56 protein-coding genes and 2 pseudogenes (1 of these 58 cut by a window edge) are annotated in these 55,258 nt (G+C 71.0%); 26 read left to right on the forward strand and 32 right to left on the reverse strand.

From position 1 onward, the window contains the following. Positions 1–136 precede the first annotated feature (136 nt). Positions 137–1,816: an HNH endonuclease signature motif containing protein gene (locus tag A4X16_RS16745; RefSeq protein ID WP_067122974.1), complete on the forward strand. Its 1,680-nt coding sequence runs from the start codon at positions 137–139 to the stop codon at positions 1,814–1,816. A 28-nt stretch (positions 1,817–1,844) separates the two neighbouring features. Here the strand turns inward: A4X16_RS16745 and A4X16_RS16750 are convergent, their stop codons facing one another. From A4X16_RS16750 to A4X16_RS16760, 3 genes are read right to left on the reverse strand one after another with little or no spacing between them, the layout of a single operon-like run. Then, a complete protein-coding gene (locus A4X16_RS16750; RefSeq protein ID WP_067122977.1) occupies positions 1,845–2,126 on the reverse strand; it encodes a hypothetical protein in 282 nt (93 codons plus the stop codon). Beyond that, positions 2,123–2,572 (reverse strand): MarR family winged helix-turn-helix transcriptional regulator, encoded by a 450-nt coding sequence (locus tag A4X16_RS16755; protein ID WP_067122980.1) that lies wholly within the window; start codon positions 2,570–2,572, stop codon positions 2,123–2,125. The genes A4X16_RS16750 and A4X16_RS16755 overlap by 4 nt, the downstream gene beginning before the upstream one ends. 37 nt (positions 2,573–2,609) lie before the next feature. Continuing rightward, on the reverse strand, positions 2,610–3,200 hold the full coding sequence (locus A4X16_RS16760; RefSeq protein WP_082914540.1) for a hypothetical protein: 591 nt from the start codon (positions 3,198–3,200) through the stop codon (positions 2,610–2,612). Positions 3,201–3,347: 147 nt separating this feature from the next. Here A4X16_RS16760 and A4X16_RS16765 point away from each other — a divergent pair, with 147 nt between their 5' ends. Both A4X16_RS16765 and A4X16_RS16770 read left to right on the forward strand, forming a co-directional pair. Continuing rightward, positions 3,348–4,574 carry a glycosyltransferase gene (locus tag A4X16_RS16765; protein WP_067122986.1) on the forward strand — a complete coding sequence of 409 codons (1,227 nt, stop codon included), beginning with the start codon at positions 3,348–3,350 and terminating at the stop codon, positions 4,572–4,574. A gap of 10 nt (positions 4,575–4,584) precedes the next feature. Further along, positions 4,585–5,796: a glycosyltransferase gene (locus A4X16_RS16770; RefSeq protein WP_067122989.1), complete on the forward strand. Its 1,212-nt coding sequence runs from the start codon at positions 4,585–4,587 to the stop codon at positions 5,794–5,796. A 43-nt stretch (positions 5,797–5,839) separates the two neighbouring features. Here A4X16_RS16770 and A4X16_RS16775 read toward each other — a convergent pair whose 3' ends face one another. From A4X16_RS16775 to A4X16_RS18185, 3 genes are all read right to left on the reverse strand, one after another. After that, on the reverse strand, positions 5,840–6,187 hold the full coding sequence (locus tag A4X16_RS16775; protein ID WP_067122992.1) for a hypothetical protein: 348 nt from the start codon (positions 6,185–6,187) through the stop codon (positions 5,840–5,842). Between the two features lie 13 nt (positions 6,188–6,200). Then, a complete protein-coding gene (locus A4X16_RS18180; RefSeq protein WP_067122995.1) occupies positions 6,201–6,740 on the reverse strand; it encodes a hypothetical protein in 540 nt (179 codons plus the stop codon). Positions 6,741–6,841: 101 nt separating this feature from the next. Then, complete coding sequence (locus tag A4X16_RS18185) at positions 6,842–7,003, reverse strand: hypothetical protein (RefSeq protein ID WP_197491869.1); 162 nt, start codon at positions 7,001–7,003, stop codon at positions 6,842–6,844. An 87-nt stretch (positions 7,004–7,090) separates the two neighbouring features. Here A4X16_RS18185 and A4X16_RS16785 point away from each other — a divergent pair, with 87 nt between their 5' ends. Next, positions 7,091–8,065: a GlxA family transcriptional regulator gene (locus tag A4X16_RS16785; RefSeq protein ID WP_067122998.1), complete on the forward strand. Its 975-nt coding sequence runs from the start codon at positions 7,091–7,093 to the stop codon at positions 8,063–8,065. 30 nt (positions 8,066–8,095) lie between these two features. Here A4X16_RS16785 and A4X16_RS16790 read toward each other — a convergent pair whose 3' ends face one another. After that, entirely contained in the window at positions 8,096–8,797 is a 702-nt protein-coding gene (locus A4X16_RS16790; RefSeq protein ID WP_197491870.1) for an NRDE family protein, read from the reverse strand. Between the two features lie 73 nt (positions 8,798–8,870). Here A4X16_RS16790 and coaBC point away from each other — a divergent pair, with 73 nt between their 5' ends. Together coaBC and A4X16_RS16800 are read left to right on the forward strand one after the other, a co-directional pair. Then, positions 8,871–10,085 (forward strand): bifunctional phosphopantothenoylcysteine decarboxylase/phosphopantothenate--cysteine ligase CoaBC, encoded by a 1,215-nt coding sequence (gene coaBC, locus A4X16_RS16795; protein WP_067123001.1) that lies wholly within the window; start codon positions 8,871–8,873, stop codon positions 10,083–10,085. Positions 10,086–10,158: 73 nt separating this feature from the next. Then, a complete protein-coding gene (locus A4X16_RS16800; protein ID WP_082914541.1) occupies positions 10,159–12,378 on the forward strand; it encodes an ATP-dependent Clp protease ATP-binding subunit in 2,220 nt (739 codons plus the stop codon). Between the two features lie 69 nt (positions 12,379–12,447). On the opposite strand, the gene A4X16_RS16805 is transcribed toward A4X16_RS16800, so the two are convergent. Further along, positions 12,448–13,953 (reverse strand): amino acid permease, encoded by a 1,506-nt coding sequence (locus A4X16_RS16805; protein ID WP_067123004.1) that lies wholly within the window; start codon positions 13,951–13,953, stop codon positions 12,448–12,450. A 133-nt stretch (positions 13,954–14,086) separates the two neighbouring features. Then, positions 14,087–14,674 carry a nitroreductase family protein gene (locus tag A4X16_RS16810; RefSeq protein WP_067123008.1) on the reverse strand — a complete coding sequence of 196 codons (588 nt, stop codon included), beginning with the start codon at positions 14,672–14,674 and terminating at the stop codon, positions 14,087–14,089. Positions 14,675–14,900: 226 nt separating this feature from the next. Here A4X16_RS16810 and A4X16_RS16815 point away from each other — a divergent pair, with 226 nt between their 5' ends. Beyond that, positions 14,901–15,410, forward strand: coding sequence for a hypothetical protein (locus A4X16_RS16815; RefSeq protein ID WP_067123011.1), 510 nt, complete (start codon positions 14,901–14,903; stop codon positions 15,408–15,410). 11 nt (positions 15,411–15,421) lie between these two features. Here A4X16_RS16815 and A4X16_RS16820 read toward each other — a convergent pair whose 3' ends face one another. After that, a complete protein-coding gene (locus A4X16_RS16820) occupies positions 15,422–16,330 on the reverse strand; it encodes a LysR family transcriptional regulator (protein WP_067123015.1) in 909 nt (302 codons plus the stop codon). Between the two features lie 151 nt (positions 16,331–16,481). On the opposite strand from A4X16_RS16820, the gene A4X16_RS16825 reads away from it, so the two are divergent. After that, entirely contained in the window at positions 16,482–19,949 is a 3,468-nt protein-coding gene (locus A4X16_RS16825; RefSeq protein WP_067123018.1) for a proline dehydrogenase family protein, read from the forward strand. Positions 19,950–20,090: 141 nt separating this feature from the next. On the opposite strand, the gene A4X16_RS16830 is transcribed toward A4X16_RS16825, so the two are convergent. The 6 genes from A4X16_RS16830 to A4X16_RS16855 form a co-directional block, all read right to left on the reverse strand. Beyond that, a complete protein-coding gene (locus A4X16_RS16830) occupies positions 20,091–21,146 on the reverse strand; it encodes an ABC transporter permease (protein WP_067123275.1) in 1,056 nt (351 codons plus the stop codon). Between the two features lie 38 nt (positions 21,147–21,184). Further along, positions 21,185–22,120 (reverse strand): ABC transporter ATP-binding protein, encoded by a 936-nt coding sequence (locus A4X16_RS16835; RefSeq protein ID WP_067123021.1) that lies wholly within the window; start codon positions 22,118–22,120, stop codon positions 21,185–21,187. Positions 22,121–22,200: 80 nt separating this feature from the next. Further along, a complete protein-coding gene (locus tag A4X16_RS16840) occupies positions 22,201–23,430 on the reverse strand; it encodes a hypothetical protein (RefSeq protein ID WP_067123024.1) in 1,230 nt (409 codons plus the stop codon). Positions 23,431–23,476: 46 nt separating this feature from the next. Then, positions 23,477–24,646, reverse strand: a complete 1,170-nt coding sequence (locus tag A4X16_RS16845) for a benzoate/H(+) symporter BenE family transporter (protein ID WP_067123027.1) — start codon at positions 24,644–24,646, stop codon at positions 23,477–23,479. A gap of 86 nt (positions 24,647–24,732) precedes the next feature. Next, complete coding sequence (locus A4X16_RS16850; protein ID WP_067123031.1) at positions 24,733–25,458, reverse strand: response regulator; 726 nt, start codon at positions 25,456–25,458, stop codon at positions 24,733–24,735. Next, positions 25,455–26,771 carry a sensor histidine kinase gene (locus A4X16_RS16855; RefSeq protein ID WP_067123035.1) on the reverse strand — a complete coding sequence of 439 codons (1,317 nt, stop codon included), beginning with the start codon at positions 26,769–26,771 and terminating at the stop codon, positions 25,455–25,457. Before A4X16_RS16855 ends, A4X16_RS16850 begins: the two co-directional genes overlap by 4 nt. A gap of 23 nt (positions 26,772–26,794) precedes the next feature. Between A4X16_RS16855 and A4X16_RS16860 the strand changes: the two genes are divergently transcribed. The 4 genes and pseudogenes from A4X16_RS16860 to A4X16_RS16875 all read left to right on the forward strand — a co-directional run bounded on the left by A4X16_RS16860 (position 26,795) and on the right by A4X16_RS16875 (position 29,106). Continuing rightward, complete coding sequence (locus A4X16_RS16860) at positions 26,795–27,904, forward strand: MFS transporter (protein WP_067123038.1); 1,110 nt, start codon at positions 26,795–26,797, stop codon at positions 27,902–27,904. 22 nt (positions 27,905–27,926) lie between these two features. Further along, positions 27,927–28,130, forward strand: a pseudogene (locus A4X16_RS16865) (VOC family protein); the annotation flags it as partial. After that, the gene (locus A4X16_RS16870; protein ID WP_067123041.1) at positions 28,127–28,447 is read left to right on the forward strand and encodes a winged helix-turn-helix transcriptional regulator; all 321 of its coding nucleotides are present in this window, start codon (positions 28,127–28,129) and stop codon (positions 28,445–28,447) included. The pseudogene A4X16_RS16865 and the gene A4X16_RS16870, both read left to right, overlap by 4 nt. A gap of 32 nt (positions 28,448–28,479) precedes the next feature. After that, positions 28,480–29,106, forward strand: coding sequence for a dihydrofolate reductase family protein (locus A4X16_RS16875; RefSeq protein ID WP_067123044.1), 627 nt, complete (start codon positions 28,480–28,482; stop codon positions 29,104–29,106). 13 nt (positions 29,107–29,119) lie between these two features. On the opposite strand, the gene A4X16_RS16880 is transcribed toward A4X16_RS16875, so the two are convergent. Further along, positions 29,120–29,929 carry a Cof-type HAD-IIB family hydrolase gene (locus A4X16_RS16880; protein WP_067123047.1) on the reverse strand — a complete coding sequence of 270 codons (810 nt, stop codon included), beginning with the start codon at positions 29,927–29,929 and terminating at the stop codon, positions 29,120–29,122. Positions 29,930–29,945: 16 nt separating this feature from the next. Continuing rightward, positions 29,946–30,794, reverse strand: a complete 849-nt coding sequence (locus A4X16_RS16885; protein WP_067123050.1) for an exodeoxyribonuclease III — start codon at positions 30,792–30,794, stop codon at positions 29,946–29,948. A gap of 37 nt (positions 30,795–30,831) precedes the next feature. On the opposite strand from A4X16_RS16885, the gene pyrE reads away from it, so the two are divergent. Further along, positions 30,832–31,392, forward strand: a complete 561-nt coding sequence (pyrE, locus tag A4X16_RS16890; RefSeq protein WP_067123053.1) for an orotate phosphoribosyltransferase — start codon at positions 30,832–30,834, stop codon at positions 31,390–31,392. Beyond that, a complete protein-coding gene (locus A4X16_RS16895) occupies positions 31,389–32,291 on the forward strand; it encodes an ROK family protein (RefSeq protein ID WP_067123055.1) in 903 nt (300 codons plus the stop codon). The genes pyrE and A4X16_RS16895 overlap by 4 nt, the downstream gene beginning before the upstream one ends. Positions 32,292–32,312: 21 nt before the next feature. Here A4X16_RS16895 and A4X16_RS16900 read toward each other — a convergent pair whose 3' ends face one another. After that, positions 32,313–32,684 (reverse strand): hypothetical protein, encoded by a 372-nt coding sequence (locus A4X16_RS16900; protein ID WP_231880412.1) that lies wholly within the window; start codon positions 32,682–32,684, stop codon positions 32,313–32,315. A 201-nt stretch (positions 32,685–32,885) separates the two neighbouring features. Here A4X16_RS16900 and A4X16_RS16905 point away from each other — a divergent pair, with 201 nt between their 5' ends. Beyond that, positions 32,886–34,037: an anhydro-N-acetylmuramic acid kinase gene (locus A4X16_RS16905; protein ID WP_067123057.1), complete on the forward strand. Its 1,152-nt coding sequence runs from the start codon at positions 32,886–32,888 to the stop codon at positions 34,035–34,037. Between the two features lie 23 nt (positions 34,038–34,060). On the opposite strand, the gene A4X16_RS18190 is transcribed toward A4X16_RS16905, so the two are convergent. Genes A4X16_RS18190 through A4X16_RS16930 form a run of 6 tightly spaced genes read right to left on the reverse strand, consistent with a single transcriptional unit; the run spans position 34,061 to position 37,952 of the window. Then, positions 34,061–34,231 carry a hypothetical protein gene (locus A4X16_RS18190; RefSeq protein WP_197491871.1) on the reverse strand — a complete coding sequence of 57 codons (171 nt, stop codon included), beginning with the start codon at positions 34,229–34,231 and terminating at the stop codon, positions 34,061–34,063. Continuing rightward, positions 34,228–34,797 (reverse strand): YdeI/OmpD-associated family protein, encoded by a 570-nt coding sequence (locus A4X16_RS16910; protein WP_067123060.1) that lies wholly within the window; start codon positions 34,795–34,797, stop codon positions 34,228–34,230. Before A4X16_RS16910 ends, A4X16_RS18190 begins: the two co-directional genes overlap by 4 nt. Before the next feature lie 11 nt (positions 34,798–34,808). Then, positions 34,809–35,618: an HAD-IIA family hydrolase gene (locus A4X16_RS16915; protein ID WP_067123063.1), complete on the reverse strand. Its 810-nt coding sequence runs from the start codon at positions 35,616–35,618 to the stop codon at positions 34,809–34,811. A gap of 53 nt (positions 35,619–35,671) precedes the next feature. After that, positions 35,672–36,304: a metal-dependent transcriptional regulator gene (locus A4X16_RS16920; RefSeq protein ID WP_067123066.1), complete on the reverse strand. Its 633-nt coding sequence runs from the start codon at positions 36,302–36,304 to the stop codon at positions 35,672–35,674. Positions 36,305–36,318: 14 nt separating this feature from the next. Continuing rightward, complete coding sequence (locus tag A4X16_RS16925; RefSeq protein WP_067123070.1) at positions 36,319–36,621, reverse strand: hypothetical protein; 303 nt, start codon at positions 36,619–36,621, stop codon at positions 36,319–36,321. Between the two features lie 44 nt (positions 36,622–36,665). Then, complete coding sequence (locus A4X16_RS16930) at positions 36,666–37,952, reverse strand: Nramp family divalent metal transporter (protein ID WP_067123073.1); 1,287 nt, start codon at positions 37,950–37,952, stop codon at positions 36,666–36,668. Positions 37,953–38,031: 79 nt separating this feature from the next. On the opposite strand from A4X16_RS16930, the gene A4X16_RS16935 reads away from it, so the two are divergent. Both A4X16_RS16935 and A4X16_RS17650 read left to right on the forward strand, forming a co-directional pair. Further along, positions 38,032–38,688, forward strand: a complete 657-nt coding sequence (locus tag A4X16_RS16935) for a TrmH family RNA methyltransferase (protein ID WP_067123076.1) — start codon at positions 38,032–38,034, stop codon at positions 38,686–38,688. Between the two features lie 116 nt (positions 38,689–38,804). Next, positions 38,805–39,211, forward strand: a pseudogene (locus A4X16_RS17650) (VOC family protein). Between the two features lie 12 nt (positions 39,212–39,223). Here A4X16_RS17650 and A4X16_RS16940 read toward each other — a convergent pair. Beyond that, positions 39,224–40,543, reverse strand: a complete 1,320-nt coding sequence (locus tag A4X16_RS16940) for an MATE family efflux transporter (protein ID WP_067123079.1) — start codon at positions 40,541–40,543, stop codon at positions 39,224–39,226. 113 nt (positions 40,544–40,656) lie between these two features. Here A4X16_RS16940 and A4X16_RS16945 point away from each other — a divergent pair, with 113 nt between their 5' ends. The 3 genes from A4X16_RS16945 (at position 40,657) to A4X16_RS16955 (ending at position 44,350) form a co-directional block, all read left to right on the forward strand. Further along, positions 40,657–41,226, forward strand: a complete 570-nt coding sequence (locus A4X16_RS16945; RefSeq protein WP_067123082.1) for a J-domain-containing protein — start codon at positions 40,657–40,659, stop codon at positions 41,224–41,226. 55 nt (positions 41,227–41,281) lie between these two features. Continuing rightward, entirely contained in the window at positions 41,282–43,246 is a 1,965-nt protein-coding gene (locus tag A4X16_RS16950) for a M13 family metallopeptidase (protein WP_067123084.1), read from the forward strand. A 180-nt stretch (positions 43,247–43,426) separates the two neighbouring features. After that, on the forward strand, positions 43,427–44,350 hold the full coding sequence (locus A4X16_RS16955) for a serine hydrolase (RefSeq protein ID WP_067123088.1): 924 nt from the start codon (positions 43,427–43,429) through the stop codon (positions 44,348–44,350). A 12-nt stretch (positions 44,351–44,362) separates the two neighbouring features. Here A4X16_RS16955 and A4X16_RS16960 read toward each other — a convergent pair whose 3' ends face one another. Then, positions 44,363–45,805 (reverse strand): MFS transporter, encoded by a 1,443-nt coding sequence (locus A4X16_RS16960; RefSeq protein WP_067123091.1) that lies wholly within the window; start codon positions 45,803–45,805, stop codon positions 44,363–44,365. Positions 45,806–45,874: 69 nt separating this feature from the next. Further along, positions 45,875–47,338 (reverse strand): peptide MFS transporter, encoded by a 1,464-nt coding sequence (locus A4X16_RS16965; protein ID WP_067123094.1) that lies wholly within the window; start codon positions 47,336–47,338, stop codon positions 45,875–45,877. A gap of 92 nt (positions 47,339–47,430) precedes the next feature. On the opposite strand from A4X16_RS16965, the gene A4X16_RS16970 reads away from it, so the two are divergent. The 4 genes from A4X16_RS16970 (at position 47,431) to A4X16_RS16985 (ending at position 50,867) form a co-directional block, all read left to right on the forward strand. Beyond that, positions 47,431–48,129, forward strand: a complete 699-nt coding sequence (locus tag A4X16_RS16970; RefSeq protein WP_067123097.1) for a GNAT family N-acetyltransferase — start codon at positions 47,431–47,433, stop codon at positions 48,127–48,129. Between the two features lie 81 nt (positions 48,130–48,210). Further along, on the forward strand, positions 48,211–49,596 hold the full coding sequence (locus A4X16_RS16975) for a glycine--tRNA ligase (protein ID WP_067123102.1): 1,386 nt from the start codon (positions 48,211–48,213) through the stop codon (positions 49,594–49,596). A 1-nt stretch (position 49,597) separates the two neighbouring features. Then, positions 49,598–50,329 carry a hypothetical protein gene (locus tag A4X16_RS16980; protein ID WP_067123105.1) on the forward strand — a complete coding sequence of 244 codons (732 nt, stop codon included), beginning with the start codon at positions 49,598–49,600 and terminating at the stop codon, positions 50,327–50,329. A 55-nt stretch (positions 50,330–50,384) separates the two neighbouring features. Further along, a complete protein-coding gene (locus tag A4X16_RS16985) occupies positions 50,385–50,867 on the forward strand; it encodes a hypothetical protein (RefSeq protein WP_067123107.1) in 483 nt (160 codons plus the stop codon). Between the two features lie 24 nt (positions 50,868–50,891). Here the strand turns inward: A4X16_RS16985 and A4X16_RS16990 are convergent, their stop codons facing one another. From A4X16_RS16990 to A4X16_RS17005, 4 genes are all read right to left on the reverse strand, one after another. Next, complete coding sequence (locus A4X16_RS16990) at positions 50,892–51,317, reverse strand: DUF1801 domain-containing protein (RefSeq protein WP_067123110.1); 426 nt, start codon at positions 51,315–51,317, stop codon at positions 50,892–50,894. Continuing rightward, positions 51,314–51,889: an HhH-GPD-type base excision DNA repair protein gene (locus tag A4X16_RS16995; protein WP_067123113.1), complete on the reverse strand. Its 576-nt coding sequence runs from the start codon at positions 51,887–51,889 to the stop codon at positions 51,314–51,316. The genes A4X16_RS16990 and A4X16_RS16995 overlap by 4 nt, the downstream gene beginning before the upstream one ends. 32 nt (positions 51,890–51,921) lie before the next feature. After that, complete coding sequence (locus A4X16_RS17000) at positions 51,922–52,317, reverse strand: hypothetical protein (protein WP_067123116.1); 396 nt, start codon at positions 52,315–52,317, stop codon at positions 51,922–51,924. Positions 52,318–52,460: 143 nt separating this feature from the next. Beyond that, on the reverse strand, positions 52,461–53,768 hold the full coding sequence (locus A4X16_RS17005) for a glutamyl-tRNA reductase (RefSeq protein WP_067123119.1): 1,308 nt from the start codon (positions 53,766–53,768) through the stop codon (positions 52,461–52,463). A gap of 62 nt (positions 53,769–53,830) precedes the next feature. Between A4X16_RS17005 and hemE the strand changes: the two genes are divergently transcribed. Both hemE and A4X16_RS17015 read left to right on the forward strand, forming a co-directional pair. After that, entirely contained in the window at positions 53,831–54,853 is a 1,023-nt protein-coding gene (gene hemE / locus A4X16_RS17010; RefSeq protein WP_067123122.1) for a uroporphyrinogen decarboxylase, read from the forward strand. A gap of 64 nt (positions 54,854–54,917) precedes the next feature. Further along, positions 54,918–55,258, forward strand: partial view of a protoporphyrinogen/coproporphyrinogen oxidase gene (locus A4X16_RS17015; protein ID WP_197491872.1) — the beginning only. 1,243 nt of this gene lie beyond the right edge of the window; 341 of the gene's 1,584 nt are visible here — the first part of the coding sequence; it begins with the start codon at positions 54,918–54,920; the stop codon falls past the right edge of the window.

Genomic DNA, 55,258 nt, shown 5'->3' on the forward strand with positions numbered 1-55,258 from the left:
GGTGAGGGGGTGGGGTCGGGGTGGTGATCGGGCGGTGGTGTGGTGTTCCGGTACGCCGGGATACGTGGCCTGATCTGGCCGTTTTGCGGGCTTCTCGGGGGTCGGAGTGTCGGTGGGTGCGGGTTGACTGAGGGGTATGAACAGCCCCGGCACTCTTCTGGATCAGGTCGTCTCCGACCTGGATCGAGTGCTGTCCGACGATGTGCTCGCGGGGTTGTCGGATGCGGAGCGCGTCGCGGTCCTGAAGAAGGCGGGTGCGGCGTTCCGGCGGGTGGAGGCGGTCGTGGTGGAGACGATCGCGACCGGCCATGTGGTGGAGTTCCCGCATTCCGCGGGGTGCCGCAGTGCGCATGAGCTGGTGCAACGGACGTTGCGGGTGGACAGTGCCGGTGCGACGCGGGTGGTGAAGGCGGTGGCGTTGGTGCGGCGGGACGTGGGGGTGTCGTCGGGGGAGCGGATGCCGGCTCGGTGGCCCCATCTGCGGGAGGCGCTCCTGGACGGGGTGATCGGGGTCGCCGGCCTGCTGGCCGCGACGGGTCCGGTGGAGAAGGTCGCGGACCGGGTCGGCGCGGCCGGGCGTCTCGCGGCCGACATCTGCCTCGCCGAGGAGGCCCGTGGGTACGTCGACGTCGCGGACGACGACGATGGCGACGACGGCACCGCGCAGGATGAGGGGCCTGGGATGACGGCGGAGGATCTGGCGCGGGCGGGGGAGGAGTTCGCGGCCCGTCTGGATCCGGACGGGCCCGAGCCGGATGACAAGGAGGCGCAGCACCGCCGCGGGATCACGCTGGGGCGGGCTCGGAACGGTCTGCGATCGCTGAAGGGGCAGCTGCTTCCGGAGGTCGCCGCGCAACTGGAGCTCATCCTCGACGCGATCCTGAACCCGAAAGGCCCCGGCGGGCCGATGCCCGGTGTCGCCTTCCGCCTCTCCCACTCCGACCCCGATGTCGCCGACCCCGATGATGTCGCGGACCCCGATGTCGCCGACCCCGATGATGTCGCCGACCCCGATGATGTCGCCGACCCCGATGATGTCGCGGATGCGTATGGTGCGGGGGAGGCGGATCCGTTCAATTGCGACCCACGGGCGGTGATCGACGGACGCTCCGCCGCGCAGAGACGTCACGATGCGTTCGCCGCCGCGCTCGGCGTGGCCGCCCGTCACAAGGACATGCCCACGCTCGGTGGAGCCGCCCCCACGGTCGTCGTCACCGTCGACGCGACCGACCTCACCCCGCACGGCACGACCGGAGCCTGGGCGGGTGCTTCCGGCACCGGTGCGTGGGCCGGGTGGGGGCGCGCCCGGGTCGGTGCCGACAGCACCGTGCCCGCATTCGTGGCCGCGCAGGTCGCGTGCGCCGGGGCCATCCAACGCGTCCTCATGGACCAGGGCCGCATCATCGGCATCTCGTCGACGGATCGGGTGTTCACCGTGCATCAACGCCGCGCGATCATCGCCCGAGACAAGGAGTGCCTGATCCCGGGCTGTCACGTTCCGGCGTCCTGGTGCGAGATCCACCACGTCACCGAACACGCCAGAGGCGGCCCCACCCATACCGACAACGGTGTTCCGTTGTGCTGGTGGCACCACCGCTCCCTCGACACCTCCGGGTGGGAGATCCGCATGCACGACGGCATCCCTCACGTGAGAGGGCCGGGGTGGTGGGACCCCGCCCGACGATGGCGCGCACCCCGACTCAGCATCACCGGCCCGCCACACGCGCCCCGACGTCCCCGCAGCACACGATCCCGCAGCGAACGAACCGGCAACGAACGACCCGGCGGTGCCTTCGCCGACCCCGTACGGACATGAGCGACCGGCAGCAGCCGATCGCGAAGCCTCAGGAAGCGGCCAGGAGGAAAGGACGGGCTGCGGCGAGGAATGCTCGCGGGTCGAGGATCGGGATCTCCACAGCGGACAGTCCGATGAAGACGAACAGGATCGTCAGAATCGGTCGGTGGTAGCCCACGCCCGTGCCGCCCGCGGGCACGGCGGGCCGGCGGGCGATCGCGCGAGCGATGCTCGTGTAGACCCGGATCTCCGCGAGCAGAGCGCGCCGCAGGAAGCTGGCGACACGTGTCCGCCGCGGAGGAGCTGCAGAGGTCGCGATCGACTCCGTCATGTCGTCCTCCGCGCAGCCGCCTCGGCGACCAGGCGCTCGAGGTGCTGCGCGATCTGCGCGACCCCTGTCTCGACGACGGCGCGATCCTCGGGCGCCACCGCGCGCAGCAGCGTGGCGTTCAGCTCCGTGTGCTGGGCCTGCATGCGGGTCATCGTCTCCACGGCCGCATCCGTCAACTCGACGAGCACCGCTCTGCGATCGGAGGGATGCGGCGTGCGACGCACATGCCCCGAGAGCTCCAGGGCGTCGACGAGACCCGTGATGTTGCGCGGCGTCACCCCGCACAGGACGGCGAGGGACTGCTGCGTCGACGGGCCGGCATGCTGCAGCGCCCACAGCAGATGCACCCGAGCCGTCGTGAGCCCGGCGCCCTCGAAGGCGCGCGCCATGTCCCGCTGGAAGAGGTCGGCGATCTGCAGCAGTCGGTCGAGGAGCAGAGGTTCCATAACCGTTACTGTACTACATTGTTACCATGCTTCACGATCACACGGGACCGAGACGCAGCACCTCCGGAGGCTCGCCGCCCGTGAGCTCGTCCGCGACCCGGATGCTGCGCGCCAGATCGTCGAGCGCGCCGTCCAGCGTGCCGAATCGTTCGCGGTCGCCGCAGGCCGCCGTGAGCGTGATCAGGTGCGTCCCCGTGTCCCACGTGTACGTCTGGAAGGGCGGCGTCGTGGGCGACGGGGGCATGGCGACGATCAGCTTCTCGCCCGCGCCCAGCCACCGGCTCGAGAAGCTGGTCGTGTCGTCGTAGTCCATCGGCATCGATGCCCGGGCGATGCGCACGTCCGGCGTCAGGAGCTGGACCGTCGCCATCGCGACGACCAGCTCTGGTTCCGCCTTCCACGTCCACACCAGCACGCGACCGTCGGCGCGCCGCATCAGCAGAGGGGCGGCCTGGCTCATCGCCCATGCTCCGAACTTCGACCCCGGGCGCTCTGTCGCGCCGAGCGCCGCGTTCGCCTGTCCCAGCAGCATCCGGATCGCGGCCTTGCGATGCCGCCGCCCCTTCCATCCGAACGAATCGGTGACGGGGATCCACAGCTGGGGGTCGGCGTCGGCAGTCAATCGCATGGTCCCACGGTAGGGCCACAACCTGCGGGGCGGGCGAGAGAACGGGTCGGAGCGGATGCCGGTACGCCTCGGCGGCGCGATCAGAGGCCTCGGGTAGAGTGGCCAGCGCCCAGACCGGGCTCCCTGGCCGCCGCACCGTAAGGCAGAATGTCCTCCTCTTCCTCCGATCCGACGAACGCCCCCGAGTCTGCGACCGAGTCCGGGCCGCGTCCGCTGCGCATCCTCATCGGCTGCGACACCTTCGCTCCCGACATCAACGGTGCCGCCCGCTTCGCCGAGCGCCTCGCCGCCGGTCTCGTGCAGCGCGGCAACGACGTGCACGTCGTCGCTCCCCACCAGGCGTACCGCCGCACCCCGGCTCGCACGGAGGTGATCGAAGGCGAGCCCATGACCCTGCACCGTCTGCCGTCGGTGCGGTGGGCGCCCCACGACTGGCTGCGGTTCGTCTGGCCGTGGCGCTCCAAGCACTATGCCCGCAAGGTCCTCGACGCCGTGAAGCCCGACGTCGTGCACATCCAGTCCCACATCGTCATCGGGCGCGGACTCGCGCGCATCGCGCACGAGCGCGGCATCCCGGTGATCGCCACCAACCACGTCATGGCCGAGAACATCCTCGACCACACGACGATGCCGAAGTTCATCGACGACCTGGTGCTGCGCTTCGCCTGGGCCGACGCCAAGCGCACCTTCGCCCTGACCCGGGCGATCACGACGCCCACCCGACGTGCGGCCGACTTCCTCGAGCGGACCGTCGCCGTGCACGACGTGATCCCCGTCAGCTGCGGCATCGACCGCACCCAGTACCAGCCGGTGAAGGGTCTGCGCGAGAAGAACCGCATCGTCTTCGTCGGTCGCCTCACCGCCGAGAAGCAGGTCGAGGTCATCCTGCAGGCGATGACCAAGCTCGATCCGGCACTCGACGTGACGTTCGACATCGTCGGCGGCGGCGACCAGCGCAAGCAGCTCGAGAACCTCGCGACCCAGCTCGGCATCGCCGACCGCGTCGCGTTCCACGGGCGCACCACCGACGAGGAGCTCCGCGGCCTGCTGTCCCGCGCCTCGGTGTTCACGATCGCCTCGATCGCGGAACTCCAGTCGATCGCCACGATGGAGGCCATGGCGTCGGCGCTGCCGATCGTCGCCGCCGACGCCGTGGCCCTGCCTCACCTCGTGCACGACGGCGAGAACGGCTACCTCTTCGAGCCGGGCAACGCGGATGCTCTCGCCGCGCGTCTCACGGATGTGCTGACGGCCGACGCCGCCGAGTACGAGCGGATGCAGCAGGCGTCGCTCGACGGCGTCCTCATCCACGACATCAACCGCACCCTCGACACGTTCGAAGCGCTGTACCGCGACGAGCCCCTGCCGGCGTAGCGCGGCCGCCATGCACATCGTCTTCTTCGGCGATCAGCACCTCGATTCCCTCGGCGGCGCGCAGGTGTCGATGCGACTGCAGCGGGACTTCCTCGAGCGCGCCGGCCACACCGTCACGGTCGTCGCCCCGACGATGCACGGGCCGCGCGCCGCGGCGCCTCGTCAGGGGGATGTCGATCTTCCGTCTCTGCCGATCACGCTCGATCGCGAGTACGCGATGAGCTGGCCGGGCCGGCGCACCGATCGCGTCCTCGACCGCGCGATGGCGCACCGTCCGCCAGTCGACCTCGTGCACGTGCAGGCCGACTTCTGGGGCGCTTTCATCGGCCACCGCTACGCGTCGCGTCACGGCATCCCCGTCGTCCACACCATGCACAACCGCGTCGACGTCGGCATCGCGGCGGTCACCCCGCTGCATCGCCCGGTGCTCGCGGTGCTCAACGTCTGGCGGCGTCGCGCGCTGCGCGGAGCCGCGGCGCCGGTGAGCGGACACGACGGCTGGGCCTTCCTGCGCGGACTCGCCGCCGGCGCATCCGCCGTGACCGCTCCTTCGACGCATTTCGCCCGCCGGCTGGAGGAGCACGGCGTGTTCAGCCCGGTCGACGTGGTCTGGAACGGCATCGACGACGACGTCCGCGACGCGACCCTGGCGGATGCGCCGTCCGCTCGCGCACCGGGGCGGCCGCGGTTCGTCTGGCTGGGGCGCATGAGCCCGGAGAAGCGGCTGCTGCCGTTCCTCGAGGCCTTCGTCGCATCCGGTGTCGACGCCGATCTCGAGATCATCGGCGGCGGCGCGCAGCGTCCCGCCGCCGAGAAGATCGTCGCCGGGCGAGGGAACGTGCGGTTCGCCGGGCGTCTGACGTATCCGCAGACGCTGGCGCGGATCGCTGCGGCGGATGCCCTCGTGCAGACGTCGATCGGCTTCGAGACCCAGGGCATGACGCCGTTCGAGGCGGCGACGCTCGGCACTCCGTCGGTCATCAGCGACCCCGACATCGCCGCCGAGCTCGGCGGAGGCCTGTGGGCGGTGCCCGGCGCTGCCGGCACGGAGGAGCAGCGCAGGGCCGGCCTGGTCGACACCCTGCGCCGCGCCGCATCCGACATCGCGGCGGGCACCGCGCCCGTGCCGATGCGAGAGGTGTCGGAGGCGTTTCGGCAGTCCTCGCGGACCGCAGCGATGACCGAGATCTACGAGCGCGTGCGAGCGGGATCCGCGGGCTGACGCCGATCGGCTCGGGCGGGGCCCGCGCAGCCGACTTCGGCGATCAGAACCCGATGCTGTAGAACAGGCTCGACACGAACGACACGAGGGTGCCCGCGACGGTGTTGGCCGCGACCCCCACCGCGACGGCGGCGAGCAGATGCGGCGCCGGCCGGCGCAGCGCGGCGATGCCGAGCACGAGACCGGCGGCGGCGCCGACGAAGACGAGGAAGTTCAGGATGCTGGACACCCCGCCGAGCAGCCCGAACCCGATGCTCGCGGAGAGCAGCTGCAGCACGAGCTGTCCGATGAGGCCGACGCCGACGGAGAGCGCCGTGACGAGGAACGCGACGCGGCCGACCGGATTGCCGGTCGAGGCGGACGTCTGCGGCGTCGGCTGGGTGTCGCTCATGGTGGTCCTCCGGTCAGGAGTAGGCGAGTGCGAAGGCGAGGTTCGAGAGCCACGACATCAGGATGCCGACGATCGCCGAGGCGCTGATCCCGATCGCGATCCCGGCGAGGATCTGCTGTCCCTGACGCCGCATCGAGAGGAGTCCGAGGACGAGGGCGACGGCGGCGACCACGAGCACCAGGCCGTTGCCGACCGCGCCGAACACGCCGATCGCAGAGGTGTCGTACACCGACCGCACGATGAGCGGGAACGCGAGGGTGACCAGCAGGCCGATGCCGAGCGCGACCAGGGACACGATGAAGGCGATGCGTCCGAGGGACCCTCCGGATGCCGCGCGCGCGGGCGCCGGGTGCGCCCCGTACGGGTACTGCGCCTGAGGGTACTGCGCGTGAGGGTACTGCGCCTGAGGGTACTGCGCCTGAGGGTACTGCGCCTGAGGGTACTGCGCGTCAGGCTGCGCCTGCGGGTGCTGCGGCGCTTGCGGGGCGGGGTGCTGCGGCGGCTGAGGGGGCGTGCCGTACGGCTGCCCGGAGGGATGCTGCGGCTCGCTCATGTCCTCGAGCGTAGCCGTGCGTCTGCGCGGGGCGCGAGGGTCGATCTCCGAGGGTCGCGATCGCCGTTGTCGCGTCCCAAGTCGCGCCGGAGCATCCGGCGTCAGCGGTAGACGTGCCCCGACTCGGCGCGATCGAGCGCATCGTGGGCCCGCACGCGGGTCCAGTCCGTCGGGACGCGCCGGTATCCGTCTCGGCGGAGTTCAACGACGGTGGCGATGGCGGCCCAGAGGCCGAGGGTCAGGAGTGCGATGAGGAGGATCATGGCAGAAACGCTACGATCCCTGTTGATCTGCCACGAGTGGCAGAATAGACTACTGGCGTACGAATTCTGCCAACCTCGGGAGTCGCCATGATGAAGACGGTCGCGTGCATCGTCCAGGACGGGTTCGCCCCCTTCGAGTTCGGCCTCGCCTGCGAGGCATTCGGCCTCGACAGATCGAATGACGGCGTGCCGAACTTCGACTTCCGCGTCGTCGCCCCGCATCCCGGCGTCGTGCCGTCGAAGCTGGGGTTCTCGATCAACGTCGAGCACGACCTGTCCTACGCGTACGAGGCCGATCTCGTGATCTTCTGCCCTGTGCCCAGGGAGTACTGGGGGCGGATCGATCCTCTGCTGATCGAGGTCGCCCGCGACGCCGTGGCGAGAGGGGCGTGGGTGCTCACGATCTGCAGCGGCTCGTTCATCCTCGGCGCCGCGGGCGTGCTCGACGGGCGCCGGGCCACGACCCACTGGATGTACGCAGATGTGATGGCGACGATGTACCCGCAGATCGAGATCGATCCCGACGTGCTGTTCGTGCAGGACGACCGGGTCATCACGAGCGCAGGGACCGCGGCCGGCATCGACGCCTGCCTGCACCTGCTGCGGCAGGAGCTCGGCGCCGAGCTCACCAACCGCATCGCGCGCCGCATGGTCGTGCCCCCGCAGCGCGACGGAGGTCAGGCGCAGTTCATCGACCGGCCGATCCCCGTGGTCGCCAGCGATTCGCTCGCGGCGGTCGCGGACTGGGCCGTCGAGAACCTCCGCGACGATCTGGGGGTCGATCAGCTCGCCGCCCGCGCCCTGATGGCGCCGCGCACGTTCGCGCGCCGATTCAAGGCCGAGTACGGAGCGACGCCCGCCGCCTGGCTGGCCCGCCAGCGGGTGCTGCATGCGCAGCGGATGCTGGAGCGCACCGACCTGTCGCTCGAGCAGATCGCCGACGAATGTGGATTCGGCTCGGCGGCGGTGCTGCGGCAGAACTTCTCCCGGGTGCTGGGCACGACCCCGACGGCCTACCGCTCGCGCTTCTCGTGCGCGGACGACCGGGAGTCCGCCGCCTGACGGGCGGCGTGCGTCAGCGCGCGCGGAGGCTCAGGCGTTCCAGTGCGCCGGGCGCGGCAGCGCGTGGTCGCGCACCTCGACGCCCTCCTGCGAGATGGAGGCGACGGCATACAGCAGCGACTGCGTCGGGTATCCGTGCGGACGGTTGTCACGGATGATGGCGCGGTCGTCCTCCGGTGCGAGGGTCGCCGACTCGGCGAGCAGCGACGTCCACTCGGTCGCCCAGTCCGGGCTGTCCTCGGTCGGGCCGAGCGCCCGGAAGCGCGGGAGCCAGGTCGCGATCCGCGGAGTGTCCGCGTCGTCCAGGTCGTCGTGCGCGATCATGTGCGTGCCGCGCGGAACCGGCGACGTGCGCAACTCCGCACCGTCCCACGAGATCACCCGCGCGCCCTCCGGGCCGACCTCGAACAGGTTGAAGCCGTGCATGGGCGGCGTGCCCTCAGGCGACCGTCCCGTCACGGACTCCAGCGCGAGCGATCCCCGCGACTGCGCGCGATCGTCGGCGAGATCGGCCACGTCGGCGCGGTTGAGCAGCACCGCGAGGCGTCCGGTCGACGGATTCGCCGCCATCCACGCCCCTCCGGCCCGCCGATCGCGGATGCCGGAGACGCCGGGGTAGTCGTCCGGCCACCATTCGCCCAGGGCATCCCACTCCCGCTGCGGGTCCTCGTCGCGCACCGCGAGCAGCCGCGCGGTCCCGGCATCCGCCACATCGATCACCACGGTGCACACGCTGGCAAGTCTAGGTCGCGGTCCGCCCCGCGGCTCCGCCCCGCGGCGGCGGATGCTGCGGCAGAATCGAACCGTGAACATCGTCGTCGGAGTTACGGGTGGAATCGCCGCATACAAGACAGTGCACCTGGTGCGGCTGCTGACGAAGGCGGGTCACGACGTGACCGTCGTGCCGACCGAGGACGCCCTGCGATTCGTCGGAACCCCGACCTGGGAGGCCCTCAGCCGGCACCCGGTGACGACGAGCGTGCACGACGACGTGGCGAGAGTGCGCCACGTCGCGCTGGGGCAGAACGCCGACCTCGTCGTCGTCGCCCCGGCCACCGCCAACACCATCGCCAAGATCACCGCCGGCATCGCCGACGACCTCCTCGGCACCACGCTCCTCGCGACAGAGGCCCCCGTGCTGCTCGCTCCCGCCATGCACGCGGAGATGTGGCGCAATGCCGCCACGCAGGCCAACATCGCGACCCTCGCCGACCGGGGCGTGCACTTCGTCGGTCCGGCGGACGGCGAGCTCGCGGGCGGCGACAGCGGTCCGGGGCGGATGGTCGAACCGGAGGACATCGCCGCCGCGGCGACGGCCCTCCTCGCGCCGCGCGACCTCGACGGGCTGCGGGTGGCGGTGTCCGCCGGCGGAACCCGTGAGCCGATCGATCCGGTGCGCTTCCTCGGCAACCGCTCGAGCGGACGGCAGGGCGTCGCGCTGGCCGCGGAGGCCGCCGCCCGCGGAGCATCCGTGACGGTCGTCGCGGCCAACGTCTCGGCCGATGTGCTCGCCGACGTGCGGCATCCGTCCGTCGACGTGGTCCCGGTCGGAACCGCCGCCGAACTCGCGGCGGCGATGACGGAGGCCGCGCGCACCGCGGACATCGTGCTCATGGCCGCAGCGGTCGCCGACTACCGTCCCGCGTCCGCCTCGGACCAGAAGCTCACCAAGGAGCAGGGGCCGCTGACCCGCATCGAGCTCGTCGAGAACGAGGACGTCGTGGCCGGCCTCGCCGCGAACCGCGCCGACGGAAGCGCCCTGGACGGGCAGGTCATCGTGGCGTTCGCGGCCGAGACGCTTCCGGATGCCGAGGACCGGCGCGACCGCGCGCGACGCAAGCGCGAGCGCAAGGGCGTCGACCTGCTCGCGGTGAATCTCGCGGACGCGGAGCACGGCTTCGAGCGGCACGACAACGCGGTCGAGATCATCGGGCCGGGCGGCGAGGTCGTGGCGTCCGCCGCCGGCTCGAAGCGCGAGGTCGCCCGCGCGATCGTGGACGCCGCGCGGGCGATGCGCTAAACTTGAGTCACATTCACTCAACTTTGCGGATCGACCACGCCGCGACCAGAAGGAGTCTCCCCGGGAGGAACAGATGCCAGGCCCACAGAGCAACGCCCAGAACGACGACCAGCAGTCCGCCCTCGAGCAGTTCGGGATCAACCTCACCGACCGCGCCCGCCAGGGCAAGCTCGATCCGGTGATCGGCCGCGACAGCGAGATCCGTCGCGTGAGCCAGGTGCTCACCCGCCGCACCAAGAACAACCCCGTGCTGATCGGCGAGCCCGGCGTCGGCAAGACCGCCGTCGTCGAAGGGCTCGCACAGCGCATCGTGGCCGGCGACGTGGCGGAGTCCCTCAAGGACAAGGAGCTCGTCTCGCTCGACATCTCGGCGCTCGTCGCCGGTGCGATGTACCGCGGGCAGTTCGAGGAGCGTCTGAAGAGCGTGCTCAAGGAGATCACCGAGTCCGACGGCCGCATCATCACCTTCATCGACGAGCTGCACGTGCTCATGGGCGCCGGAGGCGGCGAGGGATCCGTCGCGGCGTCGAACATGCTCAAGCCGATGCTGGCCCGCGGCGAGCTGCGCCTGATCGGCGCGACCACTCTCAACGAGTACCGCGAGTTCATCGAGAAGGACGCCGCGCTCGAGCGCCGTTTCCAGCAGGTCTACGTCGGTGAGCCCACGGTCGAGGACACCATCGCGATCCTCCGCGGTCTCAAGGGCCGGTACGAGGCCCACCACGGCGTGACGATCTCGGACAGCGCGCTCGTCGCCGCGGCCGCCCTCTCCGACCGATACCTCCCGGCCCGCCAGCTCCCCGACAAGGCGATCGACCTGATCGATGAGTCGATGTCGCGGCTCAAGATGGAGATCGACTCGTCGCCCGTCGAGATCGACCAGCTCAAGCGCCAGGTCGACCGCATGAAGCTCGAGGAGCTCGCTCTCAAGCGCGAGAAGGACGCGGCCTCCAAGGAGCGCCTCAGCGCACTCCGCGAGCAGCTCGTCGACCTCGAGAGGCAGCTCGCCGAGCTCGAGGCCCGATGGGCCCGGGAGCGTCAGGGGCTGAACCGCGTCGGCGAGCTGAAGAAGCAGCTCGACGACGCCGTGACGCAGCGCGACCTGGCGATGCGCAACGCCGACTACACGAAGGCCTCCAAGCTCGAGTACGAGACGATCAAGCGCCTCGAGCGCGACATCGCCGAGGCCGAGCAGGCCGAGGCCGCGGTCTCCACCGAGGGACGGATGGTCAACGAGCAGGTCACCGACGAGGACATCGCCGCCGTGATCGCGGCGTGGACCGGCATCCCGGTGGGGCGCCTCCTGCAGGGTGAGAGCGAGAAGCTGCTGCACCTGGAGTCCGAACTCGGCAGGCGTCTGATCGGCCAGAAGGATGCCGTCACAGCGGTGTCGGATGCCGTGCGCCGCTCGCGCGCCGGCATCAGCGACCCCGGTCGGCCGACCGGCTCGTTCCTCTTCCTCGGTCCGACCGGCGTCGGCAAGACCGAGCTCGCGAAGGCGCTGGCGGACTTCCTCTTCGACGACGAGCGCGCCATGGTGCGCATCGACATGTCGGAGTACGGCGAGAAGCACTCGGTCTCGCGACTCGTCGGCGCCCCTCCCGGCTACGTCGGCTACGAGCAGGGCGGGCAGCTCACCGAGGCCGTGCGGCGTCGGCCCTACAGCGTCGTGCTGCTGGACGAGGTCGAGAAGGCGCACCCCGAGGTGTTCGACGTGCTGCTGCAGGTGCTCGACGACGGTCGCCTGACCGACGGGCAGGGGCGCACGGTCGACTTCTCGAACGTCATCCTCATCCTCACCTCGAACCTGGGCTCGCCGATCCTCATCGATCCGACCCTGGCCGTCGACGTGAAGCGCGAGCAGGTCATGGCGCTGGTGCGGCAGGCGTTCCGGCCGGAGTTCCTCAACCGCCTCGACGACATCGTGATGTTCTCGGCCCTCAGCGAAGACGATCTCGCGCAGATCGTCGAGCTCTCGGTCGATCAGCTGCACGACCGTCTGCGCGACCGTCGCCTCAGCCTGGCGGTCACTCCGGACGCCCGGTCCTGGCTCGCCGAGCGCGGCTACGACCCGATGTTCGGCGCCCGTCCGCTGCGCCGGCTCATCCAGACCGAGGTGCAGAACAAGCTGGCGACGGCCCTGCTCTCGGGAGGGGTTCGCGACGGCGACACCGTCCGCGTCGACGTGTCGGCCGACGGGTCGACGCTCGTGCTGACGGCGACCTCGCCGGAACCCGCCGACGAGGCCGACCCCGACGACGACGTGATCGAGGCCGAGCTGCTCGACGACTGAGCCGCGAGATCCGGGTCTCGCGGGATCCCGGTCCCGCGGGGCCCGGGGTCCCGCGGGATCCGGGTCCCGCTAGATCCGAGTCCCGCGTGCGGCGATCGCGTCGTCGGCGAGCTCCCGCCCGACGAGCGAGTGCCGCCGCGAGTACGCGAAGTAGATCACGATCCCGATCAGCAGCCAGACGGCGAAGCGCACCCACGTCTCGGTGCTGAGGTTCAGCATGAGCCAGAAGCAGGCGAGCGCCGAGATCCAGGGGAGCCACGGCGACAGGGGCACCATGAACGGGCGCTCCAGATCGGGGCGCGTCCTGCGCAGGATCGGCACGCCGATGCTGACGAGCACGAACGCCGACAGGGTGCCGATGTTGATCATGTCGCCGAGCACCTGAACGTCGGTGAAGCCGGCGATGATCGCGATGACCACACCGACGATGAGCTGGATGCGGATCGGCGTGCCGCGCTTGGCGTCGGTGACGCTCAGCGACCGGGGCAGCAGGCCGTCGCGGCTCATCGCGAACACCACGCGGGCGAGGCCCATGAGCAGCACCATGACGACGGTCGTGAGGCCCACGAGGCTGCCGATCGCGATGATCTGCGCGGCCCACGTCGCCCCGACGAGCTCGAACGCGCTCGACAGCGACGGCTCCTCGAGCTTCGCGAGCTCGGTGTACGAGACCATCCCGGTGATGACGATGGCGACGAGCACGTAGAGGACGGTCACGATCACGAGTCCGAGGATGATGCCGCGGGGCACGGTGCGCTTCGGATCCTTCGTCTCCTCGGCGCTGGTGGCCACGACGTCGAAGCCGATGAAGGCGAAGAAGACGAGGGCTGCGCCGCTGAGGATGCCGAAGACGCCGTACATCGTCGGGTCGGCGCCGGTCATGAACGAGAACAGCGACTGCGTCCACGCGCTCTCGGACGCGGCGCCCGTCTCGGCGGGCGGGACGAACGGGGAGTAGTTCGCGCCGTTGACGAAGAAGAAGCCGGCGACGATCACGAAGAGCACGATCGCGACCTTGATGATCGTGAAGACGCTGTTGACGCGGCTCGACAGCCGGGTGCCGAGAGCGAGGAGCACGGTGAAGACGGCGACGATCACGACGGGGCCCCAGTCGAAGCTGAGCGGGCCGAGCTGCAGGGTCATCGGGATCTGGAGGTCGAAGAGCGAGACCGCGTCGCCGAGGTAGACGCCCCAGTACTTCGCGATGACGGCGGACGCCATGAGCATCTCGAGGATGAGGTCCCAGCCGATGATCCAGGCGAGGAACTCGCCGAGCGTCGAGTAGGTGAAGGTGTACGCGGAGCCGGCCACGGGGATGGACGACGCGAACTCGGCGTAGCAGAGGATCGCGAGGCCGCACACGGCCGCGGCGATGATGAACGAGATGATGACGGCGGGTCCGGCGTGCCGGGCCGACGCCTCTGCGCCGACCGAGAAGATGCCGGCGCCGACCGCCACGGCCACGCCCATCACGGCGAGATCCCACACGCCGAGCGACCGCTTCAGGGATCGCTTCTCATCGTGCGTCTCGGCCATCGACTGCTCGACGGACTTGATCCTTCGCTGAATCGCCATGCCGACGATTGTAGGTCGCGGGCGTCGCGTCGCACCCCTTACGAAACACGACGCTCCCGCCGCCGGGCCTGTCGGTGCACGGGGATGCGGACGACGGGAGCGGCGACGGGAGCGAAGGATGCTCGCGCGGGACTCAGGCGCTGAGGATGACCGTCTCCTCGATCGGGCGGCGGACGCGCGGGGCGACCTCGCGCTCCTGCAGCACCTCGGGAAGGGCCGCGACGTCGCCGAACTCGCCGAGCGCGATCACGGTGGCGGGCACGAAGCGCTCCTCCAGGTCGGCGAACTCGCGCACGACCGCGGCGTCGAAGCCGCTCATCTGGTGCACGACGAGGCCGTCGTGGTGGGCCTGGACCGAGAAGTGGGCGACGGCCTGGCCGAGGTCGTACAGGGCGTGGGTGATCGGGGTGCCGTCGGCAGTCGCGGTCTCGGCGATCGCGACGACGAGGACGGCGGCGTTCGCGGCCCACGTCTGGTTGAAGCCCATGAGCGAGTCGACGACCTGCGCGTGCAGCGCGGTGCCGCGGCGGGCGACGATGAAGCGCCAGGGCTGGGAGTTGTTGGCGGACGGGCTCCAGCGGGCGGCCTCGAGAGCCGTGGCGAGCTTGGCCTCGTCGATCTCGTTCTGCGCGTCGTAGGCGCGCGGGCTCCAGCGTCCTGCGAGCACGTCGAGGACGGGGTGCTCGGTCGGGGCGGTGCGGTCGATGACGGGAGTGCTCACGGGAGGTGCCTTTCGAGAAGGAGTCTGATCGGACTCCTTCGTCCGCGTACAGGGGGGAGAACGCATGTGTGTGCATGCATATTCCCGGGGCGAGCGCCGAGGACGCCGGTCGGGGCGGATGCCGTGGAATGTATCCACATGGCGACACAGCGTCCGCATCCGATTCGCTATGGTTCTCAGACGTGACCGGTGACAACGGGTCGGCTGTCGCCCGGAGGAGGAGCCCATGGACCATGCGCCGCTGCAAGGATTCTCGCGGGCGTACGCCGCCGCGGCCGCCGCCAGCCTCGGCGACCGACCGCGCGACGAGGCCGAGCAGCACATCGTGGAATGCCTCAAGCTCCTCGTCCTGCGCGCGGGGCAGCCCGGCCTCCCGATCGCGGTATCGCCCGAGATCGAGTCCGTCCACGCGGCTCTCGCGGAGCATCCGTCGTCGCACCGGCGGACGTGCGCGCGACTCCCCGAGGGCCGACTGCCGAGCGGTCCTGCGCCGCGCCGCGATCCGACTCCCGACGAGTCCGCGCGCCTCGTCGCGCTGTATGTGCAGAGCTTCGGACCGTTCACGCCGCGCTCCGTCCGCCTGTGGCCGGCCGCCCGGGTGGTCATGGCCGCGCTGGGGGTCGGGCTCTCCGGGCTCAATGACGCCGGCGCCGGGTGGGACGCCGGGTGGGCCCTTCCCGCGGACTCCCCCTGGCGACGACTCGGCGGGGTGCTGCGGATCTCCGAGCTGCTGTGAGCCCGCGTGCCTCAGTCCGGCAGGATGTGCGCGGCGGCTCCCGCGAGGGCCCGGCGCACCGCCCGGATGGAGGGGGCCGCGGCCGAGACCCGACGTGCGGAGGAGAAGATCTCCCGGCGCGGAGCATCCGGCAGCGGTCGGAGGTCGACGGAGGGCGACTCCCCCGCCCACACCAGCTCGGGCAGCAGACCCACGGCGAGGCCCGCGTTGATCAGACGCACGTGCGCGGTGAGGTCGGCGACCTCGAAGCGGATGTCGGGTTCGAAGCCCGCGGTGCGGCAGAGCTGCTCGGCCCAGGCGCGGGACGCGGTGCCCGCGGGCTCCAGCACCCAGGGTTCGTCCCTCGTCGCCCACAGGGCGGCGGCGTCGTCCGCCCCGGCGTCGTCCGCCCCGCGCCGGGCGAGCGCGATCGTGTCATGGGCGAGGAGCACGCGATCGAGGTCCGCGTGGATGGGGCGGGTGCGGCCCGGGTACTGCTCCGCGAGGATGAGGTCGAAGTCGCGGCTGGAGACGCCGACGAGGCCGGTCTCGGGGTCGCACTCGGTGACCTCGACCCGCAGCGCGGGGTGCTCGGACTTCAGTGCCTCGAGCGAGCGGGGAAGCAGAGAGTGCGCGGCCGACTGGAAGACCGCGACGTGCACCGTTCCGGTGACCTCGGTCAGCGACTCCGCGACCGCCACCTCGGCGTGCTCGAGCTGGTCGAGGATCGCGATCGCCTCCGCGACGAGCACTGTGCCTTGCGGCGTGAGCTGCACTCCGCGCCCCACCCTCCGGAGCAGCGGCACCCCGACCTCGCGCTCGAGGGCGCCGAGCTGCTGGGACACCGAGGCCTTGCTGTACGACAGGGCGTCCGCCACCGCCGACAGGGTGCCGCGGCGGGACAGCTCGACCAGCATCCGGAGCCTGTTGACATCGAGCATCGGCCTGCTCCCGGTCGTGGTCGTGAATCGTTCAGTCCGACCGAACAGAATCCGCCCGAATCGGTTGATAGACGTAGCCTACCTGACGGCTCGACAATGATCGAGCCGCACACGATCCCGGGTGTGCGATCCCCCGGAAGGTACCCCGCCCATGACTGTCGCCGCCGACACCACCCCGCGCACCGAAGACGTCGCCGCCCTCGTGCAGCGCTGGCTCGCGGAGAGCGAGACGCACCCCGTCGAGCCCGCCGCCCAGCGTCTCTCCGAGGTGCTCAAGGACCCGAACGGACTCGCCTTCACCGTCGGCTTCGTCGACGGCGTCATGCGTCCCGAGGACCTCCGCGTCGCGGGTCGCAAGCTCGCCGAGATCTCCGAGATCACGCCGACCCTGCTGCCCGGCTACCTGCGGGCGGCGATCCGCACCGGCGGCTTCTGGGCGCCGAAGCTCCCCGGCGTCGTGGTGCCGATCTCGCGCCGGGTGCTGCGCGCCATGGTGGGTCACCTCGTGCTCGACGCCACTCCGTCGAAGCTGGGCCCCGCCATCGCGAAGCTCCGCAAGGGCGGCAACCGCCTGAACCTCAACCTGCTCGGCGAGGCCGTGCTCGGCGAGCGCGAGGCCGGTCGCCGTCTGCAGGGCACGTACGACTTCCTCGCCCGCACGGACGTCGACTACGTCTCGATCAAGGTCTCCAGCGTCGTCAGCCAGCTCTCGATGTGGTCGTTCGACGAGGCCGTCGCCGACGTGGTCGAGAAGCTCACGCCGCTCTATCGTCTCGCCGCGGAGTCCGAGGCGGGCGGGCGCACCAAGTTCATCAACCTCGACATGGAGGAGTACCGCGACCTCGACCTCACGATCGCGGCGTTCACCAGCATCCTCGACCAGCCGGGACTCGAGGACCTCGAGGCGGGGATCGTGCTGCAGGCCTACCTGCCCGACGCGCTCGCCGCGATGCAGCGCCTGCAGGAGTGGGCTGCCGCGCGCCGGGCGAAGGGCGGAGCGCCGATCAAGGTGCGCGTCGTCAAGGGCGCGAACCTCGCGATGGAGGAGGTCGACGCGACGGTGCACGGCTGGCCGCTCGCGACCTACGGCACCAAGCAGGACTCCGACACGAACTACAAGCGCGTGCTCGACTGGGCGATGACCGCGGAGCGCCTGGATGCCGTGCGGATCGGCGTCGCCGGGCACAACCTCTTCGACATCGCGTACACGTGGCTGCTCGCGAAGGAGCGCGGCGTGACGGACGCGGTCGAGTACGAGATGCTCCTCGGCATGGCGACCGGTCAGGCGGAGGCCGTGCGCAAGGACGTCGGTCAGCTGCTGCTCTACACGCCCGTCGTGAACCCGACGGAGTTCGACGTCGCGATCGCCTACCTCGTGCGCCGCCTCGAGGAGAACGCGAGCCCCGAGAACTTCATGTCGGCCGTGTTCGAGCTCGCCTCGAACCCGCAGCTGCTGACCCGCGAGCGCGAGCGCTTCGAGCGGTCGCTCACGGCGCTCGAGGCCGATCGCGCCGTGCCCGCATCGAACCGGGTGCAGGATCGCGCCGCCGAGACGGATGCCGGTGCCGACCGCCCCACCACCACGGGATTCGCGAACCAGCCGGACAGCGACCCCGCGATCGGCGCCAACCGCACGTGGGGACGTGAGATCCTCGCCCGGTCCATGGCGTCCACGCTGGGTCTCGACTCGATCGCCCTCGCGCGGGTCGAGACGAGCGACGAGCTCGACGGCATCTTCTCCGCCGCGACTGCGGCGGCCGCGAAGTGGGCCGCTCTTCCGGCTGCGGAGCGCGCCGCGGTGCTCCACCGCGCCGGCGACGAGCTCGCCGCGCGTCGCGGACAGCTCATCGAGATCATGGCGCACGAGGCGGGCAAGACCATCGCCGAGGCCGACCCCGAGGTCAGCGAGGCGATCGACTTCGCGCACTACTACGCCGAGCGCGCCCTCGATCTCGAGGCCGTCTCCGGCGCGGAGTTCGTGCCGTCGAAGATCACCGTGGTGACCCCGCCGTGGAACTTCCCCGTCGCGATCCCCGCGGGCGGCGTGCTCGCGGGTCTCGCGTCCGGGTCGGGCGTCGTCATCAAGCCCGCGAAGCTCACGCAGCGCTGCGGCGCCGTCATGGTCGAGGCGCTGTGGGCGGCCGGCGTGCCGCGCGACCTGCTCGCCCTCGTCGACCTCGCGAACCGCGACCTGGGCACGCAGCTCGTCGCCAGCCCGTCGGTCGACCGCGTGATCCTGACGGGTGCGTACGAGACGGCCCAGCTGTTCCGCTCGTTCCGCTCCGACCTGCCCCTGCTCGCCGAGACCAGCGGCAAGAACGCGATCATCGTCACGCCCTCGGCCGACCTCGACCTCGCGGCCGCCGACGTGGCGCGCAGCGCGTTCGGCCACGCCGGTCAGAAGTGCTCCGCGGCATCCCTCGCGATCCTCGTCGGCTCCGTCGCGGACTCGCAGCGGTTCGAGCGCCAGCTGGTCGACGCCGTGACGTCGATGCGCGTCGGTCTGCCCGACGACCCCGCGACGCAGATGGGTCCGATCATCGAGCCCGCGAGCGGCAAGCTGCTCACGGCGCTCACCACGCTGGAGAAGGGCGAGCGCTGGCTCGTGGAGCCGAAGCAGCTCGACGACGACGGGATGCAGTGGACCCCTGGCGTCAAGATCGGCGTCGCACCGGGATCGACCACGCACCTGACCGAGTTCTTCGGCCCGGTGCTGGGCATCATGCGCGCGAAGGACCTCGACGAGGCGATCCGCCTGCAGAACGCCGTGGACTACGGCCTCACCGCCGGCATCCACTCGCTCGACTCGGCCGAGGTCGCGACCTGGATCGACCGGGTCGAGGCGGGCAACCTGTACGTCAACCGCGGCATCACCGGGGCGATCGTGCAGCGTCAGCCGTTCGGCGGCTGGAAGCGCTCGGCCGTCGGCGCCGGCGCCAAGGCCGGAGGACCGAACTACCTGTTCGGCCTCGGCGGGTGGACGCGCGCCGAGCTGCCCGCCGCCGCACCCGGTGCCGCGACCGCCCCCGCGATCGAGTCGCTCCTGGCCGCGACGGCGGCTGATCTCGAGGCCGTCGAGATCGAGTGGCTGCATCGCGCCGCCGCCTCCGATGAGCGCGCCTGGACCTCGGAGTTCGGTGTCGTCAGCGACAGGTCCGGTCTCGGGGTCGAGCGCAACCTCTTCCGGTACCGCCCCGTCGCCGCCGACGTGCGCATCGCGGAGGACGCGTCGCTGGTCGACGGCATCCGCGTGATCGCCGCCGCGCTGCGCAGCGGCAGCCCGTTCACCGTGTCGGCGGCGACCCTGCCCTCCCGCGTCGAGAAGGCGCTGCGCGCACAGGGCGTGACGGTCGCGCAGGAGAAGGACGCCGCATGGGTGAAGCGCTACGCGAAGGCGGCGGCGAAGGCCGAGCACACGTGGCAGCGGGTCCGGCTCGTCGGCGGCGAGGAGTCGGCGCTGTTCGAGGCGCTCGGCGGAACCCCGGACGTGGCCGTGTGGTCGCATGCCGTGACCGGGGCCGGCCGCGTCGAGATGCTCCCCTTCCTGCACGAGCAGGCGATCTCGATCACGAACCACCGATTCGGCAACCCGACGACCCTGACGGACGGCGTGATCTGACCGATCCGGCCTCCCTCGGGAGCCCCGGGCGGGCACGACTTCGGAGCTGCGGCCGGGCACGCCGCTGAAACGACGGATGCCGCGGCGTGTCAGCCGCGGCATCCGACGTTGTGCCCGTGTCCACGGGATGGGGCTGCGCGGTCAGCCCCGCAGCGCCTCGCCGAGCTTGACCCGCGAGCCCATGCGCAGCAGCGAGTTCTCGTAGATCTTCGCGCCGACGACGATCGCGGCGACGCAGCTCGCGAGCAGGATCACGAGGCTGAGAAGCGGCTCCCACCACTGGGCCTCGCCCACGAACAGGCGCATCGGCATGCCGACGGGAGCCGAGAACGGCACGTACGACATGATCGTGAGCACCAGCGGGTTGTCGTTGAAGATGATCACCAGCACGTAGGGCGCCATGATCAGCATCGTGATCGGGGTCGTGGTCGAGCCGATGTCCTCCTGGCGCGACACCATCGAGGCGGCCGCGGCGAACAGCGCCGCGAGCAGGATGAACCCGAACAGGAAGAACACCGCGAACCAGATGATCGGTGCGCCGAGGGTCGCCAGCACCTCGCGTTGACCCGTCACGATCAGGCCGATCGTGGCGACCGCCGCCAGCGCGAGGATCTGCCCCATCGCGAGGATCGTGTTGCCGATCACCTTGCCGGCCAGCAGCGTGCGCGCCGAGATCGACGACAGCAGGATCTCGACAACACGGGTCTGCTTCTCCTCGACGACGCTCTGGGCGATCGTGCCGCCGAACGTCGCGGCGGCGCCCATGAACACGATGCCGAACGCGATCGCGATGAAGTAGCGCAGCAGCGGGTTGGTCGTCGCGGGCTCGAGGATCTCGACGGTCGGCGCCTGCGACAGCGCCGACACGAGGCCGGACGGCGCGTCCTTCAGCGCCACGACCGTCAGGCCGGTCGGACCGTCGCCGGGGAGCACGGCCGCGTCGACCTTCTCGTCGCGCAGCAGCTCCTCGGCCTCCGCCTGGTCGGCGACCTCGGTGATCTCGATGTCCGGCAGCGCGGACACCGCGGATGCGGTCTCGGAGGTCACGGCGACGGGCATCGACTCCGTGTTCTGGCTGGCGAAGCCGCCGATCACGATGCCCGCGAGGGCGAGCAGCAGCAGGATGCCGGTGGAGATGAGGAACGCCTTGCTGCGCAGCTTCGATCCGATCTCGCGCTCGGCGACGAGCCAGATCATGGACACCTGCGAGGGCGAGCCCGACGTACGCGGAGTGCTCACTGGATGACCTCCTTGAAGATCTGGGCGAGGGACGGATGCTTGGGTGCGAAGCTCGCGACGTCGCCGCGCTCGACGGCGGTGCGCAGCACACGCTGCGCGGTCTCGGGGCCGTCGGCGTCGAACAGGGCATAGCCGCCCTCGAAGTCCAGGACGGAGACCCCCGGTTCGGAGCGCAGCCAGCCGGCGTCACCCGCCGAGACGAGCTCGTACCGGTCGCCCGCGTGCTGGGCGCGCAGGCCGTCGCGGGAGCCGGCGGCGCGGATCGTGCCGCCGGCGAGGATCACGAGATCGTCGCAGAGCCGCTCGACGACGTCGAGCTGGTGCGAGGAGAACAGGATCGACGCGCCCCGAGCCGCCGAGGACTGCAGCACCGAGGCCACGACGTCGACGGCGAGCGGGTCGAGACCCGAGAACGGCTCGTCGAGGATCAGCACCTCGGGGTCGTGCACGAGCGCCGCCGCGATCTGCGCGCGCTGCTGGTTGCCGAGCGACAGCGACTCGATGGTGTCGCCCAGGCGCTCCTCGAGGCCGAGCTCGGTGAGCAGCGCGGTCGCCCTGGCCGTGGCATCCGGCTTGCTGAAGCCGTGCAGCCGCGCGAGATAGACGATCTGCTCGAGCACCTTCATCTTCGGATACAGCCCGCGCTCCTCGGGCATGTAGCCGAAGTGGCGGCGGTCGCCGCTCGTGATCGGGCGTCCGTCGAGGACGACCTGCCCGCCGTCCGAGCTCAGCAGCCCCAGCACGATCCGCATGGTCGTGGTCTTGCCCGCGCCGTTGCCGCCGACGAATCCCGTCAGCCGCCCGGGGGTGACCCCGAACGACACGTCGTCGAGCACCCGCCGCGAGCCGTAGCTCTTGGTGATGCCGGTCAGTTCCAGCTTTCCTGTGCTCACGTCGTTCCGCTCCGTCCGTCGGGGGTGTGCTCGGTGCATCGCATGCCTCCACGCTACGGAGAGCGGTGCGGGCGGGCATCCCCCGTACGGCGGATCGTGCGGCTCACCGCACGGCGGATCTACGGCGTCAGCAGGAGGGAGAGGATCGCGATCGCGAAGGGCAGCGCCGCGGTGACGAAGAGCACGCCGAGGACGATCCCGATGGCGAGCCAGGGGCCGCGACGACGCAGGCGCCGCCCGGGCGGGGCCACGCCGATGGGCGGCGGCGTGAGGAGCGCCTGCGGCGCGACGAACGGGACCGCCGGATGCTGCGCGGCAGGGCTCGGATGCTGCGCGGCAGGGCTCGAATGCTGCGCGGCAGGGCTCGGATGCTGTGTGGCGGTGCCGGTGTGCGGCGCCGCGGCGAGGCGGAGGCGATCGTCGCGCCACCGCGCCCACTGGTCGAGCTTGGTGAGCAGCGCGCCGACCGCGCCGAAGAGCCAGGCCCAGGTGGCCGGATCCAGGGTCGACACCTCGCGCCGGGCGTACAGGAAGAGCCAGTCGTCGACGATCTCGACGTCGAGCTGAGCGGCGTGGTCGATGAACCGCGCCATGACGTCGGGGGTGAAGAGGTAGAGGGCGTCGACCTCGTACCCGGCGGGGCAGTAGAGCGAGAAGTAGCGATCGAAGTCGCCCTCGAGCGACAGCCGCTGGTCGCCGCGGAAGGCGAGGGTCAGTGCGCTGCCGAGGGTGTTGTTGCCGAGCGCGTCGAGCACGATGTTCGGCAGCGGCACGTCGAGCTTGACCGCCACGTAGCCCCAGCGGTGCGTCTGCGACTGCTTTCCGTTGCTCGTCGTGTACTGGTAGTTGCCGAACTCCACGAAACGCGGCGTCGTGCCCCGGAGGACGTCGGTCGACATGCGACCCGAGCCGTTCGAGAAGATCATCCCGGGCAGCGGCGGCGCGTCGATCCGCTCGATGTAGGTCATCGCGTTCGTCGCGGCGAAGCGGGCGAGCCGGAAGCGGGCGACGGCGCGGGCGCGGAGGCCGCGCCGGACGAGCAGCACGATCCCGACGACGAGTCCGGAGAGCAGGAGGAGTCCGAGGGCGAGGGCCACGGCGACGCCGGCGCCGCGTCCGAGGGCGTAGCCGAGGCCGAGGATCATGATGCCGATCACCGGCACCACCATCAGCAGGCAGACGACCGCGAGGATCCATGCCGCGATCTGCGCCCCGGACCGGGGGGTGGCGGCCTTCTGCGCCCGCGTGAACACGTCGACCTCCGCGCGATCGACCGGCTCGAGAAGGGCGCGGGCGTCGAAGAACCCCGCGCTCGTCGACGGGCCGGCGGCGGGGGAGGGAGTCGTCACGTCCCCACGCTAGCCCGTGCGGTCGACGTCCGAGCGCTCCGCGGGGTCAGCGTCGTCCGGCGTGCAGCACGAGTCGCACCAGCAGGCCGGCCGCGAGCGCCCAGAACGCCGCGCTCACCCCGAGCACCGCGATGCCGGACGCGGCGACCAGGAACGTCACGACGGCGGGGATCCGCTCGCCGGGGTCGTCGATCGCCTGCTGCACCGACGAGCCGAAGGCGCCGAACAGCGCGAGCCCGGCGACGGCGGGGATGACGGCCTCCGGCGCGAGCAGCACGAGAGCGGCGAAGGCGGCCGAGAACCCTCCGAGGACGAGGTAGGACCCGCCCGTCGATACCCCGGCGATCCACCGTCGGCGTGGGTCGGGGTCGGCGTCGGGAGACGCCGCGAGAGCCGCGCTGATCGCGGCGAGGTTGATCGCGTGACCGCCCGCCGTCGCTCCGACCGCGGTGCCGAGACCGGTGACGAGCATCGCCGGACGCCACGGCACCTCGTACCCGAAGCTGCGCATGATCGCGATGCCGGGGACGTTCTGCGAGGCCATCGTCACGATGAAGAGCGGCAGCGCGATGCCGACGAGCGCGCCGATCGTGAAGGTCGGAGCCGTGAGTTCGAACCGGGGGACGAGCAGTCCGCCGTCGACCGGGGCGCCCGCCTGTATCAGCGAGATGGCGACGACGACGGCGGCCGCGAGGAAGGCGAGCGGCACCGCCCACCGCGGAGCCAGCCGCGCGCACACGAGCCAGGTCAGCACGACCGGCACCACGCCCCACGGGTTGGCCACGAGTCCGGTGATCGGGGCGAGGCACAGCGGAAGGAGGACTCCGGCGAGCATGGCCTGGGCGATCGACGGCGGGATGCGGGCGATCAGCGCGCCGAGCGCGGGCCAGAGCGCGGTGAGCAGGATGAGCGCCGCCGTGACGAGGAAGGCGCCGACCGCGGCGGGCCACCCGCCCTCCACCGCCCCGGTGGAGGCGAGCAGGGCGGCGCCCGGGGTCGACCAGGCGACGGTGATCGGCATCCGGTGGCGCCAGGCGAGCACGATGCAGGCGAGACCCATCGTGAGACTCACCGCCAGCAGACCGCTCGCGGCCTGGGCGGGCGAGGCCCCGACGGCGCCGAGCCCTGTCAGCACCACCGCGAACGAGCTCGTGAAGCCGACGAGCGCCGTGACGATCCCCGCCAGGATCGGATGGGACAGGGGTGCGGTCGGCATCCTCCGACAGTATCGGGATCGGGCGTCGGACCTGACCGGCTGCGGCTGCGGCTGCCCCCGTGCCCGCGTCCCCGTCTGCGTTCGCGTCAGGCGAGACCCATGCGGTGCGCGAGCACCACGGCCTGCACGCGGTCGCGCGCGCCGAGCTTCTGCAGGATGCGCGAGACGTGCGTCTTCACGGTCGCCTCGCCGATGTACAGCGCGGCCGCTATCTCGGCATTGCTTCGGGCGTCGGCCAGGAGCGCCAGCACCTCCGCCTCGCGGTCGGTGAGCGGCTCGACGAGTGCGGTCGCGGCCGGACGCGGAGCCGATGCGCCGGAATCCGATGCACCGGGAGCCGATGCCCGGGAATCCGGCGCCGCGGGACCGGCGGACGCGGCGAAGCGGGACAGCACGCGCCGCGTCACCTCGGGCGCCAGCATCCCGTCGCCCGCCGCCAGCGCACGGACGGCGGCGATCAGGTCGTCCGCGCCGGCGTTCTTCAGGAGGAACCCGCTGGCCCCGGCGTCCAGCGCCTGGTACAGGTAGTCGTCGCGGTCGAAGGTCGTGACGATGGCGATCGCGGCCGCCACCTCGGGGTCGGCCACGATGCGCCGTGTCGCCTCGATGCCGTCCATGTCGGGCATCTGGACGTCCATCGTGATCACGTCGGGGCGCAGCGCGGAGGCCTGCGCCACGGCCTCGGCGCCCGTCGCGGCCTCGCCGACGACCGTGATGTCGGGCTGCGTGTCGAGGATCGTCCGGAAGCCGGCCCGCAGCATGGCGTGATCGTCGACGAGCAGGACGCGGACGGGCTCGGAGGGTGCGGTCATCGGGAGGTGCTCGCTTCGGTCGGGTCGGATTCGGGGGCGGATGCCGGGTCGGATTCGGGGGCGGATGCGGATGCGGGGGCGAGGGGGACCCGCGCTCGGACGCGCAGTCCGCCGGACGGCCGCGGCGTCATCTCGATCGTGCCTCCCGAGGCGGCCGCGCGCTCGCGCATGCCGAGCTGCCCGAGGCCCGGCCGCACGGCGGTGACGGTGCGTCCGGTGTTGACGATCTCGACCTCGACCCCGTCGGCGTCGTACCGCACCCGCACGTCGGCGGTGGCTCCGGTGCCCGCGTGCCGACGGGCGTTGGTGAGCGACTCCTGGGCGATCCGGTACAGGTTCACCGCGACCACGGACGGGACGGGGACGGGGTCGCCGATCACGGCGAAGTCGGTGGCGAGTCCCGCCTCGGTCGAGGCCTCGACGAGCTCCGCGATGTCGTCGAGGGTCACGGTCGACGCGGCATCCGTCGTCTCGCCGCCGGGCGTCCGCAGCGTCTCGAGAAGGTGCCGCAGCTCCTGGATGGCGTCGCGCGCCGAGCCCTCGATGCCGCTGAGGATGGTCTTCGCCCGCTCGCGGTCCTGATCGACCACGAGCCGCGCGGCACCCGCCTGCACGCCCATCACCGACACGTGGTGCGCGACCACGTCATGGAGCTCCCTGGCGATGCGCACCCGATCGAGCGCGACGGCCTGAGCAGCGGTGACCTCTCGTTCGCGCTCGAGCTCAGCCGTGCGCTGCTCGAGGACCTCGCGTGCCTGCGCCGCGTTCCACGAGCGCTCGCCGAAGTAGTAGGCGCCGCCGAAGTACAGGGCGTTCAGCAGGATCTGGATGAGCATGAAGGCGAGGTACGGCGAGAGGAGTCCCGCGGCGACCTCCGCCTTGTCGGCCTCCTCGATCGCGGTGCGGTACATCGAGATGATGAGCCAGACGAACATGCCGATGATGATGGCGACGCGGACGATCATGGCCGCCCGACGGTTCGCCATCCAGGCGCCCACCGTGTACAGCGACACGAACATCGCGATGTTGCCGACGTAGATCTCGGGCACCTGGAAGGAGATCGCGAGGAAGTACGCCAGGCACACGGCCACGGCGACGGGGCCGGGGAAGCGCCGCCGGAGCGCGAGCGGCGCCGTCACGGCGACCGCGTAGACGAGAGCGGTCCACGGCTCGGCTCTCGTCTCGCCGTAGATCTCGGCGACCGTCGACAGTGCGGCGCTGAGCACGGCGCCGACGAACATGATCGCCGCGAGCACGACGTCGCTGCGCTTCTCGCGGGCGCTCGGGGTGCGGGTGAACGGCGCTGCGGGCATCCCCCCAACCTACGGGGGCGCGGATGCGGCGGCATCCCCCGTGCGGGGGACAGGGCGGCCGACGAGGCTGGACGCTCCTCGCGTTCGGCCTGACGCTGGCGCTGTACGACCTCGCCGAGGTGCTGCTGAAGCCCCTGTTCGGTGCTCTGAGCGACCGGGTGGGCGTGCGCCCGGTCATCATCGGCGGGCTGCTCGCCTTCTCGGCGTTCTCGGTCGTGGGTGCCGTCGTGCCGGGCATGCTCGGTCTCGTCCTCGGGCGGTTCGGCCAGGGAGCCGCGGCCTCCGCCTTCTCGCCGTCGTCGTCCGCGGCCGTCGCGCGGCTGACCGACGACGCCACGCGCGGCCGCTACTTCGGCCGCTACGGATCCTGGAAGAGCCTCGGGTACGCGCTCGGACCGCTGCTCGGCGCCGTGCTCGTGGTGTGGGGCGGAATGCCGGCACTGTTCTGGGCGCTCGCCGCGCTCGGACTCGTCGCGGCCGGGTGGGTCGCAGTCGCCGTGCCGCACGTGCCGGTGCTGCCGCGCAGACGCGTGACGCTCGTCGACCTCGGCCGCGAGCTCATCGCTCCCGGCTTCCTCGTGCCCACCCTCGTGCTCGCCGCGACCACCGGCGCGCTCGCCGTCGCCGTCGGCTTCCTCCCGCTGCTCGGTCGTCAGGCCGGACTCGACACGGTGGGGAGCATGGCGATCGTCACGGTGCTCGCCATCGCGTCGAGCGTCGCCCAGCCGTTCGTCGGAGCCGCGCACGACCGGGGGCGCGTGTCGGTGCGACTCGGCACCGTCGGCGGACTCTCGCTCATCGCGGTCGGCATCGCGATCGCGGCGGTCGCCGGACACCCTGCCGCTCTCGTCGCGACCGCACTGCTCGTCGGCCTCGGCGTCGGCACGGCCACGCCGGTGGCGTTCTCGCATCTCGCGGCGTCGACCCCGCCCGAGCGCATGGGGCGGACGATGGGCAGCGCGGAGCTCGGCAGAGAGCTCGGTGACGCCGGCGGCCCGCTCGTCGCGGGAGCCGTGGCCACGGCATCCGTCCCTGGCGTCGGGCTCGCCGCGGTGGCGGTGCTGACCGCGGGCGCCGGCGCGCTCGCGCTCCTCGGACTCCGCCCGCGGGCGGATGCCGTCCCGTCGGACTGACGCGGCCCCACCGGACGCTCTTGATACACCCTCGAAGGTCACGGTCTCGTTCGACCTCGGCAGCCGTGAGGCGGTCGACGAGCTCGTCGAGCGCGCGAGCGCCGCGGGAGGACGCATCGGCGACACCGACGACTACCCCTTCATGTACCAGCGTCAGTTCGACGACCCCGACGGGTACCACTACTCGCCGTTCTGGATGAAGACGGACGCCGACACGGCGTCGTGAGCGACCTTCCGGCGGCGCTCGAGGTCGTCGGCGCGCGCTGGGCGCTGCTCATCGTGGAGCGCCTGCTCGACGGACCGCAGCGCTACGGCGACCTGCAGCGCGATCTCGGAGCACCCACGAACATGCTCGCGACGCGTCTGCGAGAACTGGAGGCGGCGGGCGTGCTGCGCCGCCTGCCGCTGCGGCACAACACGCGGGCCTACGCCCTGACCGAGCGGGGCGAGGCGCTGCGCGAGGCGATCGACGCCCTCGGTCGCTGGGGCGCGACGGGCGCGACGGGCGCATCGGGCGCGGCGGGCGCGACGGGCGCATACTGAGTGGATCACGATCTGTGCGAAGGAGCACTGCCATGACCGGACGCGTCCTGATCGACCTCTTCATGACCCTCGACGGCGTCGCGCAGGGACCGGGCGGCGTCGGTGAGGACACCTCCGGCGGCTTCGAGTTCAGCGGCTGGCAGGCCGGGTACCCGTCGTCCGGCATGGGCGAGGGCGTGGCGAGGGGGATGCAGCGGCTCGACGCCCTGCTCCTCGGTCGCCGCACCTACGACATCTTCGCCTCCTACTGGCCCCACCACACCGAGGGACCGTCCGGCGAGATCGGACGACTCTTCGACCGCGTGCCGAAGTACGTCGCGACGAGGGATGAGACCCGCGACCTGCCGTGGCAGGGCAGCGTGCGGGTCGGAGGCGACCTCGCGGCGGAGATCGCCGAGCTGCGGGAGCGTCATGATGAGGTGCACGTGATCGGCAGCATCGACTTCGTGCACTCGCTGCTCGCCGAGGGGCTGTTCGACGAGCTGAATCTCTGGGTCTATCCGATCCTCCTCGGCGTGGGCAAGAAGGTGTTCGACGATGGCGCCCTGCCCTCGGTGCTGAGGCTGCTCGAGCCGCCGACGCCGGACGATGAGGGTGTCCTGCTGCTGCGCTACGGACGGACGGACCGGGTGCCGGAGGTATCCACGTTCGAGGACTGATCGTCGGGGGGCGTCAGCCGAGCATCCGCTCGATGACCCGCGCGACGCCGTCGTCATCGTTCGAGGTGGTCGTCTCGTCCGCGGCCTCCTGCACCACAGGTGCCGCATCGGCCATGGCGACGCCGTGACCCGCCCACCGCAGCATCTCGACGTCGTTGAGCGCATCGCCGAAGGCGACCACGTCGGCGCGATCGATGCCGACGTGCGCGCACAGGCGTGCGAGACCCGTCGCCTTCGTCACCCCTTCGGCCATGACCTCGACGAACGGAGCCCCCGACAGCGTCGCCTCGAAGCCGGTGAGCCCGAGGTCGCGCAGGGCGTCGAAGAGCGCGGCCGGCGCGAGCTCCGGATGCCGGATCACGAACTTCAGGCTCGGCGCCGCCAGCACCTGGTCGAGCGGCACGCCGCCCATCGTCTTCGGGTCGCGCTTGTGGTCGGAGAGGTCGGCGATCTCGGCGTAGCCGTGCTGCGCGACGAAGCCCTCACCGCCGTCGCGCACGCTGGCGAACAGGAGTCCGGGGATGCTGGCGCGCAGCGCCTCGGCCAGGGTGCGGATCGTCGCGGAGGGGAGCTCCTCGGCGAACAGCATCCGCCCATCGGTGAGGTGCGTGGCGTAGGCGCCGTTGCTGTACAGCGCCCAGTCGTCGAAGCCCGCGCCGCCGGCGATCGCGCGCAGGCCGATCGGCTGCCGCGCGGTGACCGGGACGACATGGATGCCGCGGGCTCGTGCCGCGTCGAGTGCTGCGCGGGTGCGCGGGCTGACCTCGACGGCGGACGTCAGCAGCGTGCCGTCGAGGTCGGTCGCGATCAGGCGCAGCGCCATGGCGTCGGAGCCTGCGTCAGGAGAAGATCATCGGAAGGTCGTCGTCGGCATCGTCCTCTCCGCCGAGATCGAGCTCCGCCACCACCGGCACGTGATCGCTCGGCTGCTCGCCCTTGCGCTCCTCGCGGTGGATCGAGGCGCCCGTCACCGCGTCGGCGAAGGTGCGCGAGCCGAGGATGAAATCGATGCGGATGCCCTCGTTGCGGGGGAACTTCAGCCGCTGGTAGTCCCAGTAGGTGTACCCCTCGGGGAGCAGCGGCCGCACGACGTCGGTGACCCCGGCGTCGGCGAGTGCGAAGAACGCGTCGCGCTCGGGAGGGGACACGTGCGTGGAGACGCCCTCGACGATCGCGGGGTCTCCGTTGTCATGGGCGAACGGGATGATGTTGAAGTCGCCGACCAGGGCGAGGGGGAGGTCGGGGTTCGCCGACAGCTCGGCGGCCGTCGCCTTCTTGAGTTCCTCGAGCCAGTGCAGCTTGTACCGGTAGTGCGGGTCGTCGAGCGAGCGGCCGTTCGGCACGTAGAGGCTCCAGACGCGGACGCCGTCGACCATCACGCCGAGCGCGCGGGCCTCGAGCGGCGCGTCAGGACCTTCATGCCCCTTCGCGAAGCCCGGCATGCCGTCGAACGCGGTGCGGACGTCGGTGACGGGCAGTCGGCTGGCGATCGCGACGCCGTTCCACTGGTTCAGGCCGTGGACCTCGACGTGATAGCCCGCCTCTTCGAACGGCGCGTAGGGGAACTGCTCGGGCTTGCACTTGATCTCCTGCATCGCCAGCACGTCGATGTCCTCTCGGACGGCGAACTCGACGGTGCGGGTCACGCGGGTGCGGATGGAGTTGACGTTCCAGGTGGCCAAGCGCATGCGTCAAGCCTAGGCCGTGCCTCCTACACTGGATGCCGTGACCGCACTCGACACAGATCGCCAGACGCTCCTCGACCTCATCACGGACGAGGCGGTGTTCCACGGCGACTTCACCCTCTCGAGCGGCAAGAAGGCGACGTACTACGTCGACATGCGCAAGCTCACACTCGATCACCGCGCGGCTCCTGCCATCGGCCGCGTCATGCTGGACCTCATCGGCGACCTCGACGTCGTGGCGGTCGGGGGCCTGACGCTCGGCGCCGACCCGATCGCGAACTCGGTGCTCCATGCGTCGGTCGCGACCGACCGGCCGCTCGACGCGTTCGTCGTGCGCAAGGAGCCGAAGGACCACGGCCGCGGCCGCCAGATCGAGGGCGCCGATGTCGCGGGGAAGCGCGTCGTCGTGCTCGAGGACACCTCGACCACGGGCCAGTCCGCGCTCAAGGCCGTCGAGGCTCTGCGCACGGAGGGCGCGGAGGTCGTGGCCGTCGCCGTGATCGTCGACCGCAAGACCGGGGCACAGGCCGCCGTCGAAGCCGAGGGTCTCGAGTGGCGCGCAGCCTTCGACCTCGACGACCTCGGACTCGACCCGCAGTGACCAGGTACGCCTTGGCCGTCGATGTCGGCGGCACCAAGATGGAGGCCGCGCTCGTCGATGAGCACGGCACACTGGTCGAGGGCAGCCGCTCGCGTCAGGCGACCGGCCGGGAGGCGACCCTCGAGTCGTTGGACGCCGCCGTCGTCTCGATCGTTAGGCACGCCCTCACGGCGTTGCCGGCGGATGCCGAGCTCGTCGGGGCCGGGGCAGGCAGCGCCGGACCGATCGACCGTGGTGCCGGCGCCATCATGCCGGTGAACATGCCGCTCGGCCGGGGTTTCGGCCTCGCCGAGTCCGTCCGCGCCGCGGCATCCGGCGTTCTCGGGCGCGATGTGCCGACGATCCTGGGTCACGACGGCGGTGCGCTCGCGCTCGCCGAGTCCTGGCTGGGTGCCACGCAGGATGCCGGGGCCTCGCTGTCGATCGTCGTGTCGACCGGCGTCGGCGGAGGCTTCGTCGTGAACGGCGCCTACATCCCGGGAGCAACGGGCAACGCCGGACACCTCGGACAGGTGCGCCGTGAGGGCGGGCTCACTCTCGAGGAGATCGCGTCGGGGCCTGCGAGCGCCGCGTGGGCTCAGCAGCAGGGCTGGACCGGATCGACCGGCGAGGACCTCGCCCGGGACTCCGCGGCGGGGGACCCCATCGCTCGGGCCGCGATCGAGCGCTCGGCGACGGCGGTCGGTGAAGCGCTCGCGGATGCCGCGACGCTCGTCGATCTCGATGTCGTCGCGATCGGCGGCGGATTCTCGCGGGTGTCGGCCGACTACATCGACCTCGTGCAGCAGGCGCTCACCGCGAGCGCGGCCCATGAATACTCGCGCCGTACCCGCGTGGTGCGCTCGGGCCTCGGCGATGAAGGTCCGCTCATCGGCGCCGCGGCGCTCGTCCTGCGCTGAGGCCCGCTTCCCGAAGCGCGGTCACCGCGACGCGACGACGAGGTGGCGCTGCGGGCCCTCGATGCGTGCCATCGCGATCTTCAGGTCGGTCGTGTCGGCCGCGACAGCGTCGATGCGCGCGACGAGGGACCTCTCGACCTCGGACAGATCGCTTGCGACAGCGTCGATGCGCGCGACGAGGGACTTCTCGACCTCGGACAGATCGCTTGCGACAGCGTCGATGCGGGCGGAGAGCTTCGCTTCGACTCCGTCGATGCACGAGGAGAGTTTCGTTTCGAGCCCGTCGGTGCGCCGGACGCACCAGGAGAAGCCCGCGAACATCGCCACTGCCAGCGTGACCACGATGCCCACGGCGCTGAGGACGATCGCGATGATCTCTGCGGACACGAACATGCTCCCATTCTGCGGGTGGACGGTGGGGTCTCGCAGAATGCTACGCAGGCGACGACCAGGGTGACCGGCGGTGCGGGTCATCGATCGGGCAGTGGGGAGAACGCGGTCTGAGAGGTGGTCGTGCAGGACAGGTCACCGTCTTCCGTTCGCCTCCTTAACAAAACCGTCATACGCTCGTAGGAGGCGACGGAAGGATCACGCATGCGCGTACTCGGACTGCTCTCAGGCACCTCTCATGACGGGATCGATGTCACGGTCGTGGCCTTCGAGGAGAGTGACGGAGAGCTGCGCGGCACCGTCCTGCACGAGGACAGCGTCCCGTACGACCCCGAGCTGCGTGCCCGCCTCGTCGCGGCGCTGCCGCCCGCGCCGACCACCTTCGCCGAGATGTGCGAGCTCGACACGCTGATCGGCCAGGCGTTCGCGGAGGTCGCGGCGTCCGCATCCGCGGCGGTCGGGGGAGTGGATGCCGTGTGCACGCACGGCCAGACCGTCTACCACTGGGTCGACGGAGGGCACGCGCGCGGAACCCTCCAGATCGGCCAGCCCGCGTGGATCGCCGAGCGTGTCGGCGCACCGGTGGTGTCCGACGTCCGTATCCGTGACATCACGGTCGGGGGGCACGGCGCACCCCTGGTGTCCTACCTCGACGAGCTCCTCCTGCGCGGCCGCGCGGGCGTCTCGGCAGCCGTCAATCTCGGCGGCATCGCGAACATGACCGTGGTCGGGCCCGACGGCCTGTCGGCGTACGACATCGGCCCGGCCAACGCGCTCGTCGACGCGGTCATCGTGGCGGAAGGACTGAACGAGCTCGGCTACGACGCGGACGCCGCGGTCGCGCGCACCGGGGTCGTCGATCACGACCTCCTCGCGGCGCTGCTCGCCGACCCGTACTACGCGCTGCCCGCGCCGAAGAGCACGGGCAAGGAGCACTTCCACCTCGAGTACGTGCGTTCGCGCACAGAGGGGCGTGACGTCGCGGTCGCCGACCTCGTGCGGACGCTCACCGAGCTGACCGTCCGCACGGTCGCGCAGGACGTGCACGCCGCCGGCATCGGGTTCCTCGCGGTCTCCGGCGGGGGATGCCACAACCCGCTGATCATGGACGGGCTCCGTGCGGCCCTGCCGCTCGTAGACGTGGTGCTCGCGGACGAGCTCGGAGCCCCCGTCGACAGCAAGGAGGCGATCCTGTTCGCGCTGATCGGCTGGTGCACGATGCACGGCGTGGCCGCTGTGACGCCCGGCGGAACGGGTGCACGGGAGCCGCGCATCCTCGGCACGATCACCCCGGGACCGGGTCCGCTCCGGATGCCGGAACCGATCGACAGGGTCCACAGCCTGACGCTGAGCTGAGCTGAGCTGAGCTGAGCTGAGCGTCAGCGCTTGCGGTCGTCGTCGTCCCAGGGGCCTTCCCACCAGCCGGCGCGGCCGTCGCCGTCCGCGCCGCCGCCACGGCGCCGCGAGCGGATGAACTGCACGATGAACACCGTCAGCGAGCTCAGCAGGATGACGAACAGGACCAGGAACAGCAGGTCGGACTGGTTCACGGGCGCTTCCCCTCCGCGGCATCCGCCACGATCTTCGCGATCCGGGCGGATCGGGTCTCGGCGCGCTTCGCCATGGCGATGTGCGTGAGGCCGAACTTCTTCACGGACTTCGGGAAGGCGTCCCAGTGGGCGCGCGCAGCGGGCACCGCGTCCAGCGCCGCCGTCAGCTCCTCGGGCTCGATCCCGGCCTCCGGGCCGTCGAGCATCGTCCACGATCCGTCGGCCTTGGCCGCCTCCAGCACCCGGATGCCGGCCGGAGCGAGCAGCCCGGCGGCCTCGAGGTCGACCAGCCTGGCCTTGTTCGTCGCCGCCCACCCGCTGCCGCGACGGCGCGGCGAGAACCACTGGCCGACGGTCGTGTCGTCGAAGGTGCGCACCGGTCCGTCGATCCAGCCGAAGCACAGCGCCTGTCGCACCGCGTCGTCGTACCCGACGCCTGCGGCGCCCCCGCCGCGCACGCTGAGCAGCCAGACGCCGGCCCCGCGTTCGTGGTGCTCCTCGAGCCAGGCGCGCCACGCCGCGGCATCCGCCGCCGAGACCCGCTCGCCCTCGTCGAGTGCGCCCATGTCCGCGCCTGTCAGTCCTCGTCGAGCGTGGGGATCGACTCGGTGACCGTCGGCAGCAGATCGGCGACCGAGTCGACGATCTCGTCCGGGCGGAACGGGTACTTCTGCACCTCGGCCTCGTCGCTGATGCCCGTCATCACGAGCACGGTGTGCAATCCCGCCTCGATGCCCGCGATGATGTCGGTGTCCATGCGGTCGCCGATCATGCCGGTCTTCTTCGAGTGCGCCCCGATCTTGTTCAGGGCGGAGCGGAACATCATCGGATTCGGCTTGCCGACCACATAGGGCTCCTTGCCCGTGGCCTTGGTGATGAGCGCGGCGATCGCGCCGGTCGCCGGCAGCACCCCGTCGGCCGAGGGGCCCGTCGCGTCCGGATTCGTGACGATGAAGCGGGCGCCCTTGTTGATGTGCCGGATCGCCTTGGTGATCGCCTCGAACGAGTAGTTGCGCGTCTCGCCGACGACGACGAAGTCGGGGTCCGTCTCGGTCATGATGAACCCCGCCTCGTGCAGAGCGGTGAGGATGCCGGCCTCGCCGATCACGAAGGCCGAGCCGCCGGGCAGCTGCTGGCGCAGGAAGTCCGCCGTCGCGAGCGCCGATGTCCAGATGCGGTCCTCGGGGACCACGAGTCCGCTCGCTCGCAGCCGAGCCGAGAGATCGCGCGCCGTGAAGATCGAGTTGTTGGTGAGCACCAGGTAGGGGATCTCGTTCTGCTCCCAGCCGGCGAGCAGCTCGGACGCGCCGGGGATGGCGGTGTTCTCATGCACGAGCACGCCGTCCATGTCGGTCAGCCAGCATTCGATGTCGTCACGGTGTCCCATGTGCACAGCCTATTGGGCGGTGCCGACGGACGGGGTCCGGGGTCACCGCGTGGTCAGGCGGTGAGCCAGACCACGTCCGCCGCGCCGTCGGGCAGCTCCCGATCGACACCCGCGAGCTCGAGGCCTGCGGCCGTCGTGGTGACCTCGGCGGCGACCACGAGGCCGAGCGACTCGAGTGCACGCAGCAGCTCGGGGTCCCGGTCGTCGACGCGCAGGACTCGTCCGGAATGTCCCGTCGGCGCGTCCGCGAGCAGCACGAACGGCTCGCGGTGGACGACGCCAGCGGCATCCGGGATGGCGTCGCCGTGGGGATCGAACCGCGGGCGGCCGAGCCTCTCGTCGATCCCCTCGAGCAGGCGATCGCTGATGGTGTGCTCCAGCACCTCGGCCTCGTCGTGCACCTCGTGCCAGCCGTAGCTGAACTCCTGCACGAGCCACGTCTCGATGAGACGGTGCCGGCGCACCATCGCGAGTGCGCGTCGCGTTCCGGCATCCGTCAGCCGCACAGCGCCGTAGGGCACGTGCGAGACGAGGCCCGCCGCGGCGAGCTTCTTGACCATCTCGGTCACGGACGAGGGGGCGATGCCCAGCTTCGCGGCGAGCACCGACGGCGTGATCGGCGCATCCTGCCATTCGGTGTGCGCGTAGACGGTCTTCAGATAGTCGTCAGCTGCCGGGGATGCCACCGTTCCAGCCTAGATCAGGAGTTCGCGACCTCCACGAGCAGCCCGAACGCGACCTGTCCGGCGAAGAACACGACGAGGAAGCCGAGCAGCGCGGCGAACAGCGACAGACGCCCGTCGAACCCCTCGACGTCGGCGATGCCGATCTTGCGCGCGCGGAAGGCGAGGACGAGCGTCGCGATCCCGAGCGCGAGCTGCACCCACGGGCCGCCGACGGGGAGAACCGAGGGGAACGCCACGAGCAGTGCTCCGACCACGCCGGTCGCGATGCCGATCCAGGTGAGGATGCGGACGGAGCGGCGCGCGGAATCGGCAGACATGGTGTCGAGCCTAATCCTCGCCCCCGACCCGCTCGAACCGTCACTCAGGCGCCGGAGAGCACGAGCCAGAGCAGTGCGGCGTTGAGGGCGATGAGAAGCACGGATGCCACGACGCCGGCCACCGTCGTCCACGCGCGGTTCGCCCACTCGCCGAGCGTGCGGCGCTGGGCCGTCAGGGCGACGAGGGGGATCAGGGCGAAGGGGATGCCGAAGGACAGCACCACCTGGCTGAGCACGAGCGCCAGCGTCGGATCGACGCCGACGCCGAGGATGACGAGAGCCGGCATGAGGGTGACGAGCCGTCGGGCGAGCAGCGGGATGCGCACCCGCAGGAGGCCGTGCATGATCTCCGCACCCGCGTAGGCGCCGACCGACGTCGACGCGAGGCCCGAGGCCAGCAGCCCCACCGCGAAGAACGTCGCGACGACGGGGCCCAGGCCGGAGGCGAGCGCCGCGTGCGCGCCTTTGAGCGAATCGGTGCCCTCCACGCCGGCGAGGTTGGCGGCGGCGAGCAGCAGGATGCCGAGGTTCACCGTCCCGGCGATGAGCATGGCGATGGACACGTCCCAGCGGGTGGCCGTGAGCAGCCGCCGGATGCGGGACGTGTCGGTGCGCGCGGCCTCGGTCGGCGCGTGCGTCCCCGCGGCGCCGAAGCGATCGCGAGTGAGGGAGGAGTGGGCGTAGATCGCGTGCGGCATGATCGTCGCCCCGAGGATGGAGGCTGCGAGCAGCACCGACCCGGTGCCCTCGAACCGAGGGAGGAGACCGCCGACGACGCTCGCCGCGTCCGGCGGGGCGACGAAGAGGCCGGCGATGAAGGCGACGGTGATGATCGCCATGAGCGCGATGATGACGAACTCGAACGGGCGAGGACCCCGCCGGCTCTGCACCACGAGGAGCGCCATCGACACGGCCCCTGTGATGAGACCGCCGAGGAGCAGCGGGATGTCGAAGAGGAGATGCAGCGCGACGGCCCCGCCGATGACCTCGGCCAGATCGGTGGCCATCGCGACGAGCTCCGCCTGCAGCCAGTACGCGCGTCGCGCCCAGGGCTTCGTGAGCCGGCTGCCCAGGACCTCGGGCAGGCTCTGTCCGGTGACCACGCCGAGCTTGGCGGACAGGTACTGGATCAGCCAGGCCATCACGTTGCCGGCGATCACCACCCAGACGAGCAGGTATCCGTACTGAGCGCCTGCCGTCATGTTGCTCGCGACGTTGCCGGGGTCGAGGTAGGCGACTCCGGCGACGAGTGCGGGTCCGAGCAGCCAGAGGCTCCGCGGCGGTGTGGTCCGCGCGACGGGAGTGTCGTCGATCGCTGCAGTTTTCGGCATGCCGAAATCGTAGCGGATTTTTCGGTGAGCCTAAATATCCGCAGCCGGCGAATGCGAGGGAGCCGGATAGCCTGGTCGGATGGACGACCAGCCCCCGACGCACGCCGAGACGAGCGGCTCGCCCGCGCAGCCGGGGTACGGCGTCGGGCCGTGGCCGGGCGGCGAGGCCGCCTGGCCGAAGGACGACCGCTACGACCGGGAGCTGCTCGCCGGCGGCGACACCCGGAACGTGATCGACCGCTACCGCTACTGGCGGATGGAGGCGATCGTCGACGACCTCGACACGCGGCGGCATCCGTTCCACGTCGCCATCGAGAACTGGCAGCACGACATGAACATCGGCTCGATCGTGCGCAGCGCCAACGCCTTCCTCGCGGACACCGTGCACATCATCGGCCGGCGACGCTGGAACAAGCGCGGCGCCATGGTCACCGACCGGTACCAGCACGTCGTGCACCACGACGACGTCGAGTCGTTCGCCGCGTGGGCGGAGGCCGAGGGCATCCCGATCATCGCGGTCGACAACGTCGAGGGCGCCGTGCGCGTCGATCGCGCCGACCTGCCGCAGAGCTGCGTGCTGCTCTTCGGTCAGGAGGGGCCCGGCCTCTCGGATGCGGCGCTCGCCGCGGCATCCGCGCACGTGGAGATCACCCAGTACGGCTCCACGCGGTCGATCAACGCGAGCGCCGCCGCGGCCGTCATCATGTACGAGTGGTGCCGCAGGTACGCGGACTGAGCCCTCGACACGGTTCGGCGACGCGCGTAGCGTGAGTGCCGATCGAGGAGGCCGCCATGGCAGATCTGACCCCCATCCGTCCGTTCCTCTGGTTCGACGGTCGCGCACAGGAGGCGATGGACTACTACGTCTCCGTCTTCCCGAACTCGTCCGTCGATGCCGTGGCCCACTATCCCGACGAATCGCTCGACCGCCACTTCCGGGGCATGGGCGGCAAGGTCATCAACGGCGAGTTCACGCTGAACGGGATGCCCTTCGGCTGCCTCGACGGCGGGCCGGAGTTCACCTTCAACGAGTCGGTCTCGTTCTCATCGCGTGCGAGGACCAGGCCGAGATCGATCACTACTGGGCGGCGCTGTCGGCCGTTCCGGAGTCGGAGGCCTGCGGCTGGTGCAAGGACCGCTTCGGCGTCAGCTGGCAGATCGTCCCCGCCGGACTGGATCTGCTGCAGCAACGGCCGGAGCAGATCCAGGCGCTCATGCACATGAAGAAGATCGTGATCGCCGAGCTCGAGAGCGCGTGAGCGGGAGTCCCGTCACCCGCCGGCGCTGAGCCATCGCCCCGACCGGACCCGCCACCCGAGGGTCGCCAGGCGGGCGAGCAGATAGATCCCGAAGAACGCGACGGCGAGCCAGACCAGCCCCGCCCATCCGTCGACGCCCGTGGCCGCGATGAGCCAGAGCGCCGGCAGGAAGGGGACGAGGTTCAGACCTCCCGCGATCGCGAGGTAGCGGGCGTCGCCCGCGCCCATCAGCACGCCGTCGAGGACGAACACCACCCCGGCGACCGGCTGCGCGATCGCGAGGACGAGGAGTGCGGGCTGCACGAGCGCCGCGACCTCCGCGTCGCCCGTGAAGACGATGCCGAGCACGCCGGATGCCGCGGCGATGAGCGCGCCCACGGCGACGCCGAACCACGCGCCCCACGCGACGGTGCGGCCGAGGACGCGGTGCACCTGCTGCTCGTCGCCGGCGCCCAGCTCCTTCCCGATCAGCGCCTGAGCAGCGATCGCGAGGGCGTCGAGGGCGAAGGCGGCGGCCGAGAAGATCGTGAACACGATCTGCCAGCCCGCGAGCTCGCCGGTGCCGATCCCGGTGGCCACCGCCACGGTCACGAGCAGTGCGGCCCGCAGGCTCACGGTGCGCAGGAACAGCCAGCCGCCCGACCGCGCCGTGCTGCCGAGTCCGTCGCGCCGGGCGCGCAGCGAGGCGTCGTGGCGGGCGGCGAGTCGCCGCACCACGAGGACGTACGCGCCGACCATGCCCCACTGCGCGACGACCGTGCCCGCGGCGGAGCCGGCGATCCCCCAGCCGAGACCGTAGATGAAGAGCACGTTGAGCAGGCCGTTCGCGCCGAAGCCGAGCCCGGCGATCCACAGCGGCGTGACGGTGTCCTGCATGCCGCGCAGCAGGCCCGTGGCGGCGAACACGATGAGCATCGCGGGGAGCCCCCACATCGACACCACGAGATACGCGTTCGCGTCGGCCGCCACCGCGTCGCTCGCACCGAACAGGGAGACGAGCCAGGGGGAGGAGGCGGCGCCGGCGGCGGCCAGCACGGCGCCGATCGAGAGAGCCAGCCACATCCCGTTGATGCCGACAGACACGGCCTCGCCGGGCCGCCCGGCACCGAACAGCCGGGCGACGGCGGGGGTCGTCGCGTAGGCGAGGAACACCATGAGGCCGACGATGGTCTGCAGCACGGCGCCGGCGATGCCGAGGCCGGCGAGGGGCGTCGTGCCGAGATGCCCGACGAGGGCCGCGTCGACGATGAGGAACGCGGGCTCGGCGATCAGGGCGCCGAGCGCGGGGACGGCGAGGCGCAGGATCTCGCGGTTGAGGGTGCGCCCGGTCATCCTCCGAGCCTATGGGCTGGCGCCGACGTCCGGAGGCCTCCCGGTCCTCCGGCCCGTCCGTGCCCGCGCGGTCGTACGCTGGAGGGACCGACCGGATGCCACGGAGGTGCGACATGAGCGATCCGCGCGAGGCTGCAGCGAGGTACCGCGCGCGCCGGCAGGGCGACCTCCCGGACGAGGCGAGCGATGCCGACGCCGGTTCCCCGCCCGGTGCCGCCGCGGCCGTCGACCGCGCCGCATACATCGAGACGGCGATCCAGATCGCGATGCGCCGAGGAGATTTCGACGATCTGCCCGGGGCGGGCAAGCCCATCCCGGGTCTCGGCACCCACCACGACCCGGACTGGTGGATCCGGCGCAAGATCCAGACCGAGAACCTCACCGGGCTCGGACCGCCCGCGATCATGCTGCGGGCCGAGGACCGGGCCCTCGACGAGCGCCTCGATCACCTCCGGCACGAGGCCGAGGTGCGTGAGGCGCTGGAGGACTTCAATCGCCGTGTCGTCGAGGCGCGTCGGCAGCTGCAGGGCGGACCGCCGGTCGTGACGGCCCTCCGCGAGGTCGACGTCGAGATCGAGGCGTGGGCGGCACGACGCGCGGCCCGCGCCGCGGAGCCTTCCGCCGCCGCGGAGGCTCCGGCCCCGGGGCGACGTCGCCGCTTCGGCATCCGTCGCCGGTCCTGACCACGCACGCAGCTCGCCCTGCCGCGAATGTCCGACCGCCGCCTAGGCTGTTCGCATGACAGATGTGCTTCCCTCCGGCCTGGAGACCTCCGAGTTCAGCTCCGACATCCGCCCGCAGGACGACCTGTACAGGCACGTCAACGGATCCTGGCTCGAGCGCACCGAGATCCCCGGCGACAAGGCGCGGTGGGGGTCGTTCCATCTCCTCGCCGAGCAGGCCGAGAAGGACGTGCGCGCCATCATCGAGGAATCGCAGGATGCCGAGGAGGGCACCCTGGCACGCAAGATCGGCGACCTCTTCGCGAGCTTCATGGACACCGAGCGCATCGCCGCGGCCGGCGCCACCCCGCTCGTCTCGACCCTGGCCGAGATCGACGCGATCGACGGCATCCCCGAGCTGCTGCGCGTCGCCGGCGCCTACGACCGCGACGGCCGCGCCCACCTCATCGGGTTCTACGTCGACGGCGATCCCGGCGATCCCGAGCGCTACCTGCCCGTCATCGTGCAGTCGGGCCTCTCGCTCCCCGATGAGAGCTACTTCCGGCTCGACACGTTCTCCGACACGCGCGCGGCGTATCACGCCCATCTCGAGCGTCTGCTGACCCTCGCCGGCGTCCAGGACCCGGCGGCGACGGCGGACAGCGCCATCGCGCTCGAGACCGAGCTCGCCGGGCACCACTGGGACAACGTGCGCAGTCGCGACGCGGTCGCCACCTACAACCTCCGGACGTGGGACGAGGTGCAGGAGCTCGCCGGCGTCGACCTCACGCCCTGGCGCGACGCCGTCGCGCCCGAGCGCCCCGAGGCCTTCGCCGAGATGGTCGTCTCGCAGCCCAGCTTCCTCGAGGGGCTCGGCGGCCTCCTCGTCGACGCACGTCTCGACGACTGGAAGGCCTGGCTGCGCGCGCAGGTGGTGCACGCCGCAGCGCCCTACCTGACCGACGACTTCGTGCAGGAGAACTTCTCGTTCTACGGCACCGAGCTCACCGGCGTGCCCACGATCCGCGAGAGGTGGAAGCGCGGCGTCTCGGTGACGGAGGGCGCGCTGAGCGAGGCCATCGGCAAGGTGTACGTCGAGCGCCACTACCCGCCGACCGCGAAAGCCGCGATGGACGAGCTCGTCGCGAACCTCATCGAGGCGTACCGGCAGAGCATCGCCGACCTCGAGTGGATGACCGCCGAGACGCGTGAGCGCGCCCTCGCGAAGCTCGACTCCTTCACCCCGAAGATCGGCCACCCCATGGTGTGGCGCGACTACTCGTCGCTCGCCATCGACCGGTCCGACCTGTTCGGCAATGTGCGCCGGGCGGCGATCTTCGAGCACGACCGCAACGTCGCGAAGATCGGCGCCCCCATCGACCGCGACGAGTGGCACATGCCGCCGCAGATGGTGAACGCGTACTACAACCCCTCGATGAACGAGATCGTGTTCCCGGCGGCGATCCTGCAGTATCCGTTCTTCGACGCCTCCCGCGATGCGGCCGCCAACTACGGCGGCATCGGCGCGGTGATCGGCCATGAGATCGGTCACGGCTTCGACGACCAGGGCAGCCGCTACGACGGCGACGGCAAGCTCGAGGACTGGTGGACTGATGCCGATCGCTCGGCGTTCGAGCAGCGCACCAGGGCTCTCATCGCGCAGTACGACGAGCTCGTGCCCGAGGGTCTCGACGCCGAGCACCACGTGAACGGCGCCCTGACGATCGGCGAGAACATCGGCGACCTCGGCGGCCTGGGCATCGCGCTCAAGGCGTACGAGCTCTCGCTGGCGGGCGCCGAGGCGCCGGTGGTCGACGGCTACACGGGGGTGCAGCGCCTCCTGCTGTCGTGGGCTCAGGTGTGGCAGCAGAAGAGCCGCGAGGCCGAGACCCTGCGCCTGCTCACGATCGACCCGCATTCGCCGAACGAGTTCCGGTGCAACCAGATCGTCCGCAACATCGACGCCTTCTACGAGGCCTTCGACGTGTCCGAGTCGGATGCTCTGTGGCTGCCGCAGGACTCGCGAGTGACGATCTGGTGACACGTCGGTCCTGACGGCCTCCGCCTCGTCGGGGTGCCCTGCTTACCGCCGCGTGACCATCAGATGACCGATCTCCGGCGTATGTAGGGCATCCTCACCTGAGGGGGTTACGATATCCGTGCTGCGGGGGCTGGACCCCGCAGCATCCCGCCCATCCAACCCCCCTGTTAAGGATCACGCGTGGGTGCTCCCGAGCCTGTCGACGGGCCGTCCCTGGCCTCGCTGCGCCGCTCTCAGCGGACCAGCCGGCGCCTGCCGCGGCGTGCCGCCGCAGGCCGCCGCTCCTTCACCTCGACGCTGCGTGCGCTCGAGGAGCTGGCCGACGCCGGGGCGCAGGTCTCGGTCCACGTCGTCGACCTCGACTCCCATGTCCACGTCCTCGCGGGTGACGACCACGTCACCATGCCCGTCGCCGGGCTGGGGGTCGTCCCTCTCCTGATCGAGGTGGCGCGCGGATTCGACGACGGGTCCCTCGATCCGCTCGAGATCGTCGAGCGCGGCGCGGTCGATCCGGTGTCCACGTCGGGCGTGTGGCGTCACCTGCATGCACCCGCCCTGCCGCTCGAGGACCTCGCGGTGCTCGCCGCGACCTCCGGTGATCCGATCGCCGTGAACGCGCTGCTGCAGAAGGTCGGACACGATCGGGTGCGCGAGCGCATCGAGACGCTCGGGCTGCGCCGCACGGCGCTCCTCGATCGGTTCCGCGACGAGCGGGGTCCGGACGACGCCCCGCAGGTGGCGGTCGGGTCCGCGCGCGAGCTCGCCGGCCTGTTCTCGGCGCTCGTGAACTCCCAGGTGGTCAGTGCGCCGGTCAGCGCGCAGGTGGCCGAGTGGCTGAGCCTCAACCAGGACCTCAGTCTCGTGGCCGCCGCCACCGGACTCGACCCGTTCGCACACGATCACGACGCGCACGGTCTGCTCTTCATCAACAAGACCGGTCGCGACCGCGGCGTCCGCGCAGAGGCGGGAGTGCTGGGCGGTCCGCGCGCCGGCGTCGCCTACTCGCTGATCGTGTGCTTCGACGACCTCTCCATCACGCATCGACTGCGCGCGCACGACGTGTTCCGGGTGCTGGGCGTCGAGCTCATGGAGTACACGCACTGACTCGCGGACCGGCTACCCCGGCAGCGACGGGTGCTGCTCGGCGGCACGCTGGCGGGGGATGAACAGCGACAGCACGAGTGCCACGATCCCGGCAGCGATCGCCAGCCAGAAGCACACGTCGAATGCCGCGCGAGTCGGCACGGAGACCCCGCCGACGTCGACGCTCATCGCCGCGAGCACTCCGCCCATGACCGCGGAGGCGCTGGACGTGCCGACCGAGCGGAACAGCGCGTTCAGTCCGTTCGACGCCCCTGTCTCGTTCGCGGGCACCGACCGCATGATGATCATGGGCATGGCGGCGAACGTGAACCCGATGCCGACGCCGATCAGCAGGTTGCCGACGAGGATGTGCCACACCTCGCTCGACCACAGCAGCACGAACACGTACGCGAGCACGATGGCGCCGGCCCCCACGGTGAAGAGCGGGCGCGGACCGACCGTGCGCTCGAGCCAGCCGGAGAGCGGCGAGATGACCATCATGACGAGACCCGCGGGCATGATCACGAGGGAGGCCGCCACCATATCGAGGCCGAATCCGGAACCGGTCGCCACGGGCATCTCGAGCAGCTGCGGGAACGTGACGTTCGAGGCGAAGAGCGCGAAGCCCATGCCGATCGCCGCGATGTTGGTGAACAGCACCGCAGGCCGGGCCGCGACCCGGAGGTCGAGCAGAGGGTCCTTCGTGCGCAGCTGATACCAGCCCCAGACCAGCAGCACGCCGACACCGCCGATGATGCACGCGAGGGTGAGCGGGGCCGTCCAGCCCCACTCGGCGCCGCGGGAGACGAACAGCAGGATGCCGGTGAGCCCGATCGCCAGCCCGATCGCGCCGACCACATCGAGGCGGCCGGGGAAGCGGAGCACGTCCTCGGGCACGAGGGCGAGCACGAGGGCGAGACCGACGACGCCGAGTCCGGCGGCCAGCCAGAACAGCCAGTGCCAGTCGGCGTTCTCGGCGAGGAGCGCCGCGACCGGCATCCCGATCGCCCCGCCCACGCCCATCGTCGCGCTCATCAGCGCGACCGCCGTGCCGAGGCGCTCGGGAGGGAGCACGTCGCGCATGATCGCGATGCCGAGAGGCACCACGCCCGTCACCGCGCCCTGCAGGGCCCGGCCGATGATGACCCCGACGATCGAGCCCGACAGCGCGGCGATCAGCGAGCCGACGATCAGCAGTCCGAGCAGGGCGATGACGACGCGTCGCTTGCCGTACATGTCGCCGAGGCGCCCCGAGATCGGCGTCGCGACCGCGGCGACGAGCAGGGTGATGGTGACCACCCACGTCGTGTCCTCGCGCGAGGCGTTCAGCAGACGGGGGAGCTCGGCCTGCAGCGGCACGACGAGCGTGAACATGAAGGAGGAGCAGAGCCCGGCGAAGGCGAGCACGGCGACGATCGCCCAGCGGGGAGGTGTCCGGGAGAGCCGTCGGCGTGCGCGATCGTCGTTCTCTCCCATCCCCTCAGGCTATCGGCGATCCCGACACCGGGACGCGCGCCTGGCACGTCCGGGGCGTTGCTCCTCCGCTCAGCTGACGCCCTTCATGAGACGCAGCACGGGCTTGACCGCCAGCAGCAGGCCGATGCCGACGATGATCGCGATGCCGCCGAGAATCGAGAAGTACGGGATCTCGTTCTCGGGATCGTAGAACTGCACGAGCCATCCGGAGATGGCCGTGCCGAGCGCGATCGAGAGGAAGAACAGCGCCACCATCTGGGTGTGGAACACGGCCGGGGCGAGCTTCGTGGTGACCGAGAGCCCCACCGGGGAGATCAGCAGCTCGGCGATCGTGAAGACGAGGAGGATGCCGACGATCGCGAGGAGCGGGGTCGAGTTCGCGCCGCCGCCCGCGAACGGGAGGAAGAGCAGGAACGCCGCGCCCATGATGATGGCGCCGAAGGCGAACTTGACGGGCGTGGACGGCTGACGGGTGCCCAGGCGCGTCCAGATCGCCGCGAAGACGCCGGACAGGATGATGATGAACACGGGGTTGATCGACTGCACCCACGACACGGGCATCTCGAAGCCGAGGATGTTCCGGTCGAGGCGCTCGTCGGAGTAGACCGTCAGCACCGTGAACTGCTGCTGATACAGCGACCAGAACGCGACGCTGGTGACGAACAGCGGCAGGAAGCCCCAGACGCGCGACCGCTCGGAGGCGTCGATGCGGCGACTCGTGAGGATGACGGCGAAGTAGGCGACCGCGGCCACGACCGTGCCGATGATCACGATCGTCGAGAGGTTGTCGGCCTGGATGACCCCGACCAGCACCAGCACGACGATGAGCGCGATCGCGGCGGCGGCGATGATCCCGACCAGCGGATAGCGCGAGCGCGGCAGCGGGTTCGGCACGCGCCGCGCCTCGTCGGGCAGCGCACGGCGTCCGAACGAGTACTGCACGAGCCCGAGCATCATGCCGATGGCGGCGAGGCCGAAGCCGTAGTGGAAGCCGAGGGTCGACTGCAGGATGCCGGTGAGGATCGGACCCAGGAAGGCGCCGAGGTTGATCCCCAGGTAGAACAGCGAGAAGCCGGCGTCGCGCCGGGTGTCCTCCGGGCTGTAGAGCGTGCCGACGACCGCGGTCGCGTTCGCCTTGAGGCCGCCGGAGCCGAGGGCGACCAGCACGAGGCCGACGCCGACCCCGAGGAATCCGGGGAGCAGCGCGAGGGCGACGTGCCCGGCCACGATCACGATCGCGCTGAGGAACAGCACGCGCTCGGAGCCCAGCATCCGGTCCGCGATCCAGGCGCCGAGGATCGTGGAGAGGTAGACGGACCCGCCGTACGCGCCGACGATCCCGCCGGCCACGGCCTGAGGGAGCCCCAGGCCGCCCTCGGTCACCGAGAAGTACAGGTAGATGAGCAGGATGCCCTGCATGCCGTAGAAGCTGAAGCGCTCCCACATCTCGACGCCGAAGATGTGGACGAGCGCCCAGGGCTGCCCGAAGAACCGGGTGTCGCGCGCGGTGGCCGCGGTATCGCTGGATGCCATCCCTCCACGGTACGCCCCTCGCGGCGCGTCGATCACGGTCGTTCTGCGTCCCGCGATTCCGCGATCGCCGCCGAGAGGGGCAGACTGGGGGCGTGCGAACCATCCGTGACCTCGACACCGTTGAACTGATCATCGACGCGCAGGGCCTGCTGGACTCGATCCGCGGCCCCGAGCGCGTCATCGACGCCGGCACGCTGCGCGCGCTGCAGCAGTCGGGCAATTACGTCGTCGGACTCTTCGACGCCGATGCCGACGGCGGCGAGGAGCGCATGGTCGGGGCGTCGATCGCGTTCTTCGGCGCTCCCGGGCGCCGCGCCATGCACTCCCACATCACGGCTCTGCTGCCCGAGTACCGAGGCCGCGGGTGGGGCCGCGAGCTCAAGGAGCACCAGCGCCAGTGGGCGTTCTCGCGCGACGTGGGCCGCATCACCTGGACCTTCGACCCGCTGGTCGCCCGCAACGCGCACTTCTTCCTCTCCGTGCTCGGGGCCAGGGTGACCGGCTACTCGATCAACCGCTACGGCATCTTCGGCGGAGGGGATGCCGGAGACGAGAGCGACCGGCTCGACGTCGAGTGGGCGCTGGCCGACATCGCGAAGGCGCCGGCATCCGAGACCGTCGTCGAGACGCTCGAGATCCCCGCCGACATCGAGGCGATGCGAGAGTCCGACCCGGATGCAGCGCACGAGTGGCGCATGCGGCTGCGGGCCCAGATGGAGGGGCTGCTCGGCAGCGGCCTGCAGATCGCCGGCTTCGACGCCCGGAAGGGCTATCTCTTCACCCGGGCGTGAGAGTTGCGCTCCACCGGGCGCGGATAAGATTGAGGTGCCCGTGATCACGGGCGTTCTCCGCATCCGACCATTGGAGCCACCGTGGCCGAACAGTCCCGTCTCGACAAGGTCATCGCCCTTGCCCGCCACCGCGGGTTCGTCTTCCAGGCGGGTGAGATCTACGGCGGCTCGAGGTCGGCGTGGGACTACGGTCCCCTCGGGACGGAGCTCAAGGAGAACATCCGGCGTCAGTGGTGGCAGACGTTCGTGCGCGGACGCGGCGACATGGTCGGTCTCGATTCCAGCATCATCCTGCCCAAGCGCGTCTGGGAGGCGTCGGGCCACGTCGCCACCTTCACCGACCCGCTGGTCGAGTGCCTGAGCTGCCACAAGCGCTTCCGCGCCGACAACCTCATCGAGGACTTCGAGGCGCGCAAGGGTCGCAAGGCCGAGAACGGCCTCGCGGACGTGCCCTGCCCGAACTGCGGCACCAAGGGCCAGTACACCGAGCCGAAGTCGTTCTCGGGTCTCGTCAAGACCTACCTGGGCGTCGTCGACGACGAGTCGGGCCTGCACTACCTGCGCCCGGAGACCGCGCAGGGCATCTTCGTGAACTTCTCGAACGTGCTCACCGCCAGCCGCAAGAAGCCGCCGTTCGGCATCGGCCAGGTCGGCAAGGCATTCCGCAATGAGATCACCCCCGGCAACTTCATCTTCCGCACGCGCGAGTTCGAGCAGATGGAGATCGAGTTCTTCACTCCGCCGGCCGATGCGCAGGAGTGGTTCGAGCACTGGGTCGAGGCGTGCTGGAACTGGTTCATCGATCTGGGCATCGATCCCGAGAACATGCGCCAGTTCGACGTCCCCGAGGACGACCGGGCGCACTACTCCGCCGGCACGATCGACGTCGAGTACCGCTTCGGCTTCGCCGGCAAGGAGTGGGGCGAGCTCATGGGTGTCGCCAACCGCACCGACTACGACCTGTCCAGCCACAGCGAGGCTTCGGGGCAGAGCCTCACGTACTTCGATCAGGCATCGGGCGAGCGCTACACGCCGTACGTCATCGAGCCGTCGTTCGGACTGACTCGCGCCATGATGGCCTTCCTCGTCGATGCCTACCGCGAAGAGCAGGTGCCCAACGCCAAGGGCGGAACCGACGTGCGCACCGTCCTGAAGCTCGACCCGCGTCTGGCGCCGGTCAAGGCCGCGGTGCTGCCGCTCTCCCGCAACGAGCGGCTGTCGCCGCTGGCGCGAGAGGTGGCCGACACCCTGCGCAGCTCGTGGGCGGTCGACTTCGACGACGCCGGCGCCATCGGCCGCCGCTACCGCCGCCAGGACGAGATCGGCACGCCGTTCTGCGTCACGGTCGACTTCGACTCCCTCGACGACCGCGCGGTCACGGTGCGCGACCGCGACACCATGGCGCAGGAGCGCGTGTCGATAGACACCCTGCACGACTACCTCGCGGAGCGACTCAAGGGCGCGTGAGGTGAGCGGTCCGGGGGGAACCGTGCAGGAGGAGCGCCGGGCGGCGATCCGGAGCGTGGCGGCGATCGTCGTGGTCGCCCTGGCGATCAATGGCCTGCTGCTCGCCGTCCTCGATCTGAAGGACGACGACGGCGCGGCGCCGATCATCGCGATGTTCGGCGTGCCCGCCCTGGCCTCCGCTCTGGTGATCCAGATCATCATGTCGCGGCTGAGCGAGCGGCGGCGGGTGCCCGCGCCGGTCCTGTGGCTCATGCTCGCGGTGCTCCCCTTCGGAACCCTTCTCGGCTTCGTCGTCGCGATCGCGCGCGAGCCGGAGTACTTCATCGGCGAAGAGAGCCCCTGGATGCTGGTCTGGGTGCCGATCCTCATCTGCGTGGGGGTCATGCTCGGCGCGGTGGTCTGGTTCTTCCTCGTCTTCCCCCTCGCGTCGCTCATGAGGGTGATCCGCCTGCTCTCGCGGGGTGAGGCGAAGCCGGCAGCGCTCATCATGCCGCTCGTGCTGCTCACGCTCGGCGTGGTGTGCGTGGTCGGCGGTCTGTCGGTGTCGACCGGCGAGATCGGGCGACGGGCCGAGACGCAGATCATCGCGGCGTTCTTCGGCCTCCCCGGCACCTACGACGTCATCTGGGAACCGGGCCTGTGGATCGTGCGCGCGATCGTCGCGGTGATCGTCGCGACCTTCGCCGTCCCCGCGCTCGCGGCGCGCCTGCGGACCCGGGCGGACGCCCGCTAGCGGTGTCGGCCCGCCGGGCGTCGACCTCGGGGCGCGGCAGTCCTATGCTGACGGCATGATCGCCGACTGGAGCGAGTTCAACGTGGCCATGGCCGGAGCGACCGCAGCGCTGGCGGGCCTCGTCATCGTCGCGGCGAGCGTGAACATCCGCGAGATCGTCGATTCGAAGACCCTCACCGCACGGCTGCTCGCCGGCATCGCTGCGCTCGTGCTCGCCCTGACGGTGTCGGCGCTCGGTCTCGTGCCCGACATCGATGCCGTGTGGTTCGGGGTGCTGACGCTCGCGGTGACGGCGTCGGTCACGGTTCTGCAGGTGAACGTGGCACGACTCATCGCTCGCGATCCGGATCCGGCCGATCGCGCGCGGATGCTGAAGTACCTGGTCGGGTTCCTGCCGCTCGCCGCCTATGCCGCCGCGGGTGTGCTGGTCGCTCTGCAGCATCCGTCGGGGATGTACTTCGCGGCGGTCGGATGCGTGCTGGCGATCGTGTCGGCCATCGTGGTCTCGTGGGTCGCGCTCGTCGAGGTGTTGCGCTGAGCGCACAGGCGAGGGCGCGACCGCTCAGCCGGTGACGGTGAGCCGCACCTGATCCGTCCCGCCCGCCTCGACCCAGGCGAGCGATCGCTCGAGGATGCCGCGGAGAACGTCGAGGTCCACCTGCTCCAGATCCTTGATGTAGAGGCATCCGACGCCCGTGGTGTGCGGCCCGAGTCGGGCGAGGTCGTCGGCGTGCGCGTCGGTCCCCTCGAACAGGTATATCGTCGTCGCGGCCTTGCGCGGCGCGAAGCCGAGCAGACCGCTGTCGCCCTCTGTCCCCGTCGGGTAGCGGTAGTGGCACGATCCGAAGCCGATGATCGTCCCCCAGGTCTGCGGCTCGCGGCCGGTGATCTCCTGCATCAGCGCGGTGAGGGTCTCTGCGTCCCGCCGTCTGACCGCCGGCGCGGAGCGCGCGATCAGGCCGGCGACGTCGTCGCCCGTGGGCTTCACGACGCGCCCGCCTTCGCCGCCGCCTTCATGGCCCTCTTGTGCTCGCGGACCTTGGTGAGCGACTCGGGCGACACGATGTCGGCCACGCTGCGGAACGACCCCTCGTCGCCGTAGTCGCCCGCGGCCTCGCGCCAGCCCGCACCCGTGAAGCCGTACTGCTTGCCGAGCAGTGCGAGGAAGATCTTCGCCTTCTGCTCGCCGAAGCCCGGCAGTGCCTTCAGGCGCTTCAGCACCTCTGCACCGGAGGGGTCGCCCTCGGTCCAGAGGGTGGCGGCGTCGCCGTCCCACCGGTCGACGATCTCCTGGCACAGCGTCTGGACGCGGGCGGCCATCGACCCGGGGAACCGATGGACGGCGGGCGTCTCCTTGAACGCGGTGAGGAACTCGTCCGGATCCATACCCGCGATCGCCGCTGCATCGGCCGCCCCTGTGCGCTGCTCGATCTTGAGCGGCCCCGCGAAGGCGGTCTCCATCGGCACCTGCTGGTCGAGCAGCATGCCCACCAGGAGTGCGAGCGGGTTGTCGGTCAGGAGCGCGTCGGCGGCGGTGTCTCCGGTGATGTGAAGGGCCATGCTCTCAGTCTGACACCCTCCCGCGGCCGCCGTCAGATGCGCTGCAGGCGGGGGAGCGGACCTTCGAGTCGCGCGACCCCGATCTCCACCTGGACGACCCGTTCGCGCACGTCGGCGATCTCCGCGTGAACGAACGGGAACTCCGCGTGAACCCGCTGGAACTCCGCCTCGATCTTCTCGAACCGCCGCTCGAACCTCGCCTCCATCGCCGTGAAGCGCTCGTCCACCTTCTCGAACCGCCGCTCGATCGTCGCCTCCATGGTCTCGAAGCGCTGGTCCACCTTCTCGAACCGCGCGTCGATCCGGTCGAACCTCACCTCGAGCGCCTTCGTCTGACGGCCGATCATGCGGCCGACGACGCCGAGCACGGACGCTGCGAAGGCGGCGAGTGCGATGATCACGCCGATCACATCCGGATTCACGAGCATCCCCCCAGTCTGCGCGGACGGTCTCCGCGTGTCACGGGTTCGACGATATGAAGCACGACGGCGGCGCGGGGTCCGCGAGACCGTGGATGTCCGGGAACGGGGGAGAGGCCCGGCCGTCGCTGCCGATGTGCGGGCCGAGTGCGTCAGGCGGAGGCGGCGTCGTCCATGATCGCGGGCTGCGCGGGCTCCACGGGCGCGATGCCGTACAGCGTCGACAGCGCGGCCGTGAACTCGTCGGCCTGACCCGCTGCCGCGAGCTCGTGCGCGCGGGTGGTGGGAGTGTGCAGCAGCACGCCGGCGAGGTGACGCAGCGCCTGCTCGACCTTGCCGTCCTCGTCTCCGCGCGCACGTGCGCGATCGATCTCCGAATCGAGCAGCGAGAAGATGTGCGATCGCAGTGCGACGACCGAGGGCACGACGCTCTGCCGGCTGCCGACGACGTGGAACGTGTCGGCCGCCTCGCGCACGACGCTGCGTGCGGCATCCGTCGCCTGCAGCTCCTCGAGCGGGGCGTGCAGGCTGATGGTCTCGAGGTCGAGCAGGGCGACGCCCTCGAGCGTCGCGACCGCCGGATCGACGTTGCGCGGCATGCCGAGGTCGACCACGAGCTGGCTGTGGGCGGAGACCGGGCAGCCGGGCGCGGCGATGCCGGTGGGCGCCTGCAGGTGATCGGGCGTGAGCACGGGCTCGGTGGCGGTCGTGCAGGTGATCAGGAGGCTCGAGCGCGAGGCGACGCGGGCGTAGTCCTCCGCGTCGACCGGGCGGATGCCGTGCTTCGCCGCGAACTTCTCGGCGCGGCCGGAGGGGGAGTAGACCGAGATGTTCACGGCACCGCGCTCGCGCAGGGTCGCGAGCGTCACGGCGGCGTACGCGCCGGTGCCGACGAGCAGCACGCGCTCGGCCGACCAGTCGGCGATCCGGCTGTCGGCGAGCTCGAGGGCGAGCCGCACGAGCGAGCGACCGGCGCGACCCAGGGCGGTGACGTTCTTGACCTTGCGCTGCGCCTGGCTGGCGCGCTGGAAGAGGCGCTCGAGCTCGGGGGACGTGGTGCCGTCCTTGCGCGCGGACGTCAGCGCGCGGCGCACCTGACCGGCGATCTCGCCCTCTCCGGAGACGACGGACTCGAGGCCCGAGGCCACCGAGAAGAGGTGCTCGGCCACGCGGCGGCCGGAGTGGACGTCGTAGGCGCCGTCGAGCTCGGCGGTCGCGATGCCGGTCGCGGACTCGACCGCTTCGAGCACGGCCTCCACCCCGATCGCTCCTGCCGCGGTGACCGGCTCGTCCATCTCGACGTACGCCTCGAACCGGTTGCAGGTAGCCAGAACGACCGCACCCTGCACGCACGAGGCCGTGTCCACGATGGTGGAGGCGACGTCGTCGGGGGTGCGGCTCAGGCGTTCGAGCAATTCGAAGGAGGCGGTCTTGTGACTCGCCGTGACACACAGCAGCACACATCGATTCTACCCCTCCTCGCGCACAGGTCGGCCCGAGCGCGGGGTGGGAGGATGGACCCATGGCTCTCTCCGACGCTCCGCTTCTGCGCGCCCTCGCGGGCTCCCGCCCCGAGCACGCCCCCGTGTGGTTCATGCGCCAGGCCGGCAGGTCGCTGCCCGAGTACCGCGAGCTGCGGGTCGGCACCAGGATGCTGGACGCCTGCCTGACCCCCGACCTCGCGGCCGAGATCACCCTGCAGCCGGTGCGCCGCCACGGCGTCGATGCCGCGGTGTTCTTCAGCGACATCGTCATCCCGCTGCGGCTCGCCGGTGTCGACGTCGAGATCGAGCCGGGTCGCGGGCCCGTGTTCGCGGATCCGGTGCGCGCCGCCGCCGACGTCGAGCGCGTCACCGCGATCGATCCCGCCTCGCTCGACGGCGACGCGATCGCCCAGGCCGTCCGCCTCGTCACGGCGGAGCTCGGCGACGTCCCGCTCATCGGCTTCGCGGGAGCGCCGTTCACCCTCGCCGCGTACCTCGTCGAGGGCGGTCCGTCGAAGGAGCACCTGCGTGCTCGCGCGATGATGCACGCCGACCCGGACTCCTGGCACCGCCTCGCCGGGTGGCTCGCGCAGATCTCCCGCCGGTTCCTCGAGACCCAGCGGGATGCGGGAGCATCCGTCGTCCAGCTCTTCGACTCCTGGGCGGGGTCGCTCAGCACCGCCGACTACCGCTCGTTCGTCGCGCCCCACTCGCGCGCGGCGCTCGAGGGCATCGGCCTGCCGACCATCCACTTCGGCGTCGGCACCGGGCCGTTCCTCGCGGACATGCGCCTCGACGGCATCGCCGACGGCGTCGGAGTCGACTGGCGCCTGCCTCTCGACGAGGCGGCCCGGATCCTGGGTCCCGACGTCACCGTGCAGGGCAACATCGATCCCGCCCTGCTCTCGGCGCCCTGGCCGGTGCTCGAGGCGCACGTGCGCGACGTCGTCGAGCGCGGTCGCGCGGCGCGCGGCCACATCGTGAACCTCGGACACGGCGTCCCGCCCGAGACCGACCCCGATCAGCTCACGCGGATCGTCGAGCTCGTCCACTCGCTCTGACTCACCGGCTTTCTCCCTGCCCGCGTCGAGGCGACGCCCGACGACGGATGGGAGAATCGGGAGCATGACGTCTGAGTCCGCACTCCCCGGATCCGCGCCGGCCTCCGTTCCGATCGCGAACGATCCGGCCGACGCCGCCGAACTCGCCGCACGCGCCGCACGACGCCACATCGTCGTCGTCGGCGCCGGCGTCGGAGGACTCATCGCCGCCCGTGAGTGCGCGAAGGTCGGCATGCGGGTGACGGTCCTCGAGGCGACGGATGCCGCAGGCGGAGCGATCCGCCGGGCGGAGCTCGACGGCGTCGTCGTCGACGCGGGGGCCGAGAGCTACGCCACGCGCGGCGGGCACGTCCGCGCGCTCGTGCACGAGCTCGGCCTCGGCGACCGGATCGTGGCCCCGGCCGC

It is taken from the genome of Microbacterium sp. H83 (assembly GCF_001650405.1).
Lineage (GTDB): Bacteria > Actinomycetota > Actinomycetes > Actinomycetales > Microbacteriaceae > Microbacterium.

What these genes read in the sequence shown, in the direction of transcription:
- A4X16_RS16855 (WP_067123035.1), bottom strand. Translation starts at nt 26,771, where the DNA reads ATGCCCGCAGCGCCGTTCACCCGCACCCCGAGCGCCCGCGAGAAGCGC.
- A4X16_RS18180 (WP_067122995.1), bottom strand. Translation starts at nt 6,740, where the DNA reads ATGAGCGAGCCGCAGCATCCCTCCGGGCAGCCGTACGGCACGCCCCCT.
- A4X16_RS16800 (WP_082914541.1), top strand. Translation starts at nt 10,159, where the DNA reads ATGCCAGGCCCACAGAGCAACGCCCAGAACGACGACCAGCAGTCCGCC.
- A4X16_RS16945 (WP_067123082.1), top strand. Translation starts at nt 40,657, where the DNA reads ATGAGCGATCCGCGCGAGGCTGCAGCGAGGTACCGCGCGCGCCGGCAG.
- A4X16_RS16885 (WP_067123050.1), bottom strand. Translation starts at nt 30,794, where the DNA reads ATGCGCTTGGCCACCTGGAACGTCAACTCCATCCGCACCCGCGTGACC.
- A4X16_RS16805 (WP_067123004.1), bottom strand. Translation starts at nt 13,953, where the DNA reads ATGGCGATTCAGCGAAGGATCAAGTCCGTCGAGCAGTCGATGGCCGAG.
- A4X16_RS16825 (WP_067123018.1), top strand. Translation starts at nt 16,482, where the DNA reads ATGACTGTCGCCGCCGACACCACCCCGCGCACCGAAGACGTCGCCGCC.
- A4X16_RS16985 (WP_067123107.1), top strand. Translation starts at nt 50,385, where the DNA reads ATGATCGCCGACTGGAGCGAGTTCAACGTGGCCATGGCCGGAGCGACC.
- A4X16_RS16960 (WP_067123091.1), bottom strand. Translation starts at nt 45,805, where the DNA reads ATGGGAGAGAACGACGATCGCGCACGCCGACGGCTCTCCCGGACACCT.
- A4X16_RS16940 (WP_067123079.1), bottom strand. Translation starts at nt 40,543, where the DNA reads ATGACCGGGCGCACCCTCAACCGCGAGATCCTGCGCCTCGCCGTCCCC.
- A4X16_RS16965 (WP_067123094.1), bottom strand. Translation starts at nt 47,338, where the DNA reads ATGGCATCCAGCGATACCGCGGCCACCGCGCGCGACACCCGGTTCTTC.
- A4X16_RS16750 (WP_067122977.1), bottom strand. Translation starts at nt 2,126, where the DNA reads ATGACGGAGTCGATCGCGACCTCTGCAGCTCCTCCGCGGCGGACACGT.
- A4X16_RS16760 (WP_082914540.1), bottom strand. Translation starts at nt 3,200, where the DNA reads ATGCGATTGACTGCCGACGCCGACCCCCAGCTGTGGATCCCCGTCACC.
- A4X16_RS16950 (WP_067123084.1), top strand. Translation starts at nt 41,282, where the DNA reads ATGACAGATGTGCTTCCCTCCGGCCTGGAGACCTCCGAGTTCAGCTCC.
- A4X16_RS16915 (WP_067123063.1), bottom strand. Translation starts at nt 35,618, where the DNA reads ATGGGACACCGTGACGACATCGAATGCTGGCTGACCGACATGGACGGC.
- A4X16_RS16770 (WP_067122989.1), top strand. Translation starts at nt 4,585, where the DNA reads ATGCACATCGTCTTCTTCGGCGATCAGCACCTCGATTCCCTCGGCGGC.
- A4X16_RS16930 (WP_067123073.1), bottom strand. Translation starts at nt 37,952, where the DNA reads ATGCCGAAAACTGCAGCGATCGACGACACTCCCGTCGCGCGGACCACA.
- A4X16_RS16850 (WP_067123031.1), bottom strand. Translation starts at nt 25,458, where the DNA reads ATGACCGCACCCTCCGAGCCCGTCCGCGTCCTGCTCGTCGACGATCAC.
- hemE (WP_067123122.1), top strand. Translation starts at nt 53,831, where the DNA reads ATGGCTCTCTCCGACGCTCCGCTTCTGCGCGCCCTCGCGGGCTCCCGC.
- A4X16_RS16785 (WP_067122998.1), top strand. Translation starts at nt 7,091, where the DNA reads ATGATGAAGACGGTCGCGTGCATCGTCCAGGACGGGTTCGCCCCCTTC.
- A4X16_RS16845 (WP_067123027.1), bottom strand. Translation starts at nt 24,646, where the DNA reads ATGCCGACCGCACCCCTGTCCCATCCGATCCTGGCGGGGATCGTCACG.
- A4X16_RS16815 (WP_067123011.1), top strand. Translation starts at nt 14,901, where the DNA reads ATGGACCATGCGCCGCTGCAAGGATTCTCGCGGGCGTACGCCGCCGCG.
- A4X16_RS16900 (WP_231880412.1), bottom strand. Translation starts at nt 32,684, where the DNA reads ATGTTCGTGTCCGCAGAGATCATCGCGATCGTCCTCAGCGCCGTGGGC.
- A4X16_RS16880 (WP_067123047.1), bottom strand. Translation starts at nt 29,929, where the DNA reads ATGGCGCTGCGCCTGATCGCGACCGACCTCGACGGCACGCTGCTGACG.
- A4X16_RS16905 (WP_067123057.1), top strand. Translation starts at nt 32,886, where the DNA reads ATGCGCGTACTCGGACTGCTCTCAGGCACCTCTCATGACGGGATCGAT.
- A4X16_RS16765 (WP_067122986.1), top strand. Translation starts at nt 3,348, where the DNA reads ATGTCCTCCTCTTCCTCCGATCCGACGAACGCCCCCGAGTCTGCGACC.
- A4X16_RS16775 (WP_067122992.1), bottom strand. Translation starts at nt 6,187, where the DNA reads ATGAGCGACACCCAGCCGACGCCGCAGACGTCCGCCTCGACCGGCAAT.
- A4X16_RS17000 (WP_067123116.1), bottom strand. Translation starts at nt 52,317, where the DNA reads ATGCTCGTGAATCCGGATGTGATCGGCGTGATCATCGCACTCGCCGCC.
- A4X16_RS16835 (WP_067123021.1), bottom strand. Translation starts at nt 22,120, where the DNA reads ATGCACCGAGCACACCCCCGACGGACGGAGCGGAACGACGTGAGCACA.
- A4X16_RS16910 (WP_067123060.1), bottom strand. Translation starts at nt 34,797, where the DNA reads ATGGGCGCACTCGACGAGGGCGAGCGGGTCTCGGCGGCGGATGCCGCG.
- A4X16_RS18185 (WP_197491869.1), bottom strand. Translation starts at nt 7,003, where the DNA reads ATGATCCTCCTCATCGCACTCCTGACCCTCGGCCTCTGGGCCGCCATC.
- A4X16_RS16830 (WP_067123275.1), bottom strand. Translation starts at nt 21,146, where the DNA reads ATGATCTGGCTCGTCGCCGAGCGCGAGATCGGATCGAAGCTGCGCAGC.
- A4X16_RS16755 (WP_067122980.1), bottom strand. Translation starts at nt 2,572, where the DNA reads ATGGAACCTCTGCTCCTCGACCGACTGCTGCAGATCGCCGACCTCTTC.
- A4X16_RS16820 (WP_067123015.1), bottom strand. Translation starts at nt 16,330, where the DNA reads ATGCTCGATGTCAACAGGCTCCGGATGCTGGTCGAGCTGTCCCGCCGC.
- A4X16_RS16875 (WP_067123044.1), top strand. Translation starts at nt 28,480, where the DNA reads ATGACCGGACGCGTCCTGATCGACCTCTTCATGACCCTCGACGGCGTC.
- A4X16_RS16935 (WP_067123076.1), top strand. Translation starts at nt 38,032, where the DNA reads ATGGACGACCAGCCCCCGACGCACGCCGAGACGAGCGGCTCGCCCGCG.
- A4X16_RS16745 (WP_067122974.1), top strand. Translation starts at nt 137, where the DNA reads ATGAACAGCCCCGGCACTCTTCTGGATCAGGTCGTCTCCGACCTGGAT.
- A4X16_RS16925 (WP_067123070.1), bottom strand. Translation starts at nt 36,621, where the DNA reads ATGTCTGCCGATTCCGCGCGCCGCTCCGTCCGCATCCTCACCTGGATC.
- A4X16_RS16995 (WP_067123113.1), bottom strand. Translation starts at nt 51,889, where the DNA reads ATGGCCCTTCACATCACCGGAGACACCGCCGCCGACGCGCTCCTGACC.
- A4X16_RS16860 (WP_067123038.1), top strand. Translation starts at nt 26,795, where the DNA reads ATGCGGCGGCATCCCCCGTGCGGGGGACAGGGCGGCCGACGAGGCTGG.